Source organism: Microbacterium sp. 4-7 (assembly GCF_014332665.1).
GTDB lineage: Bacteria > Actinomycetota > Actinomycetes > Actinomycetales > Microbacteriaceae > Microbacterium.
Genome location: NZ_MCRH01000001.1, coordinates 284467 through 342137 on the forward strand (window position 1 = coordinate 284467; position 57671 = coordinate 342137).

The 57671-nt window shown below is 66.3% G+C and carries 52 protein-coding genes and 1 pseudogene (2 of these 53 only partly in view); 30 read left to right on the forward strand and 23 right to left on the reverse strand.

Annotated features, from left to right (window positions below; all coding sequences use genetic code 11):
* The 13 genes from BEP68_RS01300 to BEP68_RS01360 form a co-directional block, all read left to right on the forward strand.
* A protein-coding gene (locus BEP68_RS01300) for a hypothetical protein (RefSeq protein ID WP_139305307.1) crosses the window boundary here: on the forward strand, positions 1-102 show its final stretch. The gene continues 372 nt to the left of window position 1, outside the view; 102 of the gene's 474 nt are visible here — the last part of the coding sequence; its start codon lies beyond the left edge, outside the window; its stop codon occupies positions 100-102.
* A 70-nt stretch (positions 103-172) separates the two neighbouring features.
* On the forward strand, positions 173-838 hold the full coding sequence (locus BEP68_RS01305) for a DsbA family protein (RefSeq protein ID WP_136041016.1): 666 nt from the start codon (positions 173-175) through the stop codon (positions 836-838).
* Positions 838-1824 carry a flavin-containing monooxygenase gene (locus BEP68_RS01310; RefSeq protein ID WP_042538369.1) on the forward strand — a complete coding sequence of 329 codons (987 nt, stop codon included), beginning with the start codon at positions 838-840 and terminating at the stop codon, positions 1822-1824. Before BEP68_RS01305 ends, BEP68_RS01310 begins: the two co-directional genes overlap by 1 nt.
* Positions 1825-1833: 9 nt before the next feature.
* Entirely contained in the window at positions 1834-2748 is a 915-nt protein-coding gene (locus BEP68_RS01315) for a cation diffusion facilitator family transporter (RefSeq protein WP_042538288.1), read from the forward strand.
* Complete coding sequence (locus tag BEP68_RS01320; protein WP_052492864.1) at positions 2741-3418, forward strand: copper resistance protein CopC; 678 nt, start codon at positions 2741-2743, stop codon at positions 3416-3418. Before BEP68_RS01315 ends, BEP68_RS01320 begins: the two co-directional genes overlap by 8 nt.
* 19 nt (positions 3419-3437) lie before the next feature.
* Positions 3438-3950: a signal peptidase II gene (gene lspA, locus BEP68_RS01325; protein WP_230100799.1), complete on the forward strand. Its 513-nt coding sequence runs from the start codon at positions 3438-3440 to the stop codon at positions 3948-3950.
* The gene (locus BEP68_RS01330) at positions 3947-4282 is read left to right on the forward strand and encodes a DUF6804 family protein (protein WP_042538290.1); all 336 of its coding nucleotides are present in this window, start codon (positions 3947-3949) and stop codon (positions 4280-4282) included. The genes lspA and BEP68_RS01330 overlap by 4 nt, the downstream gene beginning before the upstream one ends.
* A gap of 25 nt (positions 4283-4307) precedes the next feature.
* Complete coding sequence (locus tag BEP68_RS01335) at positions 4308-5258, forward strand: cytochrome c oxidase assembly protein (protein ID WP_042538291.1); 951 nt, start codon at positions 4308-4310, stop codon at positions 5256-5258.
* Positions 5242-6846 carry an apolipoprotein N-acyltransferase gene (lnt, locus tag BEP68_RS01340; RefSeq protein ID WP_079112071.1) on the forward strand — a complete coding sequence of 535 codons (1605 nt, stop codon included), beginning with the start codon at positions 5242-5244 and terminating at the stop codon, positions 6844-6846. Before BEP68_RS01335 ends, lnt begins: the two co-directional genes overlap by 17 nt.
* Complete coding sequence (locus tag BEP68_RS01345) at positions 6831-7346, forward strand: DUF3515 family protein (protein ID WP_042538292.1); 516 nt, start codon at positions 6831-6833, stop codon at positions 7344-7346. Before lnt ends, BEP68_RS01345 begins: the two co-directional genes overlap by 16 nt.
* 179 nt (positions 7347-7525) lie before the next feature.
* The gene (locus BEP68_RS01350) at positions 7526-9241 is read left to right on the forward strand and encodes a cytochrome c oxidase assembly protein (RefSeq protein WP_167347460.1); all 1716 of its coding nucleotides are present in this window, start codon (positions 7526-7528) and stop codon (positions 9239-9241) included.
* Positions 9238-9921 (forward strand): copper resistance protein CopC, encoded by a 684-nt coding sequence (locus BEP68_RS01355; RefSeq protein ID WP_026049677.1) that lies wholly within the window; start codon positions 9238-9240, stop codon positions 9919-9921. The genes BEP68_RS01350 and BEP68_RS01355 overlap by 4 nt, the downstream gene beginning before the upstream one ends.
* A gap of 193 nt (positions 9922-10114) precedes the next feature.
* Positions 10115-11470: a M23 family metallopeptidase gene (locus tag BEP68_RS01360; RefSeq protein WP_026049678.1), complete on the forward strand. Its 1356-nt coding sequence runs from the start codon at positions 10115-10117 to the stop codon at positions 11468-11470.
* A gap of 98 nt (positions 11471-11568) precedes the next feature.
* On the opposite strand, the gene BEP68_RS01365 is transcribed toward BEP68_RS01360, so the two are convergent.
* A complete protein-coding gene (locus BEP68_RS01365; protein ID WP_017201929.1) occupies positions 11569-12330 on the reverse strand; it encodes a cytochrome c biogenesis CcdA family protein in 762 nt (253 codons plus the stop codon).
* Positions 12327-12896, reverse strand: a complete 570-nt coding sequence (locus BEP68_RS01370) for a TlpA family protein disulfide reductase (RefSeq protein WP_053098497.1) — start codon at positions 12894-12896, stop codon at positions 12327-12329. Before BEP68_RS01370 ends, BEP68_RS01365 begins: the two co-directional genes overlap by 4 nt.
* A gap of 445 nt (positions 12897-13341) precedes the next feature.
* Here BEP68_RS01370 and BEP68_RS01375 point away from each other — a divergent pair, with 445 nt between their 5' ends.
* The 4 genes from BEP68_RS01375 to BEP68_RS01390 are packed head-to-tail and all read left to right on the forward strand — an operon-like array spanning position 13342 to position 19556.
* Positions 13342-14163: a TnsA-like heteromeric transposase endonuclease subunit gene (locus BEP68_RS01375; protein WP_167347459.1), complete on the forward strand. Its 822-nt coding sequence runs from the start codon at positions 13342-13344 to the stop codon at positions 14161-14163.
* The gene (locus BEP68_RS18330) at positions 14156-16192 is read left to right on the forward strand and encodes a Mu transposase C-terminal domain-containing protein (protein WP_053098495.1); all 2037 of its coding nucleotides are present in this window, start codon (positions 14156-14158) and stop codon (positions 16190-16192) included. The genes BEP68_RS01375 and BEP68_RS18330 overlap by 8 nt, the downstream gene beginning before the upstream one ends.
* Positions 16189-17232: a TniB family NTP-binding protein gene (locus BEP68_RS01385; RefSeq protein ID WP_053098494.1), complete on the forward strand. Its 1044-nt coding sequence runs from the start codon at positions 16189-16191 to the stop codon at positions 17230-17232. Before BEP68_RS18330 ends, BEP68_RS01385 begins: the two co-directional genes overlap by 4 nt.
* The gene (locus BEP68_RS01390; protein ID WP_187248991.1) at positions 17229-19556 is read left to right on the forward strand and encodes a zinc-ribbon domain-containing protein; all 2328 of its coding nucleotides are present in this window, start codon (positions 17229-17231) and stop codon (positions 19554-19556) included. Before BEP68_RS01385 ends, BEP68_RS01390 begins: the two co-directional genes overlap by 4 nt.
* 70 nt (positions 19557-19626) lie before the next feature.
* Here the strand turns inward: BEP68_RS01390 and BEP68_RS01395 are convergent.
* Positions 19627-20592, reverse strand: a pseudogene (locus BEP68_RS01395) (IS481 family transposase).
* A 187-nt stretch (positions 20593-20779) separates the two neighbouring features.
* On the opposite strand from BEP68_RS01395, the gene BEP68_RS01400 reads away from it, so the two are divergent.
* On the forward strand, positions 20780-21430 hold the full coding sequence (locus BEP68_RS01400) for a hypothetical protein (protein ID WP_139305202.1): 651 nt from the start codon (positions 20780-20782) through the stop codon (positions 21428-21430).
* Positions 21431-21481: 51 nt separating this feature from the next.
* On the opposite strand, the gene BEP68_RS01405 is transcribed toward BEP68_RS01400, so the two are convergent.
* Positions 21482-25240 (reverse strand): hypothetical protein, encoded by a 3759-nt coding sequence (locus BEP68_RS01405; protein WP_139305203.1) that lies wholly within the window; start codon positions 25238-25240, stop codon positions 21482-21484.
* A 377-nt stretch (positions 25241-25617) separates the two neighbouring features.
* Here BEP68_RS01405 and BEP68_RS01410 point away from each other — a divergent pair, with 377 nt between their 5' ends.
* The 4 genes from BEP68_RS01410 to BEP68_RS01425 all read left to right on the forward strand — a co-directional run bounded on the left by BEP68_RS01410 (position 25618) and on the right by BEP68_RS01425 (position 29159).
* Positions 25618-26274 (forward strand): hypothetical protein, encoded by a 657-nt coding sequence (locus BEP68_RS01410; RefSeq protein WP_139305204.1) that lies wholly within the window; start codon positions 25618-25620, stop codon positions 26272-26274.
* On the forward strand, positions 26271-26909 hold the full coding sequence (locus tag BEP68_RS01415; protein ID WP_053098490.1) for an RES domain-containing protein: 639 nt from the start codon (positions 26271-26273) through the stop codon (positions 26907-26909). Before BEP68_RS01410 ends, BEP68_RS01415 begins: the two co-directional genes overlap by 4 nt.
* A 93-nt stretch (positions 26910-27002) precedes the next feature.
* Positions 27003-27806 (forward strand): hypothetical protein, encoded by an 804-nt coding sequence (locus tag BEP68_RS01420; RefSeq protein ID WP_139305205.1) that lies wholly within the window; start codon positions 27003-27005, stop codon positions 27804-27806.
* Positions 27807-28112: 306 nt separating this feature from the next.
* Positions 28113-29159: an NAD(P)-dependent alcohol dehydrogenase gene (locus BEP68_RS01425; protein WP_053098488.1), complete on the forward strand. Its 1047-nt coding sequence runs from the start codon at positions 28113-28115 to the stop codon at positions 29157-29159.
* A 138-nt stretch (positions 29160-29297) separates the two neighbouring features.
* Here the strand turns inward: BEP68_RS01425 and BEP68_RS01430 are convergent, their stop codons facing one another.
* From BEP68_RS01430 to BEP68_RS01470, 9 genes are all read right to left on the reverse strand, one after another.
* A complete protein-coding gene (locus BEP68_RS01430; protein WP_187248992.1) occupies positions 29298-31439 on the reverse strand; it encodes a heavy metal translocating P-type ATPase in 2142 nt (713 codons plus the stop codon).
* A gap of 66 nt (positions 31440-31505) precedes the next feature.
* Complete coding sequence (locus BEP68_RS01435; protein ID WP_187248993.1) at positions 31506-33767, reverse strand: heavy metal translocating P-type ATPase; 2262 nt, start codon at positions 33765-33767, stop codon at positions 31506-31508.
* Positions 33768-33836: 69 nt separating this feature from the next.
* Complete coding sequence (locus tag BEP68_RS01440; protein ID WP_187248994.1) at positions 33837-34799, reverse strand: heavy-metal-associated domain-containing protein; 963 nt, start codon at positions 34797-34799, stop codon at positions 33837-33839.
* Positions 34796-35008, reverse strand: coding sequence for a heavy-metal-associated domain-containing protein (locus BEP68_RS01445; protein ID WP_187248995.1), 213 nt, complete (start codon positions 35006-35008; stop codon positions 34796-34798). The genes BEP68_RS01440 and BEP68_RS01445 overlap by 4 nt, the downstream gene beginning before the upstream one ends.
* Before the next feature lie 155 nt (positions 35009-35163).
* Positions 35164-36102 (reverse strand): carbohydrate kinase family protein, encoded by a 939-nt coding sequence (locus BEP68_RS01450; RefSeq protein ID WP_187248996.1) that lies wholly within the window; start codon positions 36100-36102, stop codon positions 35164-35166.
* Positions 36096-37604, reverse strand: a complete 1509-nt coding sequence (locus BEP68_RS01455; RefSeq protein ID WP_315985246.1) for a glycoside hydrolase family 32 protein — start codon at positions 37602-37604, stop codon at positions 36096-36098. The genes BEP68_RS01450 and BEP68_RS01455 overlap by 7 nt, the downstream gene beginning before the upstream one ends.
* A 36-nt stretch (positions 37605-37640) precedes the next feature.
* Positions 37641-38474 (reverse strand): carbohydrate ABC transporter permease, encoded by an 834-nt coding sequence (locus BEP68_RS01460; RefSeq protein WP_056276257.1) that lies wholly within the window; start codon positions 38472-38474, stop codon positions 37641-37643.
* A gap of 8 nt (positions 38475-38482) precedes the next feature.
* Complete coding sequence (locus BEP68_RS01465) at positions 38483-39421, reverse strand: carbohydrate ABC transporter permease (protein WP_201778482.1); 939 nt, start codon at positions 39419-39421, stop codon at positions 38483-38485.
* Positions 39421-40803, reverse strand: coding sequence for an extracellular solute-binding protein (locus BEP68_RS01470; protein WP_187248997.1), 1383 nt, complete (start codon positions 40801-40803; stop codon positions 39421-39423). Before BEP68_RS01470 ends, BEP68_RS01465 begins: the two co-directional genes overlap by 1 nt.
* 195 nt (positions 40804-40998) lie before the next feature.
* On the opposite strand from BEP68_RS01470, the gene BEP68_RS01475 reads away from it, so the two are divergent.
* Together BEP68_RS01475 and BEP68_RS01480 are read left to right on the forward strand one after the other, a co-directional pair.
* On the forward strand, positions 40999-42024 hold the full coding sequence (locus BEP68_RS01475; RefSeq protein WP_053098481.1) for a LacI family DNA-binding transcriptional regulator: 1026 nt from the start codon (positions 40999-41001) through the stop codon (positions 42022-42024).
* Positions 42025-42142: 118 nt separating this feature from the next.
* Positions 42143-42895, forward strand: a complete 753-nt coding sequence (locus BEP68_RS01480) for an SDR family NAD(P)-dependent oxidoreductase (protein WP_187248998.1) — start codon at positions 42143-42145, stop codon at positions 42893-42895.
* A gap of 275 nt (positions 42896-43170) precedes the next feature.
* Here the strand turns inward: BEP68_RS01480 and BEP68_RS01485 are convergent, their stop codons facing one another.
* The 4 genes from BEP68_RS01485 to BEP68_RS01500 all read right to left on the reverse strand — a co-directional run bounded on the left by BEP68_RS01485 (position 43171) and on the right by BEP68_RS01500 (position 45625).
* On the reverse strand, positions 43171-44394 hold the full coding sequence (locus BEP68_RS01485; protein WP_187248999.1) for an MFS transporter: 1224 nt from the start codon (positions 44392-44394) through the stop codon (positions 43171-43173).
* An 85-nt stretch (positions 44395-44479) separates the two neighbouring features.
* The gene (locus BEP68_RS01490) at positions 44480-44770 is read right to left on the reverse strand and encodes a hypothetical protein (protein ID WP_187249000.1); all 291 of its coding nucleotides are present in this window, start codon (positions 44768-44770) and stop codon (positions 44480-44482) included.
* Positions 44771-44773: 3 nt separating this feature from the next.
* Entirely contained in the window at positions 44774-45103 is a 330-nt protein-coding gene (locus BEP68_RS01495; RefSeq protein ID WP_187249001.1) for a hypothetical protein, read from the reverse strand.
* A gap of 72 nt (positions 45104-45175) precedes the next feature.
* Positions 45176-45625 (reverse strand): MarR family winged helix-turn-helix transcriptional regulator, encoded by a 450-nt coding sequence (locus BEP68_RS01500; protein WP_056276197.1) that lies wholly within the window; start codon positions 45623-45625, stop codon positions 45176-45178.
* 123 nt (positions 45626-45748) lie between these two features.
* Between BEP68_RS01500 and BEP68_RS01505 the strand changes: the two genes are divergently transcribed.
* Complete coding sequence (locus BEP68_RS01505) at positions 45749-46000, forward strand: hypothetical protein (protein WP_187249002.1); 252 nt, start codon at positions 45749-45751, stop codon at positions 45998-46000.
* On the forward strand, positions 46000-46557 hold the full coding sequence (locus BEP68_RS01510; protein WP_053098456.1) for a MarR family winged helix-turn-helix transcriptional regulator: 558 nt from the start codon (positions 46000-46002) through the stop codon (positions 46555-46557). The genes BEP68_RS01505 and BEP68_RS01510 overlap by 1 nt, the downstream gene beginning before the upstream one ends.
* 15 nt (positions 46558-46572) lie before the next feature.
* Here BEP68_RS01510 and BEP68_RS01515 read toward each other — a convergent pair whose 3' ends face one another.
* The 3 genes from BEP68_RS01515 to BEP68_RS01525 form a co-directional block, all read right to left on the reverse strand.
* A complete protein-coding gene (locus tag BEP68_RS01515; RefSeq protein ID WP_187249003.1) occupies positions 46573-48150 on the reverse strand; it encodes an MFS transporter in 1578 nt (525 codons plus the stop codon).
* A 98-nt stretch (positions 48151-48248) separates the two neighbouring features.
* Positions 48249-48422 carry a CsbD family protein gene (locus tag BEP68_RS01520; protein WP_072590528.1) on the reverse strand — a complete coding sequence of 58 codons (174 nt, stop codon included), beginning with the start codon at positions 48420-48422 and terminating at the stop codon, positions 48249-48251.
* Positions 48423-48478: 56 nt separating this feature from the next.
* Positions 48479-48727, reverse strand: coding sequence for a hypothetical protein (locus BEP68_RS01525; RefSeq protein ID WP_056276194.1), 249 nt, complete (start codon positions 48725-48727; stop codon positions 48479-48481).
* A gap of 91 nt (positions 48728-48818) precedes the next feature.
* On the opposite strand from BEP68_RS01525, the gene BEP68_RS01530 reads away from it, so the two are divergent.
* Positions 48819-50483, forward strand: a complete 1665-nt coding sequence (locus BEP68_RS01530) for an SDR family oxidoreductase (RefSeq protein WP_187249004.1) — start codon at positions 48819-48821, stop codon at positions 50481-50483.
* 531 nt (positions 50484-51014) lie between these two features.
* Here the strand turns inward: BEP68_RS01530 and BEP68_RS01535 are convergent.
* The 3 genes from BEP68_RS01535 to BEP68_RS01545 all read right to left on the reverse strand — a co-directional run bounded on the left by BEP68_RS01535 (position 51015) and on the right by BEP68_RS01545 (position 55594).
* Positions 51015-53096 carry a BCCT family transporter gene (locus BEP68_RS01535; RefSeq protein WP_261987662.1) on the reverse strand — a complete coding sequence of 694 codons (2082 nt, stop codon included), beginning with the start codon at positions 53094-53096 and terminating at the stop codon, positions 51015-51017.
* 197 nt (positions 53097-53293) lie between these two features.
* Positions 53294-54982 carry an ABC1 kinase family protein gene (locus tag BEP68_RS01540; protein ID WP_187249005.1) on the reverse strand — a complete coding sequence of 563 codons (1689 nt, stop codon included), beginning with the start codon at positions 54980-54982 and terminating at the stop codon, positions 53294-53296.
* Between the two features lie 24 nt (positions 54983-55006).
* On the reverse strand, positions 55007-55594 hold the full coding sequence (locus BEP68_RS01545) for a PadR family transcriptional regulator (protein ID WP_187249006.1): 588 nt from the start codon (positions 55592-55594) through the stop codon (positions 55007-55009).
* A 165-nt stretch (positions 55595-55759) separates the two neighbouring features.
* Here BEP68_RS01545 and BEP68_RS01550 point away from each other — a divergent pair, with 165 nt between their 5' ends.
* The 3 genes from BEP68_RS01550 to BEP68_RS01560 form a co-directional block, all read left to right on the forward strand.
* On the forward strand, positions 55760-56137 hold the full coding sequence (locus BEP68_RS01550; RefSeq protein WP_053098451.1) for a YciI family protein: 378 nt from the start codon (positions 55760-55762) through the stop codon (positions 56135-56137).
* Positions 56134-57321, forward strand: coding sequence for an RNA polymerase sigma factor (locus BEP68_RS01555; RefSeq protein ID WP_187249007.1), 1188 nt, complete (start codon positions 56134-56136; stop codon positions 57319-57321). The genes BEP68_RS01550 and BEP68_RS01555 overlap by 4 nt, the downstream gene beginning before the upstream one ends.
* 118 nt (positions 57322-57439) lie before the next feature.
* Positions 57440-57671, forward strand: partial view of a glycosyltransferase family 2 protein gene (locus tag BEP68_RS01560; RefSeq protein WP_187249008.1) — the 5' portion only. 1298 nt of this gene lie beyond the right edge of the window; the window shows 232 of its 1530 coding nt (coding positions 1-232); the start codon lies at positions 57440-57442; its stop codon lies off the right edge, out of view.

A 57671-nucleotide genomic window follows, 5' to 3' on the forward strand; every position in this document is an offset into this window, starting at 1 on the left:
GTTCGTGAACGTTTGCCGCGCGCACCATCACTGGCGGCCATGACGGGGCGCCTGTTCGTATTGCCTCCTTCTCTCACACAGCTTTCTCTGTCGCGAACCTGATCTGGCGGCGCCATCTCTTCGATGGCGCTCCCCTGGTCGTCCTCGTTCGTTGTGTGTGTCTGGAGTGTCTATGAAATCTTCTATGAAAGCGGTACTTGTCACCGTGGCTCTCGCCGTGGTGTTGCTGATCGTTGCGCTGGTGTTCGTCCTTGTCAATCAGAGTCGAGCTGCCGCACCCGAGACGGGGGCCGCTGATGGTCCACAGGTCGTCCGTGAGAACTCGCATGTCCTCGATGACGGAGGAGATGGGGCGGTGACGGTGGTCGAGTTCCTCGATTTCGAGTGCGAGGCCTGCGGTGCTTTTTATCCCCTCGTCGAGGATCTCCGTGGCAAGTTCGATGGCGAGATCACGTACGTGATCCGCTACTTCCCGTTGCCGGGTCATCTCAACTCGAAGAATGCCGCGATCGCTGCCGAAGCCGCAGCGCAGCAGGGACGGCTGGAAGAGATGTATCACCGCCTGTTCGAGACGCAGTCTCAATGGGGTGAGGCTCAAGAGTCTCGTGCGGACCTGTTCCGGGGATTTGCGGAGGAACTCGGATTGGATATGGCCGCGTTCGATGATGCGGTCGCTGATCCGGCGACTGCAGAACGGGTCCAGTTCGATCTAGACGAGGGTGAGCAGCTCGGTGTCAGCAGTACCCCCTCGTTCTTCATCGATGGGGAGCCTGTCGTGCTGGAGACGTGGAATGACCTGGAGGACACCATTGAAGCCGCGGTGAACGGTGCTGAATGATGGCGCGTTCGCTATCGCACCGTCGCGTCATCATCGTCGGCGCCGGGCACTCCGGGTTGGCGACAGCCGCCGCACTCAGGTCCTCCGGGCTTGAGCCGCAGAAGGACTTCGTGATCATCGATTCTGCACCTCCCGGTCGACGAAGCTGGGCCACACGGTGGCAGTCGATGAAGCTACGCAGCGCGGCCCGCCACAGTGTCGTCCGCGGGTTTCCTTTCCCGGGCGATGGAGACCGTTATCCGAGTAAGGATGAGATGTCCGATTACCTGTCTTCGGTGGAGAACGCCCTCGGTGTGAAGACCGTGTGGGGCACTCGTGCTCTTGGAATCACCCGGTTGGGCGACGGATCCACACTGCATCTGTCGACCTCCGCCGGGGAAGTGCAAACCCGAAATGTGGTCTGTGCAACGGGAGCTGCCGCGGTGCCGCGCGTGCCGGGCTGGCGCCTGGAACTGGCAGTACCCGGTGTTGTGCTGCATTCCAGCCAGTACCTCTATCCCGCCCAGATACCTCCCGGCCGCGTGTTGATCGTTGGCGGTGGATTCAGCGGAGTGGAGATTGCAGAAGAGCTCGCTTCCTCCCACGACGTCACCCTCTCCACTCGAGCGGAATCCTCAGAGGTGTCGGAGCGGCCCATCTGGTCGAGGCTGCGACGTCGGGGTCCGATGTCTGAGTCACGCCCCCGCGTAGCTTCGACAGACGTCACTCATGCCGCCGCCGTGACGGAGGTACACGGAGACACCGTGATGTTCGCCGATGGGGCGTCCGTGAAGCCGCATTCCGTGATCCTTGCGACCGGGTACAGGCCGGCGGACGCATGGCTGCCCGATTCGGAGCCGCCCGGGCAGCCTTTGCACGTCAATGCACGCATCCCGGGACTGTTCACTGTTGGCATGCCGCGTTACTCCCGGGCAGATGCGGGCACCCTCGCTGGGGCGGGTCGTGATGCGGCGATCGTCGCCCGGCACATCGTTGGACGGCCGTAAAGGAGCACCATGACAGACACAGGGCACAGTCACGGTATCGGTGACGCCACTCCCCGCAATCGCCTGGTCATCGCGTTCGCGATCACCTCTTCGGTCTTCATCGTCGAAGTGATCGGCGCAATCATCACAGGCAGCCTCGCACTGCTTGTTGATGCGGCGCACATGCTCACCGATGTCGTCGGGTTGGCGATGGCCGTCACCGCTGCGCATCTGATGAATCGTCCCCCGACTCCCAAGTACACCTTCGGTCTTCGACGCACGGAGGTTCTCGGTGCGCTCGCTCAAGCAACTTTGCTGCTCGGGGTGGGCATCTTCGCGCTCGTGGAAGGCGTACGGCGGCTGTTCGAGCCCCCTGAGATCGCATCGGGGAGTCTGCTGTTCTTCGGCATCGTCGGTCTCGTCGCCAACATCGCCTCCATGCTCGTATTGTTCAGCGGCCGCGGACGCAATCTCAACATGCGCGCCGCGTTCCTCGAGGTCGTCAACGATGCCCTCGGTTCCGTCGGCGTCATCGCCAGCGCCATCCTCATCGCCGTTTTCGGTTGGTATCAGGCGGACGCCGTCGCGGGCGTCTTGATCGCGCTGCTCATCATTCCCCGCACTCTTATCCTGTTGCGAGCATCCGGTCGGGTGCTGTTGGAGTCCACACCCGCCGGCCTCGACCTCGAGGATGTCCGCCGCCACATCCTTGCCCTTCCGCACGTGGTCGCGGTGCACGACCTTCACGCGACCCAAGTCTCGACCGACCTCCCCACGCTCACCGCCCATGTCGTGGTCGATGACACCGTCACGATGGAAGCTTCCGCCGCATTGCTGACATCACTTCAGCAATGCGTCAACGAGCACTTCGCCGTGAGCATCGAACACTCCACCTTCCAGATCGAACCCGAATCCCACCCCGGAGAGCACGACACCCATGCATAAACGCCTCTCGGCACGTATCACAGCCCTCGCCGCCGCCGCCCTGATGGTGTCGGCATCCGTCGTGCTGGGGACCACAGCCCCGGCCGCCGCTCACGACGAGTTCGTCTCGGCGTACCCCGACGCCGACTCGGCCGTCGACGGCTCTCCCGACGAGATCTCTCTGATGTTCACCGGGCTGCTTCCGGATGGTGACGGCGCAACAGTCATCGACGTGGTCGATGAAACCGGAGCAAACGTCGCAGTCGACGCCCCCCAGGCGACCGATGACGTTATCACGCAGCACCTCTCCCCGGACGCCGCGACCGGTGTCTTCACTGTCCGATGGAAGACCGTCTCCGCCGATGGGCATCCGATCAGCGGAGAGTACGTGTACACCGTCAGACCCGCGACGGACACGGGATCCGGCACAACCACCGCAAGCCCCACCCCTGAAGCCTCACCACAGAGCAGCGAAGAAACGGAAACCGCATCGCCGGCACAAACGTACGGCGGCACACCATCCGGAGGCGGTGCCTTCGAAATGCTGCCCCTATTCTTCCTCTCCGGTTTGGCTATCATCCTGGGGGTCGGGGTTGTGGGCGTGATGATGGCCGGGCGCCGCCGTCACCAGCGGGATCGCGCCGAAGTTGCTGAGGATGCCGCGGCCGCGGGGGAAGACGCCGATGCGTGATCGAGTCCGCCGGTCGGCCGTGGTGCTCATCGTCGCCGCCATCGTTATCCTGATCGATCAAGGCACCAAGACTCTTGCTCTGAACACGTTGCGACAGGATGCGCGTATACCGCTGATCGGTGACTGGCTCGGTCTTCAACTGGCCTTCAACCCCGGGGCGATCTTCTCGCTCGGGGAAGGCTCCACATGGGTCATCACCGTCGTCGGGCTCGCTGTCACCGCGGCCCTCATCGGTGCCGCTACCCGAGCCCGCAACGTGTGGTCGGCGGTTGGTTTCGGTTTCATCGTGGGCGGTGCGATCGGGAACCTCATCGATCGCTTATTCTCGCCGCCCGCGTTCGGGATCGGGCACGTCACCGATTTCCTTGCCTACGGGAACCTGTTCATCGGCAACCTCGCCGATGTCGCTCTCGGCATCGGTGCCGTGTTCCTCATCGTCGCGGGTCTGCGCATAAGCCGTCGCCGGCCAGACCCCTCGTCCCGCCCCGATCCCGTCGACCCTGTACCCGCCGAAGAAACGGTTCACCCATGAGTCCCAAAGAACGTGTCCCCTCCACTTACCAGCGGAACGCCCTGGCCCCCAGCCTCGTCGCCGCCGCGATCCTGTTCCTCGCCCCGGCGCTCTTCCAGGCGAATTGGGCGCCCCTCGTCCTCTTCATCGCCTCAATTTTCGGGCTGATCGTCGCGTGGTTTGCGCTGCAGGCACGCCACTGGTGGTGGATCCCGGTCTTCCTCGCGATCGCCGTGCTCTGGAACCCGGTAATGCCCTTCCCCTTCTCCGGTGTCGTGTGGACCACAGCACAGCCCATCGCGGCCGTGGCGTTCCTGGCAGCGGGGGCGACGATCAAGGTGATCCGGAAGTGAACAGCGCGATCTTCTTGTCACGACCATGCGTGTGAGCGGCCAGATCCTCGAAAGTCCCCCGTCTTTGCAGGCGTTCCTCGCACCGGCGGACATCCCGCTTCCGGTGTTACCGATAGTCGCGGGGATCCTCGCTGTGCTGTATCTGGTCGGAGCGATCCGGTTGTGGACGCGCGGGCGTCGGTGGCCCGTGTGGCGAACGGTCAGCTTCCTTCTCGGGTGTGTTCTCCTCGCGGCGGTCACTGGTCTAGGCGTTGAAACCTACGGCCAGGCGCTGGTGTCCGTTTTCATGTTCCAGCAGCTCACTCTGATGATGATGGTGCCGCCGCTCCTCGTCCTGGGCTCTCCCGGCACCCTTCTTCTGCGAGCGACACCGCATCATGGAGCGGGACGGTTAGTCCTCACAGCGGCCCACGGTGCTCTTCGAAGCCCGGCCGCGAAATGGATACTCAGTCCGTGGGCCACTGTCCCGCTCTACCTGTTCGCGTTCTACGGCATCTACCTTGCGGGTGCTGCCGATGCCATCCTCGCTCTCCCCGGGGGTCACGTCGCACTCGAGGTCGGATTCCTCCTCGCCGGCGTGCTCTTCACCATCCCCATCCTGTCCTCCGATCCGCTGCCGGTCAGGTTGGGTCATGGTGCCCGTGCACTGGACGTCTTTGCCGAAGCCGCGCTCCACGCATTCTTCGGGGTGTTTCTCATGATGGCCAGTACGATCCTGGTCGGCTCGTTCGTCGCGCCCACCGAAGCACTGGGCATCGATCCCCTCGCCGATCAGCAGCTAGCCGGCGCTCTGGCATGGTCCTACGGTGAAGCCCCGACCGTACTGATGTTGATCTACGTGATGCATCGTTGGTTCCGAAGCGACACCGCTCGTGCTGCCGCGGCGGATCGGTATGCCGACGTGCACGGGAACGCCGACCTCGACTCGTACAACGCTTACCTGAAAAACCTGGGCACTCATGACCGTGACCGCTGACCCGTTGGTGGGACACGCCCTCTCCGTTCGACCACGGCGCGGCAACGCCAGTGCGCACGATGCGCTCCTGGCAGCTGCGGTGCCATTTCCCGTAGCGATCGTCGCGTCCGCCATCGCAGGAGGCATGCTGGATCTCGCCTACCCCGCGTCCGGGTGGTGGCCCGCGACGTTCGTGAGCGCAACCATCGGGCTGTGGACGCTTCGCGGACGCTCTGTTCCCGGGGCGTTCCTGATCTCCCTCGTCTACGGGACGGCCTTCTACTTCACTCACTTGGTATGGGTGACCCGGTTTCTGGGGCCCATCCCATGGGTCGCGCTGGCTGGCTTGGAATCCCTGCTGTTCGGTGCCGGCGGTGCGCTGATCGCACTCGCCTATCGTGTCGCCACCACGCGGGCGGGATTCGGGTATCACGCGATCACTCCTGTGCTCGTCGCCGGGGTGTGGGTGCTGCGGGAAACGCTGATGGGGAATGCGCCGTACACCGGGTTCCCGTGGGCGCGAATCGGCTTCACTCTTGCCGAGAGCCCGCTCGCGGAAGCCGCTTCCTGGGTGGGGACAACCGGGCTGACCTTCCTGACAATCCTCGTCTGCGCAAGCGTCGTGGAAGCCCTCACCCTCCGCCGGTGGGAGCCGGGAGCAGCAGCGGCGGTCATCGTCGTTGCCGCGATGGCCGTCCCTCTGTTCCCGACTGAGCAAGCGGGAATGATGCGCGTCGGATGGGTGCAGGGCAACGGTCCCAGCGGCTACTTCGACACCAGGACAACAGGTGACATCCTGCGCGCACAGGAAGAAGCGACCGCTCCGCTCCTGGGGCGTGAAATGGACCTTCTCGTCTGGCCAGAAGGGGCCGTCGACGCCGATCCCCTGCGCGATGCCGCCGTCGCAGGCCGCCTTGATCGACTCGTGCAGGGTGCTGGCGCTCCGGCACTGGTGAATGCGGCAACCACCCGCGGAGCTGACACGTTCAACACCTCGATGCTGTGGACCAGCGCCGGGCCGCAGCAGCTCCACGACAAGGCCAACCCCGTCCCTTTCGGCGAATACGTGCCGGACCGTTGGTTCTACGAAGCCATCGCCCCCGATCTCATCGGGTTGATACAACGCGAGTACACGCCCGGCTCCAACACGCCCCTCATGAACGTTGGCGATGTGCCCATCGGTCTGGCGATCTGTTTCGACGTCATCTACGACGACGTCATCCACCAGAGCGCGTCCTCTGGCGCGCAGATGTTCGTGTTTCAAACCAACAATGCGGATTTCAGAGGCACGGACGAGAACCTCCAACAGCTGACCATCGCCCGCATACGCGCGCTCGAAACAGGGAGAACTGCGGTGAACGTCTCCACCACCGGGACCAGTCAAGTCATCGGCCGCGATGGAAAAGTGTTGGCTCAGGTTGCGGTGGACACGACCGCGGCGAAGATCACCGAGGTCCCCCTCCGCGCCGGCACGACTCTCGCTGTCGTGCTGATGCCGTGGCTCGGCTGGATGCTCAGTATCGGAACGGTACTAGCGCTGCTCGTCATGTCGATCCGACAGCGACGGACGCATGCTGACTCCCAGGAAGACGGATGGATGACGTTGTGAAGCTCAAGATTCTGACCTCTGGCGCGGCGCTGTGCGCACTGCTTGTGCTCACCAGCTGCGCACCCACCGTCCACCTCGAGCCCGCAGCGAACGCGAATGACCCGCTGTGCGCAGAGGTCACCGTACGATTACCGGACTCGATTGGCGACCAGGCTCGCGTCTGGACGGACGCTCAGGCCACCGCAGGATGGGGCACCCCCAGTAGCGTGCTCCTCACCTGCGGGTTGGAGCCCCCGGCCCCCACCACGCTGCAATGTGTCAGCTTGGGGGGCGTCGATTGGATCGTCGACGAGGAGGAGACCCCGAATCTGCGGCTCACAACCTACGGCCGAGATCCAGCTGCCCAGGTGTACGTGGACACGACCACCCTGTCGGCGGACGCGGTTCTCGAATCTCTTGCCGGGGCGATCCAGCAGCTCCCCAAGACCGGTGAATGCACGGCACCTGTGACGGAAGACCCGGACGCTGCTGGCGCTCAGACAGGGGATACCACTCCATGAATCCCGTTGTTCTCCGGATCGTTGGACCGACGATTCTCGTTGCCGCCGCACTCATCGCTGTGGTCATCGGGCTCGTGATTGGTGGAGGAGCTGCACCAAGACTCGCGAGTGACCCTGGAGCGCTCGTGCGATGGGGACTCCCGGCCGCGAAACTGTTCGTCAATCTGTCCGGTGCGGCGATGCTCGGGCCCCTGGTGCTGGCGGTGTTCGCTCTCCCCTCGGCAGGGAAGCCCTTCACCGTCGCGCTCGATATTGCCTCCGCCGGCGCCGCGACCCTCACCCTCACAAGCGGGGTGGTGGCTTACCTCACCTTCCTGTCCTCATTCAATCCGCAAGTTAACCTGAGTGCCGAGTTCGGCACGCAGCTCGGTCGCTTCCTCCTCGACACGGAGCTGGGACGATCATGGCTCATCACCGCGATCCTCGCTTCGGTCGTGACAGTCCTCGCATTCGCTGTTCGCAGCTATGGTGCGGTCATGATCACAACCGTGCTTGCGATCATCAGTCTGATTCCCATGGCCACCCAAGGTCATTCGGGTGAGCTCGCCAATCACGATCCCGCTGTCATGTCCCTCGTCCTGCATGTCATTTCAGCAGCAGTATGGCTCGGGGGGCTCATCCTGCTCGTCGTCGCGCGACCGATCAGCTCGCCGCGCGAACTCGAGAACCTGCTCCGCCGGTACTCGACGGTGGCGCTCATCGCGTTCATCGGCGTCGCCGTCTCGGGATACGCGCGGACGCTCACAGCCCTCGGCCGGTGGGAGGATTTGGCCTCACCGTACGGCATCCTCCTTCTCACAAAGATCGGCGCGCTTTTGGTCATGGGCGTCCTGGGTGCCGCCTACCGCCGCCGACTCATCGCAAAGACCAGCGAGGGCCGTGGCGCCTTCTGGATGATCGTGTGCGTCGAACTCGGTTTCATGGGTGTCGCGAGCGGGGTCGCCGCCGCCCTCGCCCGCACCGCCGCCCCCGCCGATGCGATCACCCTGCCGCAGACCACCGCCGCGGAGATCCTCACCGACGCACCCGTCCCGGTCGCACTCACCCTGCAGAGATGGTTCACGGCGTGGAGTCCCGACCTCCTTTGGGTGCTCGTCGCGGGTTTCGGAATCGTCTTCTACCTCGTCGGCGTCCGACGCGCACGGCGCCGCGGGTATCCGTGGCCAGCCAGGCGCACGATCAGCTGGATTGCGGGGATGGGGGCGCTTCTGTGGACGACCAGTGGGCCGATCGCAGCCTATGACGATTCGCTCATCAGTATGCGATTCCTCGCCTTCGCTCTCCTCAGTCTCGCGATCCCCTTGCTCCTTGTCTTCGCGGCGCCGATCACCCTCGCAACCTTGGTCATCCACCCACGGGACGATGGAAGCCGAGGACCGCGCGAATGGCTTCTCTGGGCCGCCCACAGCCCCCTGGCCCGGTTTACTCGTCGCCCCGTCGTCGCCGCGTCCCTGTTCGCCACGTCGCTGTGGTTGTTCCACTACTCCGACCTGTTCCGATGGTCGCTCTACGACCAGCTCGGAGCGGAATGGATGATCAGCCAGCTCCTCGTCACCGGGTGCCTCTTCGTACGATCGCTTTCCCCGAACGCGTCCACGACTCCCGAGGGGCGGTGGCGTGTGGCCTCACTCACTGCGCTCACAGGCGTGGCCACTTTCTTCGGCATCGCCACTATCGCTCGCTCCGACCTCATCGTCGCGGAGTGGTTTGGCGCCATGGGGCGGACGTGGGGACCCACCCCCCTGCAGGACCAGGCCCTCGCCGGAGCCGCCACCTTGATGATCGCGGGAATGCTCGCAATCCTCACCGGCTTCTCCGTCCTCCACACGAAACGCAACAACAGACCTACCGACAGCACCCCCGTGCCCGCCGGACGAAAGGACCCACGCCCGTGACCTCCACCCACCGCACCCGCTGGCTCGCCAGCACACTTCTTGCCCTCATCGCACTGGGAATCGTGGCCGCACCGGCCCCCGCAGCTCTCGCGCACGACAACCTCCTGGACACCGTGCCCGGGGCAGACGAAACCGTCACCCAACTCGACGACGTCGCTCTCACGTTCAGCGGGGAACTCATTGACTTCAGCCAGGCAAGCTTCGCCCAAGTGCAAGGACCCGACGGCCTCTTCTACGAATCCAGCTGCTCCACCATCGACCGCAACATCCTCACCACCCCGGTCGCACTCGGAGAACCCGGCGTCTACACCGTGCTTTGGAACGCCGTCTCCAGCGACGGTCACCCCATATCCGAGAGCTTCACGTTCACGTACGCTCCCACCGGCATCGAGCCAGGGCTGGGATGGGACCAACCAGCATGCGGGAACGAACAATCACGGATGCAACCGGCAAAGGCGTCGCCCTCTGCTGTGCCAACTACCGAACCTCCCGCAGCGGACACCCCTGCCCCGGCGGCATCCGCAGGCGAGAACGAGGTGGCTTCGATCGCGATCCCGCTCATCATCGCCGTGGCTGTCATAGGTGCCGCGGTGATCGCCACCACCGTTGTCGTACGGCAAGTGAAAAAGAACAAACACAACAAGGTGAGCCCCGACATCCACACGGACCCGAAAGCGTGAACTTCGTGTCAGGACAGTCGAACTCGAATTCGATGCGACAGATATGGGCCACTGATCAGAGATCACGAGCGAGTCGGCGCGACTTCGGCGGCCACGTACGGCCGATGGACCAGACGGCGGGCAATGCAAGCGTGGCCAATCTGCGCGCCCATGGCAGCAGAATCCACGAAGCCGAGCTCGAGGAGAGGGCACAGTGAACGGACGACTCGTCTCTGCGGCTACGGAGGCGGCTGAAGAATGCGGTTGTGCACCCACGCCCGCCGAACGCGACTCGTTCTGGAAGCTGAGTGTTACTCGACGTGGCGCTTTCGGGCTCGGCGCGCTCGGTGTCGCTGCATTCGCTGCACTCGGCATCGGCTCCGGCGACTCAGCGGCGTACGCTGCGTCGTACCCGAGTTGGGACGATGTGCAACGCGCCAAGAACAACGAAGCTGCCAAGGCTGCCGAGATCACCCGAATCGAAGGGCTGATCCAGTCCTTGACGCGGAAGGTCGCTGAGACTCAGGTTGCTGCCGATACAGCCTCCGACGAGTTCTATGCAGCGCAGCAGGAGTACTTCGCTGCGATCACGGAAGCTCAGAGCCTGCAGGCGCAGGCGGACGAACAATCAGCGATTGCCGAAACCTCTGCGCGCAGGGCCGGTCAAGTTGCGGCACAGCTGTATCGCAACGGTGGAGATGATTCAGCACTGCAACTGTTCTTCTCCGGTTCCGCGGCCAACGCCGATGAGCTCCTGTCACGCCTGGGCACCATGGACAAGCTTCTCGAGTACAACCGGTCGGTCTACGATGGCGCAATCTCGGCGCGCAACACCGCCCAATCGCTGACCGATCAGGCGAAGGTTGCCCGCGACGAACGAGACCGCCTGCAGCAGGTCGCAGAGCAGAAGATGATTGCGGCACAAGAAGCGGCCGACGCCGCACAGGCCGCGCTCGACGAGCAAGCCGCGAACCTCGAGACGATGCAGGCGCAGCTCGCCGCGCTGAAAGACACCACCACGCAGACTGTCGCTGGTTACCAGTCGGGTGTGGCCGCGCGCGAGGCCGAAGAGCGCGCCCGTCGCGAACGCGAAGCCGCGGAAGCGGCAGCCAACGGTGGCGGCAACGGCGGCGGCGGAGGCTCTGCCGGTAGCGGCGGTTGGGTCCGGCCCCACGGGGGCGGCCGAAGTTCAAGCTACGGCCCGCGGACCCCGATCTGCGGTTCGCAGGGCTGCTCCTCGAGCTACCACTACGGCGCGGACATGGCCAATGGCTGCGGAGCGGCGATCTACGCCGCCAACTCCGGAACAGTGGACTACGCCGGCGCGAACGGCAACTACGGCAATTACGTCCGCATCCAACACGGCGGGGGCGTCAGCACCGGGTACGCGCACATCAAACCCAGTGGCATCCTCGTTGGCAGGGGGCAATGGGTCAATTCGGGCCAGGTCATCGCTTACGCGGGTGACACTGGACGCTCCTTCGGTTGCCATCTGCATTTCGAGGTCTACATCAATGGTGGTTACACCAACCCCGTCCGATTCATGGAAGACCGCGGCGTCTATATCTAAGGCTCCGACATGGGAGCACGAAGTGGCGCCACCCACAATGACCAGTTGGGTAGAGAGGGCTGCTCCAGTCGTCACTCGCGACATCCTTGCTAGGGATCTCAGAGAGGGAGAATGACGCTACCCATCACCGCCGTCAGCCGCGACATGATGTCGGTCCACAGCCCTGTCACCATCAGGATTCCGAGGACGATCAGCAGTATGCCTCCGCATACGTTCACCACCCGGATGTGACGACGGAGGAACTCGACCGTCTTCGCCGCCCAACCGAACCCGAATGCGACCAACAGGAACGGGATGCCGAGGCCGAGCGAATACGCGAGGCCGAGGAAGCCGGCACGGACAGGGTCGCCAGCATTGAACGAAAGCGCGATGATCGCGGCAAGCGTCGGACCCATGCACGGTGCCCAGCCGATACCAAGTGCCACTCCAAGTAGCGGCGCCCCTGCGATTCCGGCCCGGGAGCCGACGTGGAAGCGGACCTCCCGCTGGGCGAAATTGAACAACCCGAGAAAGACGAGCCCCATCAGGATGATGACGACTCCGAGGATGCGTGTGACCAGGTCGCCCCAGCGTAGGAAGAACACGCCGGCCGTGCCGCCCAGCGCGGTGATGAGAACGAAGACGACGCTGAAGCCGAGGATGAACAGCAGTACGCCGACTACGAGCTGACGGCGCTGGGGCGCGACTGCGTTCGTCGCGCGACCCTTCGAGTCCGGCGCGACCACCCCGCCAAGGAAGCCGAGGTAGCCGGGGACCAGCGGGAGCACGCAGGGCGACAAGAACGACACGAGGCCAGCGAGCATCGCGACGGGGACTGCGAGCCAGAGCGCACCGGACCCGATGATGGTGTCGGCGTTCACGGTGTCTCCGCCAGAGCGTCCTTGACGAGCGTCGAGAGGATCGAGGTGCCGTCGATGGGTCCGATGATGCGGGCGGCGACACGGCCCTGCCTGTCGAGCACGAGAGTCGTCGGTGTCGCCTGGATCGGCACGACCTCGGAGAAAGCGAGTTTCGCCTCGGCCGTGTTCACGTCGATCAGGCTCGGGTAGGTGATGCCGAACTCGTGAGAGAAAGCCTGGGCAGTGTCGGCCTGGTCGCGGGTATTGATGCCGATGAAAGCTACATCCTCGCCGCCGTATTCTTGCCAGACGCTTTCGAGATCCTTCGCCTCGATGCGGCACGGCGCGCACCCGGCGTACCAGAAGTTCACCACCGTGACCTTGCCGGCGTTGTCTGCGCTGTCGAAATCATCACCAGTTTCAGTGATGCCGCTGAAGTCGACCGGTTCGCTCCGCTCGTCGATCGGGATCTCGACGATCGCGCCGCCAGCGGCCACATACCCGGTGTTCTCACCCTTGAGGAAGGAATCGCTGACCGGATCCGGCGCACACCCGCTCAGACCGATGGCGAACACCGCGGCGAGCATGGCTCCGATCGCACCACGAATGGTGCGAAAGCGAGGATTTCGAGGCACATCTCGCACTCTACGCAGATCCCCTATGCGTCCGCCGAACCGGGCCACCGTCCTGCGGGCCTCTTACCGCTTCCGACGTCCGCCAGGGCAAGTCGCCGCGTCGGCAACTTCGGTCTGCTGACACACAGAGCACCTCCGGGAGGATGACGTGTCAGCTGAAGGCCAACTGCGTCATTCCAACGCAATTCCGACGACGACCGCCTGCACACCGTCTCAGCGTTGCAGATTGCTCGGCGGTGGCATCAGTGTTCTCGTTCGGTCGTTGCCGGACATCAGATCGAACTCTAATCCGAGCCATACCGGTGTGTCGGGAGCCAGGCAAAGCCGACCCGGCGGATCCTGGGCGCAGGCGACAACGATGTGCCTACTCAGGTACTCCGCCTTCCTTGGAGTGGTGATGAAGCCAGCTGAGATTGCACGGTTGATCGCACGGCGACGATTCTCGAAGGGCTCGGAGCTGCACTGGGTGCCGCGCGATCATCGTTCCGCATCCGGCTACGCGGATAGCGTCTCGTTCGCACCGGTCAACCGAAGTCTCGGCCGTTTGGATTGGTCGGTCATCGACCCGATGAAGGTTCGAGTATCGAAGGGCGCAAGCCACTTTTTCACGGGGTCTGAGTACTTCTGGAGTCGCACCCGTAGCCACGTATGGTGTGAGTCTCAGTTCGAGCGCGACGAGTTGATGTGGCTCGATTTCGGCGGGCAAGTAGCAAAGGTGTGGTCGCAGCCATTTGGCGTGGTGTTCGGCGTTCGCTCGCCGATGGCGGGTCACTGGCACGTGCCGGATTTCCTATTGCAGATGTCGGACGACTCCTACGCCGTTCGAGACGTGAGGCCAAAGGAACGCATCGACAAGTCTGCGCAACTGCAGTTCGATGAAACCGCGGTTGTGTCGGCAACGCTCGGCTGGCACTATCAGGTACTTTCCGGCCACAGCATCCATGCGACCCGCGTGGTCGAATGGTTGTCGGCGTCGCGTCATGACCGTTGCAGGCCGCCTGCTGACGTCGAGGACAGGATCCTCGACGCGGCAACTGACAGCAAGACTCGCCGGGAGTTGTGCGAGCTGGCATCACCAGATTGCCCACCTCTTGCCTGCGCATGGGTTGACAACCTCGCCTGGCGCAGACTTCTCGCGCTCGATCTGTCTGCGGTCTTCAATAGCAACGCGCTACTGACTACCGCACGTCGGGAGAGAACGGATGCGATCAGTGTCTGACGAGAGCAAGCTGAAACTCGGGGACTCTTTCGACATTGACGGCGAGATCTGGGTCTGGGCCCACATCATCCCCGGCCTAGAGGTGAAGCTCCGGTCCGAGAACGCACCCGATCGACACCTCATCATGTCCGTAGACGAGTTCCTGCGCCATGCCGGCACGGCTCAACGCGAGCGCGCGGTATCGCTTCGTCCGGACGGGGACGCGTGGCCGACCAACGTGTGCGATATGGAGGCCCATCTCCTTGAGGCGTTCACCGGGAGACCAATGGATCCGTTGGCTTCCACTCCTCGGGCGCAGTATGACCCTGCGCTGACGACTCAGAACGCACGCGTTGACGCGAAGCTGCTGGAGTTGAAAGGCACGTCACTGGGGCGAGCGCGCAGTACCTTTCACCTCCTATGGAAGACCTACCAGCAAGACGGTGCAGCGGGGCTGAATGCCCGCATGCACCGGAAGGGCGAGCAGCGACTCGCCATCAGCCGGGCAGATCCGCGGCTGGTGACGATCATCGATCGATTCCTCGATCGCCAGACGGACAAGGCCACGAGTAGCAAAAAGCGTTGCGCTGTCTTGGTGAGGCGAGCGCTCGAGACAACCTACCCGGGCGACCCCATTTGTGAGATCAAGGCTCGCACCCTCCAGGGCTACATCAACGAGCGGGCTGCAGGCCGTTACAGCTTCGACAAAGCGACCACCCGGAGAAACACCGACAACAGCCCAAAGCGTCAGTACCACTCCGGAGCTGCCTATCAACTTGGAGAGCGATGCGAGATCGATTCAACGGACCTCGACGTTCTCGTTTGGGATGAGACCAGTGAGTTCCGTCCGAAACTCACCGTGCTTCTCGACGTCGCCAGCCGAGTGCCGCTCGCTTGGGCGATCCACGCGGATAGCCCTGGCGGATTCGATCATGCGCTCCTGCTCGCCCGAGCCATCATCGGGCGCAAAGCCGTGCCTGGTTCGGGCGCTGCCACTCTCTCGGGGTCAGCCGCCTTGCCTTCCGCGCTGATGAAGCAGGTGAACCCCTACCTCAGCGACGAGTCTCTGGCTCTCCCATGGATCTTTCCGCGATCAATCACCATCGACGGCGGAGCTGATTTTCGGTCCCGCACGTTCAGAGATGCCTGCCGTGCGTACGGAATCCACAGGGAGCTCGCGCCCTCCGGAACGCCGACGGTGAAGCCACATGTTGAACGCAACTTCGGCACCCTCTCATCAGATTTCGCCGCATGGTTGGCCGGTTTCGTGGGGAACTCCGTGGCGCATCGAGGCGCCCGCGACAACCCCACGCTCACCTTGGACTCGCTCCGGCTCATCCTGGACAGTTGGATATCCAACATCTACCTGAACAAACCGCACCAGGGCCTGAAGTCGACGAGCTCCCCCGGACGGATCTTCACCCCGAATCAGATGTACACCGAACTCTTCAGCGTCGGGCCTGGCGTCCCAGTGCCTTTCGGAGTCGAGGAGTACCTCGCCCTGTTGCCGACCGAACGTCGCATGATCGGTCGTGCAGGGATCGATCTCCACAATCGCCGCTACGACTCGCCCGACCTGGAGGACCTCCGCAGTCGCTCCCTCACGGGCGCTGAACCGGGATCCGCGAGAGCGAGGAAGTTCCCGGTGAGCTTCGACCCCTACAACGCGAATGCCGTCTGGGTACGTCACCCGGAAACCGGCTTGTGGATCGAGTGTTGGGACGTCGCTCTGCGAGAGAAGACGGCACCGATGGTCGCCGAGATCGACATGAAACTCCTTACCCGATACCCCGACGCCGCTATCGACGATCCCGATCGCCGCCGGGAGTGGATCGATCATGTCGAAAGCCGCGAGCGAGGAGACAAGCGCAAGCGCACCCAACACAAGCGAGAGCAACAGCGCCTCAAGGTCGAAGCTCAACGCGAGTCAGGCCCCTCGACAACGACACCGATCCCATTACGGCAATGGGCCAAACCCGTCGACATCAGCACCATCGATTGGACGTCCCCCGACATACATCTCGCTCAAGCAGAGGAGCTTGATCCATGAAGATCACCCCACTCGTCCTCCACCATGACCGCAAGACCAGCCTTGCAGGGCTTCGAGAAGCATTCGACGCCGAGCCCGCATCGCCGCCGAAGATCACCTTCCGGCAGTACACAGATCTGGATAGTGAAGCCCGAGAGCTATACGACCAAGCTCGCGAAGACTTTCTCCGGCTGACGTTGAGGGTGAAGACGCGCGAGCAAGCAGTCTGCGCTCGCATTCTGGAGGACCTCATCCGAATCAACCCTCGGCTGAAGAACTCGCGGCGCGGGCTGATGGTATCCGCGCCGATGTTCTCCGGCAAGACAGAACTCGCTCTCCTGTTGGCTCGATCCGTAGAACGCAGACACGCAGCCCAACACCCCGACTACCTCAGAGACGGAGACGCACCGGTCGTCTGGGTGGAGATGACCGAACACTCGACCGGGAAAGCTCTCCTTGCCCAGATCGTGGAGTTTCTCGCCCCCACCATCGTTCTCCCCAAACAGATTGCCACCGACCGGCTGCGGAAGCTTGCCGTCGAAGCCCTCCATCGACATGGCACGAAGCTGCTGGTGATCGACGAAGCGCACAAGCTTGGCGGGACTGAACCCTCCAGTGTCATCAAGGCTCTCCAGAATGAGTCCTGTGCGACCGTCGTCCTGGTTGGAATCAATCTCGACCAAGCATTCAAGACGGGCGACGGGCTGCAAGTCAGCGCACGCTGCGACTTCGTCACACTCGACAAGATCGACCCCGCCGTCCAAGAGGACTTCGAACAATGGATCAAATGGGTCGCCACCTTCGACAGCTTCCTACCACTATGTGGGCACGTCCACGGCCTTCTCACCCGCAACGCCGGCACGCTAGTCCACGCCGCCGACGGGAAACTCGCCGTTCTCGCGATGATCGTGGACCGCCTAGTCGCGTCCATCTTGCGCGACGAATCGCGCACCTCGGAGACCGTAACCCGCGAGGGACTCTTCGGGGTTCTCGATACTCTCCGGCGCACCACGCTCAACACACACAACGTCACCCTGGACGACTTGGTGGACGCCGCATGACCAGCACGCAGGCGTGGGCGAAACGACCCAAGTGGCATCATCTTGAGACGCCACGCTCCTACGCGCAGCGGCAATGCCGCGCCGCAGGAGTGCCGTTCGATTTCGCCGAGAGGGCACTGACCAGCCGAGCGCAACCGAACATCCACCGCGTCTGGATCGACGATGAAGCGGCCGCTCGGGCGGTCGAGGCGACGGCAGGGCGCCCGGCCGGTCACTACCTCCGCATGAAACGTCTAGCGCAACCGGACTCCACACGGGCCTACCCGCAGCGCTTCCTGTGCCGCCTATGCAGTGCCGGGGAGACGATCGAGCAAATTTCCCATGATCGGGAAAACTTCTGTCTCCGACACCCGGGGCAGATGGTGTGGGTCGGTCCCGGAACCGAACTCGATACCCAGGTTATCGTTCCCTTCGATCCCACGCTTCGGAACGCGGAACTCTCCTTCCGTCGACTCGTCGCTACTGGTCGGGTCACCACGCAGCTGCACAGTCAAGTGTGGGCCATGGTGCGCGACAACGACACCCTCTCCGCCCAGGACGGAGAGACCGGGCAGAATCAGTCCTTGATGAGCGCGGCACGCGAGATCGATCGCCGCGCACATCTGTACCGCGCGACGGTGCGCGTTCTGCAGATCTTGTCCAATCGTTCGCACTGCGCACGATGGCGCACTCAGTCGGCGGCAGATCTACGACTCGACATCAACGCAACGTTGGGCTTCGCCAACAGCGACGTCCTCGTCGAACGGGTGATTCTCTGGCTCCGACCCCTCCGCCGCCACACCATCCCCACGAAGTTCCGCCCCTTGGAAGCCGCCCTCGACACCGTCGACGTCCCCCGCATCCTCGACGCCACCGCCAACTACCCGCTATGGATCCTCCGACACCCGCAAGCCATCTCCGAATGGGACTGGGATCGCAACCCGCCCACCCGAGACCCCTGGTCGGGAGTAGATGTCTCCCACAAAGCCTGGTGGTTGTGCGAAGAGGGGCACTCCTGGGAAGCAAGCCCCCACGTGCGAGGCTTTGCCGAGACGAACTGCTCATACTGCATCGGCATGGACTTCTGGCCTGGACATACCGACCTCGGCACCCTGCGGCCGGACATCGCCGCGGAATGGGACACCACCCCAGGAGCCAACCGCGGGGACCCTCATCACGTCAGCGTCACCTCCGCACGGAAAATCAACTGGCTGTGTACTGCTCAAGAGCACACCTGGCCCGCCCAGGTGCGCTCCCGCACCACGCAAGAAAGCAGCTGCCCCTACTGCAGCGGTAGCCGGGCGATACCAGGTGAAACAGACTTAGCCACTCTTCACCCAGGCCTCGCAGCAGAGTGGGATTACGAACGCAACGACAGCTCCATCACTCCGGAGACAGTCACCCCCGGATCAGATCGTGTCGTCTGGTGGCGAGGCCCCTGCGACCATAGCTGGGACGCGGCTGTCGGCGGCCGTTGCTCAGGATACGGGTGCCCGTACTGCTCCAACCAACGCACCCTCGCCGGTTTCAACGACCTCGCCACCACCCACCCTCAACTCGCCGAACAGTGGGACCCCGCGAACTCCAAGACTCCGAGCGAGGTCACCGCGGGCTCGGATTACCCCGCGGTATGGCGTTGCGGCCTGAGTCACACGTGGGAGCTTCCCGTCTGGGGTCGCACGACGGACAAGACGGGATGCCCCGTATGCGCGAATCGGGTCGTCCTCGCAGGATTCAACGACTTGGGAACTCTCGACCTTCATCTGGCTTCGGAGTGGGACCACGAAGCAGGGGCGAACGACCGGACACCGTCCGAAGTGACCGTTAGTAGCTCCTATGAAGCCCTGTGGCGCTGCGCGAAGAACCACACCTGGCCAGCGACAGTCGCCAATCGACATGCTGGTTCCGGTTGCCCCTCGTGCTCCGGACGGGTCGCCATCCCGGGAGCCACTGACCTCGCGACACGCCGACCGGATATCGCCGCACAATGGGATCCCAGCAACGACTGCTCACCGAACCAGGTCACAGTCTCATCCCACGTGAAGGTGTCATGGATCTGCCATCGCAACCACTCGTGGCCGGCGACCGTCAAGAACCGCACTTCCGGCTGCGGCTGCCCCTACTGCGCAGGAAAGCTGCCCATCCCTGGCGAGAACGACCTTGCGACGCTGCGCCCCGATCTCGCCAAGCAATGGGATCCAGCGAACGCCCTCTCTCCTACCGAGGTCACCGTCGGGTCTGGTCGAAAAGTCATGTGGATCTGCGCTTGCGGATATTCGTGGCCGTCCAAGATTCAGACCAGAACCCGCAGACCCCACGCCCACTGCCCCGAATGTCGCAAGTAGTAACAGGACCCGATGCGAACCTCGTCTGGGCTTTTTGACCTGTGGCGCTGAGTCCTCCTCGCCCCCAGCGCTAGCTGTTCTTCCCCGTGAGGTTGTGAACGCGGTCTGAGGGTGTGTGGCCGCCGATGCCGGTGTGGGGTCTGTGGTGATTGTAGTGATGGAGCCAGGCGTCGTAGGTGGCTGCTCGGGCTTCGTCGCTGGCGTAGGTCTCGGCGTAGGCCCATTCGTGGGCGAGGGTGCGGTTGAAGCGTTCGACCTTCCCGTTCGTCTGCGGGCGGTAGGGCTTCGTGAATCGGTGTTTGATGTCGGGGCCGAGAGCGGTCGCGAACGCGTGTGAGCGGTAGCAAGAACCGTTGTCGGTGAGGACCTCTCGGACGGTGATGCCCGCGCGTGTGAAGAAGGCCTCGGCTCTGGCCCAGAACGCTGATGCGGTCTCTTTGCGTTCGTCGTCGAGGATCTCTGAGTAGGCGAGCCGGGAGTGGTCATCGACGGCGTGATGGAGGAACGCGTAACCGCGGCCCTTCTTCTTGTTGTTCCGGTTCCCGATGGTGCGGCCCAGCATGCGATGCCCGCCGCCGTCAGGGATGCGGCCTTGCTTTTTGATGTCGACGTGGATGAGGTCGCCCGGCTGTCCTCGTTCGTAGCGAACGGGTTTCGGTCGCCGGACAGGGAGGCCGGTGGCCTGATCGACGTGCGTCAGGATCGGCATCCGGTATCGGTGCAGAACCCGCTCGACGGTGGAGCGGGGCATGCGGAGGTGATATCCGATCCGGTGCGGACCCCATCGTCTCGTGAACCGCAGTGCGATGATCCGCCGCTCGAGGCGCCGCGCGGTGCGCGCAGGACTGCGACGAGGCCGCGAAGAGCGATCCGCCTCAGAGGCGCCCGTGCGAGCTCGCCGGGCCTACTTCGATGCTGTTGCCGGCGACACCTGGAACCGCTCGGCCGCTCGCCGCACCGACCAGCCTTGAGTGTTGATCAGGTCGGCCAGCCGAGCCCGACCAACGGGCGTCAGGGGTGCGTTAGCGTGAGTCACGAAGACCTCCGTGTGTGGAATGTGAGTGTGGTAACCCACATCCTGCCCGGAGGTCTTCGCTAACTCACGTGATCACAACGTCCCGAGGAACTACATCTAGTCGCCTGACATCGACTCTGTGGCGTGCGCGACGTCGATGCCCAGGGAGGCCTCCCCTTCCGGCGAAGGCTCATCTACGCTGTCGCACATGGATGAAACCGATGGCCAGCCACGGACCCGCCCTTGGCATGCACAGCCATCCACCGATGTGATCGCGGCGTTCACTGACGCCGTCGCTCGGTTGAACGCCGACGGGGACTTCATCGTTCGAGCGCTGACTGACCAGCTGCTCGCAGAGCGACCGATCGCGGATCAGGAAGAGCTGACGCCGCAGGAGATCAGCTATCTCACCCGGTCCAAGGCCTTCACGCCCGAGTCGTTCGAGAAGACATCGACTCGGGTTGCTCGCGGCGGTGTTCTGGCGAGTGTAGCGAGCACCCTTCTGACGGGCGTGCTTCAAACCATGTCCGCGTCCGCAGCCGCTGCCTTCTTGAGTATGGACGAGGACTCGCTCTTCGCCGCCGCCGATCGTGGCGAGTTGTACGCCGTCGATGTTGCCCACTCCAGACGGTTTCCGTCGTGGCAGTTCAGTCTCTCGTCGCCAGGAAAAATCCTGCCGCACCTGACCGAGATCATTGACATTGTGAAAGACAAAGGATGGGTGTCGGTATCGGCTCTCATGGCGACGCCCCAGCCGGTCATGGTCACCGACGGGCAGCAGAGCCCTGTGGAATGGTTCAGGCGCGGCGGCGACGTGGAAACCCTGGCTCGGATCATCGAGGCTCAGAAGTGGCGATAGAGCTCCTGCTGGGGACGCGAACTCGTGCGCGCCGCCGCTCTCGCATGTCGCCTACGGCGTTTGGCCTCGAGCTGCGAGAAACTCCGTCGCCGTCTCAACCCGATACCGCTCGTCGACGTAGCTTGCCGGAGTGAGATTACGGGTTACGAAGAGGGTGCTCAGGTGGAACTGCTCTCCCTGCGGGGGGTCGCCGAGTCCCAGACGCGCCGCAATGCTCGCAACGTGGGGCGCCAGTTCGCTCTCCTTTCGGGACAGCTGCGTGGTGTAGCAGGGCTTGGTAGCGCGGGTCCCTAGCTGGTCCCGGAAGAAAGAGCGCAGTTGGCGTGCCGTCTCGGCGAATCCGTGAACTGATGCGGGGTCTTTGGCCTCAATCAGCCACAGGGTGCTGTCTCCAGGGCGTCCGCACACGAGGTCAACTTCGGTAGTGAGAGTCGGCACGCCGAGTCGCGCGTGGTCGTTGGGTTTCACGCGGGCGACCGTGGTGTATCCGAGTTGCTCTAGCCGGTCTTGAAGGAACCTTTCGAACCGAATGTTGCGGCGCGCACGGCGGTCCGCAAGCGCGTCGGTGACAGGCTGAGGAACGTCCCCCGCCCAGGGAAGAACTCCTTGGAGTAGGTGGCGGTAGTAGACCTGAAAGGACGTCAGCAAGTACTGCGGGCTGACAATGAGCCGTCCGTCCGAGTCTTGCACCAGCGGTTGCACGAGGAGCCGGTGACGCCGCGTGCGCGTTTGCCAGGGTTTCCACTCGACGGCTTGTATCTGGACGGCCGTGCTGGTGAGCATCCGGATAGCGGCTTCGACACGCGTTCTCTTCGCCTCATCCGCGCCCGGGCCTAGCGCGTCACAGCCCCATGCTGTTGCCTCGGCCACTGTGACGTGCGCGGTCGTCCTGCCTGGCTCAAAGGTCTCCCATTTCGCGAGTGCGGCGAGGGTGGAGAGCATGTCCTGCGACGTCGCCCCCCATGCACGCTGGAAAGCGCCCTCAAGGTCGTCTCCTTCGTTCGTCTGTAGAAGCGAATCGCCATCTTCAGCGCCATACAGCCGAACGCTCGCGGCCGCGCGGCTCAGTTCGTCGTTTCGCAGGCCCCACGCCGATGCGTCGGGATGCGGATCATCGTCGACGGCGAGCTCGTACATTGGGCTGAGGTTGATGACTGCGGGCGCGACTTGGTGATACATCCGCTCGCTCAGTGTGGTCGCGGTGAGGTATGCGTCTGCGGCGGCAAGAAGACCGCTCCACGCCTGAGGAGTGATCGGCTTCGCTTCCGTCGGCTTGTCCAGGATGCGCAAGGCAGCTTCCACCACGATCTCGTTACATTGACGAAGCTGAAGTGTCTCCGCCGAGAGCTCGGCGGTGCGGGTGAGCGGGTCCCATTCGGTAGAGAGGTTCGCGGCGACTCGGGACAGATCGTCTTGCTGATGAATAGCGCTGTCCATCACTCTCGCCAGCTGCTCCATCCCCGTCAACACCACCTCGCTCACGTCGTGTCTCTTGATTCCTTCCAGCAGAGTTTCGAGAGCAACCGGCGCAAGATGCTCGCGGGTAAGTCGATTCGCGTCGTCCGCTCGGTACTCTCCCGGTTCGACGCCGGCACCGTGGAGTCGTCGCCCCAAAGCCGCAACCATGCGGCTCTCGTCAGAGGGTCGTAGACCCCACGGACCAGGCAGGTGATTGAGAGTGGTCCGCGCCTGCTTCATCTCCAAGATGAGAAAGGGCTTCGCTGTGCGCCACTGGTCGCGGAGCGCCGCCGCCGCTTCGACATCCACGCCTCCCGCGCGGAGCAGATCGAACACTGCGTCCCCTGTTAGGAGATTCGCCGCGTACGGATCTCCATTCGCCGAATCTGCGAATCCCTCGACATCGATGCGCCACAAAAAGTTGACTGGTTCATCGACGGCACGCGCGTGCGGGTCGAGATACGGCGTGACCACGCCGGATGATTCACCCGAGACCGCTTCCGATGTGTGGAGATGGAGGACGTATCCGGGCACATCGATCGCCTGGTGCGCGGAACGCCATCGATCACCAAGCGCAGCAAAGCCGTAGATCAGCCCGCCGCACAAGTCAAAGACGAACCGTCGGTAGTCGGCGGACAGGTCCTCCGAGCTCGCCCGTGCCACAGCGACGGGGGGTTCGGTAAGCGCGAGGGACCACCCGACGACATCCGGCGCGGTATTGACGCCGCGGTCGACGTCGTAGGTGGCGTCACCTTCGAGCGCCGCGACATTGGCGACCGGCCCCGGAGCAACCTCCGCTGCTCGCAGGTCACGAAGCGGAGGGAGCCCGACTCTGAGGAGCGACGCTTCGAGATCCGATAGCTCTACCGCGCGATCCCACTCGGCCTCGCCCGCGTGGGCTTCAAAGTAGATGGCGGTGGGTACCATGCCACCCTTGAAGAACGACTTGCCATTGGCCTTCCATGGCTCCCAGTAGTTGATCGCCTCCCACCCGAAACTCTCGGGGAAATCGGGAGCGCTCAGATCCCGCGCGAATGCGTAGAGATCATCGCGGGACGTGGCCGTCTCTGAGATCCAAGTCAAGTCTTCGAGCGCGAGGTTTGCTTCGCCGAAAGCTTGCGGCACAGCGATGTGACCGGCCGCGGCGAAAACCGTCAGCGGGATGACCTCCGCGCCCGGCCTGATGGTCCCTTGTCGTCCGCCCGCCATGCGCACCGACAGTGGACCGGCGTGCGACCTCATCTGTTTAGCCAGCTCCACTGAGCCGATGCGCGGCGGTGGGGTGGACCCCAGGTCGGGAACATAGATGACCGAGACAGCTATGCATGTGGATGGATTCACCGGCACCAGCCACTGAACGTCGATCCCTCGAAGCGGGGAATCGACACTTTCGCTGTTCGGAGGGGATTCGATCAAGCTGTTGGAAAAGCGCCATAGGGCCCGGCGGATCTGGTTCAGACAAGAAACCCTGAGGGCTCGTCGCGCATGCCCGTCTCGATCAAGCGCGGATACCAGTTCTTGTACGGCATGAGCCATGATCTCTGGGATGAAGAGTGGCGGCACCCATCGGAATCCGCCCGCTGAGTCAGCAAAGCGAAGGAACCTCCCGAACGGACTGGACGGACTCTCAGCATCGAATGCGGCCTCACTTGCGGAGATCGTCATCCATTCCAACGCTCTCTTGTCAGCCTCACCGAGTTCGATGTGGTCGAGAGGGCCCAGGTTGAGGAAGGCCCGCGTCGCTTCGAACTCAACGTCCGGCAATGAAACCTCATCGTTGAGCTCGAGATCCGGGGCTGGCACCCACGCGTCCGCAAGGTGGCGGACGCAGAAGTCGCCGTACCTCATCGCCACGTTCACCACGTTCGCAATACCGAATCGAAATCGCCTGCGGAGCCGACCGTCTACCGCTTCCGCCATTCGGAGCGAACGCGTGAGGTCGGCGACCGGCCGTTCGGTGAGGCCAGGCACTGCACGCAGCGACTCCGAGCCGACGGTGAGTAAGGCTGTTCGGGTCGGGTCGGTCGGGATGAAGTCTTCACGCGCCGGGCCGATCCCATAGGTGGTAGCCGCTAGATCGGACAGTGCTTGGATCGACGGCAGCGGGTGGTAATCGTCTGATGCCGGAGCGGCGGAGGCTCGTAGTGCGGCCGCGAAGCTGCTTCCCAATGTCACCGATCGATGCCTGTTGCCCGGGGACGTGGCGGCGGCGAATACCAACGTCCAGAGCTCGTCCGGATCGTACGCTGAAAAAGCCTGTTCGAGTGCGTCTGGCTCCCGTTGCGCGGCGCTCACCGCGCGCGGTTGAGATCGAGGCCGCTTGTTTCTACGAGATTTTTTGTTCTTCCCCACGCAAGCATTCAAGCGTAGGCCAACGACACCCTCGCTGATTGCTGCGCGTTGAAGACGTGGCCCGCCGGGGAGGAAGGTGGTCAGGGGATGGGGTGCCGCCTTGAATGCGCGGACGATATGCCTCCTTCAGCGCCCTGCTCCCACGCCAGGGGAGCGCTTGACCGCTCGCACCTTGACACCTTCCTCGGATCCATACACGCAAAAGCGCGCGTAAGATAATGCGTGTACGCGCTAACCAGATGACGACGCGAGGAGGCCAGATGGCCGTGAAGAAAAGTCGCACCCGTGCCGCCTCGGCTCGCGTCGCCGGTCGCGAGGTCGCTGTGGGCCGCGGCACTGTGACAGGTCGATCCCTCGACGGGAACCCAAAGCTCGTCGTGGCGACCAAGGCCCCAGCAAAGACCGACGTACAAGCCGGTGTCGAGCGCCTTGCGCAGGTGGCGAAGACGTCAAACGTCGACGTATCCGTGTTCAACGCACTCATCGACGAGCTCGCCGATGCGATGACCGACCGTCAATCGACCGAACTGGGCCTCACAGAGCAGGAAGCCAACTTCCTGATCGAATCCGGCGATTTCACTCCGGAGGAGTTCGCCGAGGCATCCGCATTCGTCACCAGCGGCGGGCTCGCCAAGCTCGAGCGCGAGACTCACGTGCGCGCCCTCACCAATACGTACACCGCGTCCGAAGTTGCAGCGCTGCTCGGGATCGATGCCTCCAGTGTGCGTCACCGACAAAGCAAGAACACTTTGTACGGCTTCCGGGCCGGAAGGATCCGTCTCTACCCTCGATGGCAGTTCATTCCAGGCGAGAAGGTCTCCACGATCCCCCATCTCCCCCTGCTCGTTAGAGCAATCCCATCCGACTGGGATCCAGCCGACGTCGAAGGCTTCATGACAACGCCTCAGGATGACTTGCGGTCGACCGAGGACTCGGTCGACCCCAAGGAGTGGATGACGCCGATCGAGTGGCTGGCTGCCGCGAAGGACCCCGCACCCGTAGTGGGAATCCTCGAAGACGCCGACATCAGGTGAGCCCGTCGAGCGCGAAGGTCCCCGCAACGCCCCCGGCGTCGCTCACACTCGACGCCAGCGAGCACCTGAGAACATACGATGGGCTCCTCTGGCGGGTCTTCGCTACAAGGGGTGCTCATCCACAGGCGTGGGACGAGCTGCGGCACTTCGGGCCGGTCAGAACCATGCGCTTTGACCCGCATCCCGAGCCGCAGCAGCATCATGCCGATTATGGCGTGATGTACGTAGCCGCTGGATCTACAACAGCTCTCGGCGAGGTGTTTCAGAAGGGGCGGATTATCAACCGGCGCGCTCGTGGAAGTACCCTCGCGGCTTGGCGACCGACGCGGGAGCTTCGGTTGCTGGACCTCACCAGCAACTGGCCTGTGATCAACGGCACGACCTCTTCGATTCAGATGGGGCCCAAGCGATACACCCGGAACTGGGCGAATGCGATTCATGACCAGCTTGGGTCGAGCATCGACGGGCTCTACCATGTGTCATCGATCGACTTCGGCCCGATGGTGACACTGTTCTCGCCCGCCGAGGACTCGTTCCCCCAGCTGCCGTTGGTGCACACCCGCCTGGACTCATCCAGCGCGAACGTGTACCTCGCGAAAGCCGTGAAGAGACTCGGCTACCGCGTCAATAAGTAGGACCGCCTAGATGAGCAGGAGTCATTCGCTAAAGGCGAGACCGCGATTCTCGGTGTATCAGACGGCGTTCAATCCACCCGTACGCTCAGTGTTATGACAAAGCGTTCGACATTGCAGACTCTCGGCGGTGCCGTCGAAGGCTTCCGGGATTTCGCGGCGGCGATCAAGAGTGGAGTGCCCACGGTTCGACAGGGGTCGATGGCAGAGGAAGATCAAGCCCTCGCAGGAAACATCGTCATCCCTCACGCCATAGTCTCCGGGCTCGTCCTCACCGTTGCAGACCATGTATCCGCTTGGGCGGAGCTTGCCGCTAGCCCCGACGAGGACGTGTTGCTCCTCCACATGCAGGCTGACTACACGTTGTTCCGCCCGGTCTTGGAGGGGCTCGTGGAGGTCATCTGGATTCTTGACGGCACCGATTCCTCTACTAGAGTCCGCAGGGCACTCGAGATTGCTCGTATCGAGTACAGGCACGGGCTGAAGCTGACGAACGCTCTGCGCAAAGCGCGAACGCCGGATGACAAGACGGAACAGGGAATAGCAGCACTCGGGCGTTTTCTCAGGACCACGGCGACCAACCTCGGGTCTGATCCCAAGGACATTCTCAGCGCACCATTGATCGACCCCTCCTCGATCACAAGGAAGATAGCGAGTCGCGTTCCAGGCCCCACGCTGCAGACCTTCAACTATTGGGCAATTACTTCGGCTCACGCGCACGGGCAGTTCATCACCACTCTGCGCCACGCGATCGAGACGCCCCCATCTACACCTCAGATGGGCGGGGCTCTATACGAACCAGACGAGGAGTTGATTGCAAACCTCATCGAGTTCATTGGGGCGCTGCTCGAGATCGCAATCAAACTCCTCAACGAGCAGGGCTACGAACTTCGACGCTAGAGCTGTCGTTTCGGGGGATCGGGAAACGACGGGTCGAGGAGATGCACACCATCGAGATGCAGAAGTCTCGGAGGCGGACTGTCCGACCCCATCCGTATGATCGAAACAACCCGTCGCGGGTGCGGGATCGCGACGGAGTGGATCTTGCGCTTTACATCGGACTTAGTCCGATTACATCGCGATTCTGACAGTTCTGCCGCAACAGCCACCGCTCACGCCCCGGACGGATACTGGAAGAGACGGCCTCGAGCGCCCACGCCTCCGCACCGCGCGGCAGACCGCTCGGGCGCCAGGAAGAAGAAGCACATGAAAGCTCTCCGTTACGTCGAGATCGGCAAGCCCCCTGTCGTCGTCGACATCCCGATTCCTCAGCCCGGCCCCGGTCAGGTTCTGCTCAAGATCACTGCGGGCGGCGTCTGCCATTCCGACGACTACGTCATGGGCCTTCCTGAGAAGGACTACCTCGAGCAGAGCTATCCGCTGCCCCTGACGCTCGGCCATGAGGGCGCAGGCATCGTGCACGAGATCGGAGAGGGCGTCGACTCGACGCTGAAGGTCGGCGACGCCGTGGCGGTCTACGGTCCGTGGGGCTGTGGCCGCTGCCACAACTGCTCACAGGGCATGGAGAACTACTGCACCAACGCCGCGGCTGAGGGCATCCGCCCTCCCGGCCTCGGCAGCCAGGGTTCGATGGCCGAGTACATGATCGTCGATGATGCCCGCCACCTCGTGCCGCTCGGCGACCTCGACCCCGTGCAGAACGTCTCGCTGACCGACGCCGGCCTCACCCCGTACCACGCGATCAAGCGCTCACTCCCCAAGCTCGGCGCCGGCACCTTCGCCGTCGTCATCGGCACCGGCGGGCTCGGCCATGTCGGCATCCAGATCCTGAAGGCGATCTCTGGCGCCACCGTCATCGCCCTCGACGTGAACGACACGAAGCTCGAACTCGCCACCGAAGTGGGCGCAGACCACGTCCTGATCAGCGATGCATCCGCCGCCGACAAGATCCGCGAGATCACCGGCGGTCTGGGCGCCAACGCCGTGTTCGACTTCGTGGGCGCGAACCCGACGATGGCCCTGGCGCAGAGTGTCGCCGCACTCGATTCGGACGTGACGATCGTCGGCATCGGCGGCGGAACCATGTCGCTCGGCTTCGGCGCGATCGCCTACGACGCCGCCGTGCGAATCCCCTACTGGGGATCGCGCTCGGAACTGATCGAGGTGCTCGATCTCGCGCGCGCGGGAAAGATCCACGTGCAGACCGAGACGTACTCGCTCGACGACGGCCCGAAGGCGTACGAGGATCTCGCCTCGAACAGCATCCGCGGCCGCGCAGTCATCGTCCCGTAGACGGCGCTTTCGCACAGCGGCCGCTCCGTCTCACAGGCGGGGCGGCCGCTGCTGTCTGCACCGCCGATCGAGCACCGTCACCGCGCTGAAGCGCCGGTGAGATCTCGGTGTTCGCGGGATCACCGAGGCGATCCCGCGTCAGGCCCGCTCGAGCACACCCCGCACACTCGCCTCGGGCGACAGGTCGATGCGCCGGAGCAGCTGCGCGTTGAGCGCGACGACGATCGTCGAGAGCGACATCAGCACCGCTCCGACCGACATCGGCAGGACGAATCCCACGGGTGCCAGGATGCCGGCGGCGAGCGGCACCGACAGCAGGTTGTATCCGGCCGCCCACCACAGGTTCTGCCGCATCTTGCGGTATGCCGCGCGGGAGAGCTCGATGACCGAGATCACCGACCGCGGGTCGGAGCTCGCGAGGATCACCCCGGCCGAGGCCATGGCGACATCGGTCCCGGCGCCGATCGCGATGCCGACGTCGGCCTGAGCGAGCGCGGGGGCGTCGTTGACGCCGTCGCCGACCATCGCGACCTTCTTGCCCTCTGCCTGCAGCTCCTTCACCTTGGCTGACTTGTCTTCGGGACGCACCCCGGCGAACACCCGGTCGATGCCGAGCCGGGCCGCGACGGAATCGGCCACGGCCTGGGCGTCGCCGGTGATCATCACGACCTCGACGCCGAGGCGGTGGAGCGCGTCGACCGCCTGCTGCGACTCCGGTCGCACCTCGTCGGCGAGCTTCAGCCCGCCGGCCACCTGTCCGTCGACGGTCACGTGCAGGATGATGGCGCCCTCGTCTCGCCACCCGTCTGCGGCGGAGATCTCTCGGCCGCCCACCTCGTCCAGGAGCTTCGGCCCGCCCACGCGCACCTCTCTGCCGTCGACCGTGGCGGTCACGCCCACGGCAGGCGACGACGTGAACCCGGAGGCCTTCGAGAGCGTCAGCCCTCTCTCCTCCGCCGCGCGCACGATCGCGCGAGCGAGCGGATGCTCGCTGTCGGCCTCAGCCGAGGCGGCGAGCGCCAGCAGACGATCGGCGTCGATGTCACCGGTCGGCTCGACGGCGGTCACGGTCGGCGCGCCCTTCGTCAACGTGCCCGTCTTGTCGAACAGCACGGCGTCGACGGTGCGCATGCTCTCGAGCGCGAGGCGATCCTTGACGAGCACCCCGCCCCGGGCTGCGCGCTCGGTCGCGATCGACACGACCAGCGGGATCGCGAGGCCGAGCGCGTGCGGGCAGGCGATGACGAGCACGGTGATGCTGCGCACGACCGCGGCATCCGGATCCCCGACGAGAGTCCACACCAGCGCGGTCAGAGCGGCCGAGAGCAGCGCGAACCAGAACAGCAGGGCGGCTGCGCGGTCGGCGATGCGCTGCGCCCGCGACGAGGAGTTCTGCGCATCGGTCACCAGCCGCTGGATGCCGGCGAGCGCGGTGTCATCCCCGGTCGCGGTGATCTCGACCCGCAGACCCGAGTCGGTCGCGACCGTGCCCGCGGTCACCGTGTCACCGGTCGCACGGGTGACCGGGCGGGACTCGCCCGTCACCATGGACTCGTCCATGGCGGCTGTGCCGTCGATGATGCGACCATCGGCCGGAACGCTCGCCCCGGGACGGATGACGACCACGTCGCCGACGACGAGATCGGCGGGTGCGACCGTGACGATCTCGTCGCCCTCGACCCGTTCGGCCTCGTCGGGCAACAGCGCCGCGAGGGAGTCGAGCGCCGACGTCGTCTGCGCGAGGGACCTCATCTCGATCCAGTGGCCCAGCAGCATGATGACGATGAGCAGTGCGAGCTCCCACCAGAACTCGAGCTCGTGATGGAGGATGCCGAGCGTCGCGCCCCATGAGGCGAAGAACGCGACCGTGATCGCGAGGGCGATCAGCAGCATCATCCCGGGCTTGCGGGCCTTCAGCTCGCTGAGCGCCCCGGTGAGGAACGGCCATCCGCCCCAGACATACATGACGGTGCCGAGCACGGGCGAGATGAACCGGGCCCCTCCGGCGACGTCGTAGCCGAAGATCATCGCGAACATCGGCGAGAACGCCACCACCGGCACGGCGAGCAGGAGATTGACCCAGAACAGGCGACGGAACTGACCGTGGTCACCGTGCCCGCCATGCCCGCCGTGCCCACCATGTCCACCGTGCCCGCCGTGGTCCGCGTGCTCGCCGTGGTCCGCGTGCTCGCTGTGAGCCCCGTCCGCGTTCCGAGCGTGATCGTCGTGCGAGACCTGCCGGCCTCCCCCGGGGGTTCCGTGCGCGTCGTGTGCAGTCATGGGTCCCGTCCTCCCGTATCGGGTGTCGTTCTCAGTGTGTCTCGGCGGTCGCCGAGAGCCTAGGGGTCACCGCGTCGCGATGCTGCGGAACCCGCGCAGACGCAGACTGTTGCCCACGACGAAGACGCTCGACAGCGCCATCGCCGCACCGGCCAGCATCGGGTTGAGCATTCCCAGCGCCGCGACCGGGATGGCCGCCACGTTGTAGGCGAAGGCCCAGAACAGGTTGGTCTTGATGGTCGAGAGCGTCGCCCGCGAGAGCCGGATCGCGTCGACCGCGCTGCGCAGATCACCGCGCACCAGGGTGATGTCGGACGCCTCGATCGCGACATCCGCTCCGGTGCCCATGGCCAGGCCGAGGTCGGCCTGGGCGAGGGCGGGTGCGTCGTTGACGCCGTCGCCGATCATCGCGACCGTCTTCCCCTCACCCTGCAGTCGGGTGATGACCGCGACCTTGTCTGCCGGGAGGACTTCGGCGATGACCTCGTCGATGCCGACCTCCGCGGCGATCCGCCGGGCGACGGCCTCGTTGTCGCCGGTGAGCAGGATGGGCGTCAGCCCGATCGCCCTGAACCGGGCGATCGCCTCGGCGCTGCTCGGCTTCACGGTGTCGGCGACGACCAGGATGCCGCGAGCCCGGCCGTCCCAGCCGACCGCGACGACCGTCTTGCCCTCGCCCTCGGCGCGGGCCTTCGTGGCGGCGAGCTCGGGGCTCAGCGCCTGCGCCCACTCGGCGAGGAGCGAGTCCCGGCCGACGATGACGGTGTGGCCGTCGACGACGCCCTGCACGCCCTTGCCCTCGATGTTCGCGAAGTCCTCTGGTGCGGGCAGTGCGCCGATCTCCTGGGTCGCGCCCTTGGCGATCGCCTGCGCGATCGGGTGCTCGGAGGCATCCTCCAGCGCACCGGCCAGCCGCAGGAGATCCGAACGGTCGGTGCCCGGCTCGACGAACACGTCGACGAGCGTCATCCTGCCGGTGGTGACGGTTCCCGTCTTGTCGAGCACCACGGTGTCGACCGTGCGCGTGGACTCCAGGACCTCCGGCCCCTTGATGAGCACTCCCATCTGCGCACCGCGGCCCGTGCCGACGAGCAGCGCGGTGGGCGTCGCGAGGCCGAGCGCGCAGGGGCACGCGATCACGAGCACGGCGACCGCCGCGGTGAACGCCGCCGTCATGGGGAACCCGGCGCCGAGCCAGCCGCCCAGCGTGACGACGGCGATCACGATCACGATCGGCACGAAGACACCCGAGATGCGGTCGGCGAGGCGCTGCACCTCCGCCTTCCCCGTCTGGGCGTCCTCGACGAGCTGGGCCATCTGCGCCAGTTGCGTGTCGGAACCGATCCGGGTGGCGCGAACCACGAGCCGCCCACCGACGTTCGTCGTGGCGCCCGTGACGGCGTCGCCCTCGGCGACCTCGACCGGCACGGCCTCGCCCGTGAGCATCGACGCATCGACGGCCGACGTGCCCGACACCACGATGCCGTCGGTCGCGATCTTCTCGCCGGGCCGCACGACGAATTCGTCTCCCACCTGCAGGTCCTCGACCGGGATCTTGGTCTCGACCCCACCGCGCAGCACGGCGACGTCCTTCGCGCCGAGCTCGAGCAGCGCACGCAGCGCCGCGCCGGCCTGCTTCTTCGACCGCTTCTCGAAATAGCGCCCGGCGAGGATGAACATCGTGACACCGGCACCCACCTCGAGGTAGATGTTCGCCGCTCCATCGGACGGAGCGAGCGCGAACTCGAAGGGGTGGGTCATGCCCGGCGTGCCGGCCGTGCCGAAGAACAGCGCGTACAACGACCAGAGGAAGGCGGCCGATGTGCCCAGGGAGATGAGCGTGTCCATCGTCGCGGTGCCGTGGCGGAGGTTCATCCAGGCCGCCCGGTGGAACGGCCAGGCCGCCCAGAGGATCACGGGAGCGGCCAGCGCCAGCGACGCCCACTGCCAGTACGTGAACTGCAGCGCGGGGATCATCGCCATGGCGATCACCGGCACGGTCAGCACGACCGCACCGATCAGGCGAGTGCGCAACGAGCGAAGCTCCGGGTCCTCGGCGTCCGGATCTCCGGCGTCCCGCACCGCCCCCTTCGGGGCAGGCAGCGACGCCGAGTAGCCGGTCTTCTCGACCTCGGCTATCAGCGCGGCCGGGTCGTACCCCTCGGGAACGGTGACCTTCGCCTTCTCGGTCGCGTAGTTGACGGTCGCCACGACGCCCTCGAGCCTGTTCAGCTTCTTCTCGATCCGCATCGCGCAGGACGCGCAGGTCATCCCGCCGATCTCCAGCTCGAGACCTGTCCCCGTGGTCGAGGGTGCTGACGTGCTCATGTTCGTTCCTTCTGTGCGATGTCGTTGTGGGTCGCAGCAGGCAGCCGCGGTGGGGGCGATGAGCGACGGTCAGTGCGCGTCGTCGTGCGAGTCGCCGTCGGATTCGGGCGCGCCGTCAGCCGGAGCGGCATCGAGCACGAACGCGGCGGTGTGCACGGCGCCGTCGACCTGGAAGTCCAGGTACAGCAGGTAGCGCCCGGCAGTCGGAGCCTCGGCGGCGAACGCGATCTCCGGCCCCGACGTCTCGCCGGGTTCGGGTTCAGCGCCCGCGGCGTGCACGTGCAGGTAGGCGAGGTCTCCGTCCCGGAGTGCCACGAGATGCCCGAACGCCCCGAGATACGGCTGCAGAGCGGTGACCGACTGGCCGTCGCGAGTCACGGTGAACGTCAGCTCGCTCACCGCCCCGGCCTCGAGAGCCCCGTCGACCGAGACCGTATAGCCGTCGACCTCGGCGACCTGTGTCGGCTGCGGCTCGACGGGTGCGAACTCGCCCGCCACCTCGACGGTGCGCGCGAGAGTGAGCGACGGCGCATCGGCGCCCGCCGGCGTGAAGTCCGCGAAGACGCGGTATGCGCCGGCATCCGTCCACTCCCACGGCAGCGACCAGGTGCCGGTCGACTCATCGAGCACCGGATGCACGTGGCGGTACTGGCTTCCGTCGGAGCGCACGACGATCAGGTGCAGCTGCTTCTCGTGCGCGGTGGCATACGCCGTCACCGGGATGCCGTCTGCGTCGTCGATCCGGAACGCCAGCTCACCGGCTTCTCCCGTCGATGTCGGGGCCTCGACCGGCGACATCGTGTAGCCGTCGAGCCCGAGGGAGAGCCCTTTCAGGTCGTCCGCCGGAGCACTCTCGCCCTCGCCGGAACCGGCGGCACTCGCATCGTGAGTGTCGTGTTCGTCCATCTCCGCACCCTTCGTCCAGTCACTCACGGCACTCGCGGGGATGATGACGCCGGCGAGGCCGAAGGCCGCGCCGAACGCCACCACCAGGCCGGCCCCGAAGAGGCCGAGCCGTGCGCCGGAGTTCATGACGTCCGCACCGCCGAATAGCCCGCCTCGGCGACGGCTGCGAGGATCCGCGTCTCGTCGATCGGGGCGGATCCGGTGACGACGAGCGTGCCGTTCTGAGCGCTCACCTGAACGTCTTCGACGCCGGGAACTCCGGAGACCTCTTCGCGGACCGACATCTCGCAGTGGCCGCACGTCATGCCCGTCACCTGGAACTCGTTCTTCGTCATCATGTCTCCTTGTCTTCGTTCTAGTACCCCAGGGGGGTATTAGACACAAGCGTATACCCTCTCCGGGTATTCCACGATGGGCGCACGAAAATCGCACCGCACGAACCGGCCGTGCGGTGCGTGCGGTGCGTGCGGTGCGTGGGAGTGCGGGCGCGTCAGCGCGAGGAGATCGCCAGCTCACTCAGGCGCGGCGGGTTCGCGCCGCGCCGGGACACGGTGACGGCCGCGCCCGCGAGCGCGGCCTCGGTCACGCGTTCGAACCGCGTCAGATCGCGGGCGTCGGGATGGAACGCGTCGGCGGCGAGCGCCGGCGCCAGCCCGCCGGACACCACGCCGTGGATGAGGCCCGACATGAAGGAATCGCCCGCACCGATCGTGTCGACCACCTGGACCGGCGGCGCCTCTCTCTCGACCGGCCCCGTTCCCCCCTCGATGAGCGAGACGCACCCGTCGCCTCCGCGGGTGACGACGGCGAGCCGCGCACCCAGCGCGATCACCCGCGCGAGCACGTCATCGATCGGGCATCCGGGATACAGCCACTCGGCATCCTCATCGCTGAGCTTCACGATGTGCGACGCCGCCATGATCGCCTCGACACGCTCGGTCGTGGCCGCGCGCGGCCCGAGAAGCTCGCCCCGGATGTTGGGATCGTAGGTGCGCAGAATGCCGTCGGGGACCGCGTCGATCATCGCGCGGACGGCATCCGCCCCGGGGTCGAGCACCGCGCCGAGCGAGCCGACATGCACCACGTCGACGCCGGCGGCCTCTGCGATCGCGACCTCCGCTGACACATCCCACTCGATGTCGAAGTCGTAGGCCGCAGCCCCGTCGGCCCCGATCACGGCGACGGCGCGGGACGTGCGCTCCCCTGCTCTCATGCTCGTCGGCACGACGGCGACCCCCTCCCGGGCGAGGTGCTCGCCCAGCATCCGTCCGTGCGGGTCGTCACCGATCCGCGTGAGCAGTCTCGTCGCGAGTCCGAGACGAGAGAGCCCCACCGCCACGTTCATCGGCGATCCGCCGGGGTGGGGCACACCGCCGACGACGTCGACGAGCGCCTCCCCCACAACGAGGCACCGTGCAGTCGTCAGCACGTCAGCTCGGCGACGGCGACACGGGCGTCGAGGAGCGCTCCCCCCGAGGCCTCCAGCACGCATGAGCGATGCGCAGCTGCAGGGATCAGCGCCGTGAGCACCCGAACGCCGTCCTCCGCGAAGAGCTCGAGAGACGACACCCTGTCGTTCAGCCGATCGATCCAGATCTCCCAGTCGATCTCGTCCGGGCGAGTGACGGGCATCGACATCGACCCGCCGACCCCGGCGGGAGGGATCAGCTCGGGGCGGACGACGTCGATGCGCCCGCTCGCGCGGTCCTGACGGATCACGACCCCACCCGCATCCGCGCCCTCGAGGCGCAGTTCGACTCCTCGCGCGTCTCCGAACGCCGCCGAGACCCTGATCCGCGCGGCGTCCGGCAGCTGCTCGGACACCGTGGTCGGGCCCGTCATCGAGCCGAGCTCGGTGAACTCGACGGGCGCGGCGTCGACCGCCGGCGCCTGGCGCAGACGCACCACGCCGCTGCGGTCGCGGGTGAGCGAGAGCCGTCGAGGGAGAGTCATCGCGGTGCGGTACTCGGACGAGTCGTCCTGGGGGATGCGGCCGGCGTACTCCCAGTTGTCCATCCAGGCGATCAGCGTCCGCTCGCTCTCGGCGAGGCCGTCGAAGGTGACACCGGCGTAGCAGTCCGGGCCGAAGTCGATCCAGCCGTACGCCTCGAGCTCGTCTCGTGATTGACTGCGGTCGACCATCAGCCGCCGCGAGGGAGTCGGATGCGGTGCGCTCGCGCGGAACGTCGTGCCGTCGAAGTCCCCCACGACGTAGTGGGTTCCCGATCCCCCCGCGATGCCCCCGGGGTTGAGGCTGATGAGCAGCACCCACCGCGAGTCGGTCTCATCGCCGTCGACGGCGAGCCGGAACATGTCGGGGCACTCCCAGACCCCGCCGACGGGTCCCGCGGGGCCGTACGACGAGAGATACGTCCAGGTCGTGAGATCGTCGGACCGGTGGAACAGCACCTGCCGGTCGTGGGCTTCGACCGCGACCATGACCCAGTACCCGCCGTCGGCGTCGTCGTAGCGGAACACCTTGGGGTCGCGGAAGTCGCTGGTGCCACGGTCGAGCACCGGGTTGCCCTCGTACTTCGTCCAGACGTATCCGCCGTCGGTGCTGTACGCGAGGGCCTGGGCCTGATGCCCTGCAGCGGCCGCCGTGTAGAGGGCGACCAGGGCCGGCTCCTCGGCGGTGCCGAATCCCGAGGTGTTGCCGTGATCGACCACGACGGAGCCGGAGTAGATCTGCGCCGCGTCGTCCGAGAGGATGGCCGGCTCGTGCTCGGTCCATCGCGCGAGATCCGTGCTCGTCGCATGCCCCCAGCTCACGTTCGAGTGCGAGATCCCGTGCGGGTTGCACTGGAAGTACAGGTGGTGGATGCCGTCGTGGAAGACGAGTCCGTTCGGATCGTTCATCCAGTTGTTCCGCGGCGCGAAGTGCGTGCGCGGGCTCGTGGTGCGGACCGGAGGAGAGTCAGTGGGGGTCACCGGGGTAGTCGTCTTTCTCTGTGGTGGGGGCGTGCATCACTTGCCGACGCCGGCGGTGAGTCCTTCGCGCAGCGGCTTCTGCCCGAAGAAGAACACCAGGAGTGCGGGGATCATCGAGAGGATCACTCCGGCGAGCACCGTCGACACGCTGCCCGTGCCGAGGTTGCCCTGCAGTGTGACCAGACCGAGCGGCAACGTGAAGTTCTGCTCGCTGATCGTCATGATCAGCGGACGGAAGAACTCGTTCCAGTGGTAGTTGAAAGCGAGGATGCCGACGATCGCGAGACCCGGGGTCGCGAGCGGCAGGTAGACGCCGAAGAACGTGCGCCAGGGGCCCGCTCCGTCGAGCTGGGCGGCCTCTCCCAGCTCGGTCGGGATGCCCATGAAGTACTGCCGCATCAGGAAAGTGCCGAATGCCGTCGGGAGCGCGGGGACGATGAGCGCGAGCAGCGTGTCGGCGAGGCCCATGCCCCTCACGAGCATGAACACGGGGACGATCGTCACCTGCAACGGCACCATCATCGTCGCGAGGATCAGGGCGAACAGCAACTTCTTGCTGCGGAACTCGAACTTCGCGAACACATACCCGGCCATCGCGGCCGAGAGCATCTGACCGGCGGCGACCAGCACCACCACCAGCGCGCTGTTCCATGCGTAGAGCCAGATCGGGATCTTGGCGAAGACGTCGGCGAACGCATCGAACCCGACGCTGACCTCCTGGGTCACGGGGTCGGTCGGCGAGAGCGCCGTGATCAGGGTCCAGACGACGGGACCGATGGTCAGCAGGGCGGCGAGCCCGAGAAGGGCGAACTTTCCGCCGGTGCCGAGGGTGTAGAGCCAGGAACGCTTCGAAGACACTGTCGTGGTCATGATGGGCCTCACCCGTAGAAGACGAATCGGCGGCTCAGCCGGAACTGGATGGCCGTGACGAGCATGATGAGAAGGGTCAGCACGATGCCGATGGCCGATGCGCCGCCGAAGTCGAGCTGTCGGAACGCGGACTCGTAGATCACCATCACCGCGGTGCGGGTCTCGTCGCCGGGACCGCCTCGGGTCAGCACCCACGGCTGGTCGAAGATCTGCAGCGCGTTGATGATCGCCATCACCGATGCGACGAGCAGGGTCGGGCTCACTAGCGGCAGCGTGATCATGCGGAACTGAGTCCACCCGGCCGCGCCGTCGAGGGAGGACGCCTCGTAGACCTCACTCGGGATCGCCGCGAGACCTCCGATGAAGAGCAGGAACGTGAACCCGAAGTTCTGCCACACGTAGACCAGCAGCACCACGACCTTGGCACCAAGGCCGGTCGTCAACCAGCCGACGTCCGCGATGCCGATCAGGTTGAGCGTCTGATTGACGAGCCCGAACTCCTGATTGAACAGGTACGCCATGATCAGCGAGACAGATGCCGCCGACAGGATCAGCGGGAAGAACAGCGCCGACCGGAAGAACGTGCGCAGCCAGTTCGGCATCCTGGACTGGACCAGCACCGCCAGCACCAGAGCCACCGACAGCTGCAGGATGACGGCGACGACGACGAAGCCGATGGTGTTCAGGAACGAGACGCTCACGGTCGGGTTCGCGGCGAGGTCGACGAAGTTGTCGAACCCGACGAACACCGGGTCGGAGATGATGTCCCAGCGGAAGAACGCCAGGACGAACGATCCGATGATCGGCACGAAGTTGAACAGGCCGAGCCCGATCAGCGTCGGCGCGAGGAAGACCCAGGTGAAGACGCGCCCCGATCGGGCGACCGTGCCGGTCTCCCGACGCAGCTTCGTGGGCACCGTGACGGTGCGGGTGCTGCTCTCGGACATCAGTTGCCCCCCAATGCGAGCTCGAGATCTCGCTGCATGGTCTCGAGTCCTCGGCGGACGCCGGACGGACCGTTCGTGATGGTCGACACCACGTTCTTCAGCAGGGCGGATTCGACGGCGGCCTGCTGGGGCGGTGCCGGCATCGGACCCGTGTCGGGGAACTTGTCCAGCGTGTCGTAGAAGACGTCCCAGTGCGCCGGCCCGACTCCCGCGCCGTAGAGCTTGGCGTTGAGTGAGCGACGGGGGAGCGACGAGTCGGGTTTCGAGTGCGCGATCGTCATGCCCTCGACCGAGACACAGTACTTGAGCCACTCCCACGCCTCGTCCTTGCGCGGCGAGGTCTCCATGATCGCGTAGCCGCCCGCGCCGAACTGGTGCCGCTGCCCCGCCATCCTCGGGAAGTAGGTGACGTCGTAGGCGTCGTTCGCGACGCCGGCCTCCTCGAGGCCGCGCACCCAGAAGCCGCCGGCCGGGGTCATCCCGACGGAGCCGGTGGAGAACAGGGAGACCAGCTCGTTGCCGCCGCCCTGCGCCGGGTTCGCCGCGAGCCCTTCCGAGACCATGCGCTCGAGCACCGAGAAGCTCTCGACCGCATGCTCGTTGAGCGCGTCGGCCTGCTTCCACACGTAGCCTCCGCTGCGGGCCGGCTGATCCGGATAGAAGCGGTCCCAGAGCCAGTCGCCGCCGGTCGCCTTCTCCTCATGCAGGAAGCTGGTGTTGTTCACATACAGCCAGGGCACCACTCCGCCCCACAGCCGGTTGTTCCAGAAGTACGGCAGGAACTGCCCCGAGGCGCTCTTCTTCATCGCGCGGGCGGTGCCGAGGAAGTCCTCCAGCGTCCAGTTGTCCGCGGGACGCTCCAGCCCCGCGCGCTCCATGGCCGTCGTGCTGTAGAACACGTTGGCGGCGTTGAAGTTGTCGGGCATCTGGAAGAGGCTGCCCTGATACATGAACGCCTCGATGAGGGTGGGGTTCACGTCATCGAAGTACTCCTGCATATCGGACGCGTCACGACGCACGAAGTCGTCGAGCGGGTGCGCGAGGCGCGAGGCGAAGAGCTGCGCCCCCTCGGTCGCGACGGTGACGACATCGGGTGGCGTGCCCGCGGCGATCATCGTGAGGATCTTCGCGAAGTACTCGCTCCAGTCCTGACCCTGGATGGCGACGATGCGCACCTCGACGCCGGGGTGCTTGCGCTGGAAGCCGTCGATCAGCGACTGACGAGCCAGCGCATCCTGCGCGGTGCCGAAGAGGGCGACCGTCAGAGTGTCCTTGCCGCGCCCGGGGATGTCCGATCCGGTGAGCCTCGGCCACGAGACGACGGTGCCGACGATGCCCAGTCCGATCGCGCCGAACAGAGCCCTGCGAGTGAGATCAACCACGATGTTCTCTCCTGTGTGATGACTTCGCGGCACGGATCGAGAGTCCCGGGCTGCGATGCTAAATTGATTCAGCATCGCCGAGAGTAGCATCGTCGAACCGCGGTCGCAACGATTTTGCTAAATCAATTCAACACGGGTGGTTTCGGGGCTCGGCATCCACTGCCTATGCTGGATCGCAGCGACTGGAGGACGCCGATGCCGAAGAGAGTGGATCGCAGACCGACGCTCGCCGACGTCGCGGCGCTCTCGGGCATGTCGAAGGCCTCGGTGAGCATGATCCTCAACGATCGACCAGGGTCGCGACTCTCCGTCGACGCGGCGCGACGGGTCAAGGCCGCCGCCGAGGAGCTGGGCTATCGGCCGAATCCCGCGGCTCAGAGCCTGCGCCTCGGCAAGACGAAGACGCTGGGTTTCATCTCCGACCAGATCACCGTCACCCGCTACGCCTCCGAGATGATCCGCGGCCTGCTGTCGGCGGCGAAGGAGCACGGCCACACCGTCCTCATCGCCGAGACCGAGGGCGACGACGCGACCATCGCCGACGAGATCCAGGCGATGATCGACCGCCGGGTCGACGGCATCCTGATCGGCCTCCTCGGCGCCCGCATGATCGAGGTGCCCGAGACGCCCGCAGACGTCCCCGTCGTGATCGTCAACGGCACGTCGACGACGGGTCACCCCTCGGTCCTGCCCGACGAGCGCGTCGCGGGCCACGCGATGGCGCGCCTGCTCACCGATGCCGGGCATCGCCGTGTCGGCGTGATCGGCAACAATCCCCGTGCGGTCTCGTCCCCCGTGTACTCGGTGACCATCGGCTCGCGATTCGACGGCATCCGCGCCGCGTTCGCCGAGGCGGGCGTCGATCCGCTCATCATCGACGTCCCCGAGTGGAACCCCGACATCGGATACACGCGGACCCTGCAGATGCTCGACGCGCACCCTGACCTCACGGCGATCCTGGCGGGCAACGACGGCGTGGCGTTCGGCACGTACCAGGCGATCGCCGAGCGAGGGCTGAGGGTGCCGGACGACATCTCGGTCGCCTCCTTCGACGACGAGGAGCTCGCCAGCTTCCAGCGGCCGGGGCTCACGACCGCCCGGCTCCCGTACGACGTGATGGGTCGCACAGCGGTCGAGATGCTGCTCGGCGAGCGGCCGCTCGACGCCGTGCTGATCCCCATGCCGGTCATCGAGCGGGCGTCGATCCGCCGTGTGAGCTGACGCGCACGGATCCATTCACGTGCATCCATCTCCCTGAGACAGGCGTAGGCTGGAGACCTAGGACGGACCGTCCGAGAAGATCTCCCGGCACCGTGACCGTCCGGAAGAGGAGTCACTCGTGGCTCAGTACGACGTCTCGAACCGCTCGGCGATCGTGACGGGAGCAGGCAGCGGAATCGGACGCTCGACCGCTCTGCTGCTCGCCCAGAACGGCGCCTCCCTCGTGGTCAACGACCTGAACGCGGACAACGCGAACGCGGTCGTCGAGGAGATCCGCGCCGCCGGCGGCATCGCCGAGGCATCCGTCGGAGACGCGACGGACACCGACTGGATCGCCAGCTCGGTCGAGCTCGCGAACACGCTCGCCCCGCTGCGCATCGGCGTGAACAACGCCGGCATCGGCGGCGCATCCGCTCCTACCGCCGAGTACGACGACGCCGCGTGGGACAAGGTCATCTCGATCAACCTCAACGCCGTGTTCCGCAACATGAAGGCGCAGATCCCCTCGATCCTCGCGAACGGCGGCGGCTCCGTCGTCAACATCGCGTCGATCCTCGGCAGCGTCGGCTTCGCGAACTCCCCCGCCTACGTCGCCGCCAAGCACGCCGTCGTGGGCATGACCAAGTCGGCTGCCCTCGAGTACTCCGCCCAGGGCGTGCGCGTGAACTCGGTCGGCCCCGGCTTCATCGACACCCCCCTGCTCGCCACCATGGGCGACGAGGCCAAGGCGTTCCTCGTGAGCAAGCACCCGATCGGTCGCCTCGGCCAGCCCGACGAGGTCGCGAACCTCATCGCCTTCCTCGCCAGCGACGCCGCCAGCTTCATCACCGGCAGCTACCACCTCGTCGACGGCGGCTACACCGCCCCCTGAGGCTCGGTCGCCACGCGCCGCTGTCCGCGCCGCGCCGTTTGCAGGACGAAAACACGGATGCAGGGCGAGATCGACCATCTCGCCCTGCATCCGCGCTTCTGTCCTGCATCCGGCACCGACCTACCCGTCGGCACCGGATCAGGCCACCCGACGCCCCTCCGTCACCCGAGACGGTCCAACCGCAGGGTCGCCGTGGCGCTGTGCGCGGCCATGCCCTCGGAGTCCGAGATCACCTGCACGGCGTGCGCGAGCTCGGGCGTGGCCGACCCGAACTGCTACTCCCGAACCCTGCGCTTCTCGAGCACTCCGGCGAGAAGCACCGCGACCAGAGCCGCAGCCGGGGCCACGATCAACCCGGCCCGCAGGCTCTCGGTGTCGGCGATGAACCCGACGATCGGCGGTGACAGCAGGAAGCCGAGCCGCAGCAGCCACGACACGACCGTGAGCCCCACTCCCGGTCGCAGGCCGGGCAGTTCGTCCGCCGCATGCATGGCGGCCGGGATGAGCGTCGCGATGCCGAAGCCGACGGCGGCGAATCCGGCGATGGTTCCCGGCACGCTCGGGAAGATGAGCGCGAGTGTCATGCCCGCTGCGGCGATCAGTCCTCCGACGCGGGCCACCGCGCGCTGCCCGAACCGGTCGGTCATGCCGTCGCCCAGCATCCGGCCGATGAACTGTGCGCCGACGAGCGCGATGAATCCGAGCGGCGCGATGGCGGCCGCGGCGCCGAGCGATTCACTCAGATAGAGAGTCGCCCACGAGTTGCCGGCGTCTTCGGCCACCGCACCGGCCATCGCGATGAGCGTGAGCGCGATGATGATCATCACGGTGCGAGGGCTGACTCCGCGGCGCACGGCGCCGCCCAGCTCGACCGGCTCGGCCGTCGCCTCCGCATCCGCCTCCTCATCGCGTCCGGGCAGGCAGAACCAGAGCGCGGTGAAGGCGACGGCCGCGAACACCGCGGTCGAGATGCCGAGATGCAGGCCGAGCGGCAGCTGCAGGGCGATCGCGGCCGCGGCCATGCCTCCGCCGAGAACCGCGCCGATCGACCAGATGGCGTGGAACGAGTTGATGATCGAGCGGCCGTATCGCCGCTGCACGCGCAGACCGTGCGCGTTCTGGGCGACGTCCGTGATCGCGTCGGATGCCCCGCCGAGCAGAAGGGCGACGGCGAAGAGGATGCCGGAGGGCGCCAGTGCGGCCGCGAGCAGGCCGAGCCCCGTGGCGATCGTGCCGAACACGGCGATCCGCGCCGAGCCGAATCGACGGATCAGCACGGCGGCGAGAAGACCCGCGGCGATCGCGCCGGCAGGGAAGGCCGCGATCGCGAGGCCGTACCCGGCGTTGTCGAGCCCCAGAGCAGCCTTGATCTCGGGGTAGCGGGGCAGGATGTTGGCGAACAGTGCGCCGTTCGTGAGGAACAGCGCCGAGACCGCGATGCGCGCTCGGCGCGACGCCTGGTCGACAGCAGGCCGTCGAATCGATTCGATCGAAGTCATAGCAATGACCGTACACGTCGAGGGACGTCGTCGAAAATCGCCTTTCGCATCGCGTATGCCAGCCGTGCGGCGATCGCGATCAGCCTCAGTGGAGCAGCGGTTCGCCCTGTGCGAGCTCTTCGTCGATCACGGATGCCGCAGCGACCGCAGCCTTGGCGGCATCCAGGTCGTCGAACTGGCCGATGAAGTCGGACTGCGCTCCGAAAGCCCGAAAGCCCTCACGCGGCGTCCCCGTGATCGATCCGAGGAACTGGCGCCGGTCATTGCCGACGTAGAAGCCGGGATCGACCTCGACCCACAGCCCTCGCGTCCGCGAGGCGCCTCGCACCCGCGCGCTCGTCGCCGCCTTGGCGGCATTCCTGATGCGTGCGGACATGGCTCACGCAGTCATCGCGTGCAGCACACGCGACCCCGTGAGCGCCGGAGCGAAGTCACCTCGGGTGAGGTCGAGCCCGCCGGCAGAGTTCGCCGCGTTCATCATCGAGACCACCAGCGAGCGGTTGATGCTCGGCTCCTCGTCCATGGCGAACCGGAGGGGGATGGAGGCGTGCACCCAGAGCGTCTCGACGGCGCCGTCGCCGATCGAGAGGGTCAGGGGGAAGGACTCGTTGCGCCGCAGCTTGGTCACGATCACCAGCCGCAGGTGGGTCAGCAGCTCGTCGTCGATCTCGATCGGTGCGGCGGTGCTTCCGTAGGTCAGGTAACCCATGTTCTCTCCCTCACGCTCAGACTGGCTTGAGAAATAGATTACTAGGTTACCTAGCTAAATCCCAGTCGGACGTCAGGGAAGGTCGCCGATCTCTTCCGTCAAGCGGTGCAGGAACCGTGAGATCGCATCGGTCTGCTCGGGCGTGAACTCGTCGGCGAGGGCGGCGATGCGCTGCGTGAGCTCGTCGCCGGGCGAGTGGAGATCGCGCAGAGAGGGTCGCAGAACCTTCGATCGCGCGTCAGCCGGATGCGGGGCGACGACGATCTGGCCGCGCTCCTGCAAACGGCGCAGCAGGCTCGTGATCGCGGCCGTGCTCACGTTCAGGTGCGCAGCGAGTCCTCCCGGGGTCGCGGGAGCATCCGCCGGCGCCTCCGTGATGTACCTCATGGCCTCACGATCGGTGTCATTGGGCGCGCGCAGCGCGGCGAGACGACGGCCCAGCTGCGCCTCGGCGCGACGGAGTTCGTCGACCCGAGCGACGAGATCGGTCGACGTCGTTCTGATGTCGGTCCTGCTGGCCATGTGTCACCCCCTGACCCCTCCATGCTACTCGAAAGACAGGTAACGAGGTGGCCTAGCGAATTCCAATGCCACCAGGGACTCTGATCGGGTGCGAAGATAGAACACGGGCAGGAAAGGGACGTCATGGTCGAGCGATTCACACTCGAGGATGCGGGGTACATCATGTACGCCGACATGCTCGATCGCCTGCGAGCGCGGTTCCCGTCGGTTCCCGCCTGGCGGCTCGACCAGATCGTGGCCGCCGAGCACGACGCCATCACGGGCGGACTGCTGCGGATCGTCCCTGCCGAGGTCGAAGCCGGCGCGATCGAGATGCTCGCGCGCGAGCATGGAGAGAACGAGGGATCCCTGAGCGATGACGGCGAGGTGGCGTGATGGAGCGCTCTGAAGAATTCGGCCGATCGGGGTACTGGTACCCCGACTCCGACAGCGCGAGCACGGTCGACGTGCTCAACATGCTCCGCCGCTACCGCTCGGCCGAGACCGCCATGCGAGCCCGCACCAGGGCGTCGATGGGCATGAACGAGACCGACCTGGTCGCGCTGCGATTCCTGCTGCGCGAGCAGCGGGCCGGCCGCATCGTGCGCCCGATCGACATCGCCCGCATGCTCGACATCTCCACGGCGTCGACGACGACCCTCATCGACCGCCTCGAGAAGGGCGGGCACGCGAAGCGCGAGCCGCACCCGACCGATCGCCGCGCCGGGGTCGTCGTGCCCACCGTCAGCAGCGACGACGAGGTGCGCGAGACCCTCGGCGCGATGCACCGGCGGATGCTGTCGCTCGTCGACGAGATGAGCGACCGCGAGCGCGGCATCGTGACGCGATTCCTGGCCGGCATGACCTCGGCCATCGAAGAGGCGTCGGATCTCGATCAGGAACTGCGCGACGTCATCCGCTCGCACGAGGAATCCGAGCCCTCCGGCGAGTGATCCCTCCGCCGCGGGTCAGGCCTTCTCGACCTGATCCTCGACCCGAGCGCCGGCCTCTCCGTCGTCGTCCGCGGCGTTCTCGAGGCGTTCGGGGAACAGCTCGTCGAGGTCGAGGTCGGGGTTCTCCTCCTGCGTCTCGACCAGTTCCACGGCCTCCTCGATCGTCTGCACGCTCGGCATCGCACCCGGCAGAGGCCTGCGCGCCGACTCCTTGAGCACCACCACGGCGATGAAGCCGGCGATCGAGGTGCCGATCACGTAGAACGCCGGGGCCAGCGACGATCCGGTCATCTGCACGAGCGCCTCCATCACGACCGGAGCCGTGCCCGCGAACAGGGCGACGGCGAGGTTGTACGAGATGCCCATGCCGCCGTAGCGCGACGACGTCGGGAAGAGCGCGGGCAGAGACGAGGCGAGGTTGGCCACATAGAAGGTCACGGGGAAGGCGAGCAGCACCAGGCCGAGAAGCGTCGACCAGATCTCCCCGTGCATCATGAACAGGAACGACGGCACGGCCAGCACGATCGCCGAGATCGAGCCGATGAACAGCACCTTGCGGCGTCCGATGCGGTCGGAGAGCTTTCCGGTGAGCGGGATGCAGAGCGCCATCGCCACGAGCACGGGAAGGGTCAGCAGAGTGCCGTGCACCTCGTCGTAGCCCAGGGTTCCGGTGAGGTACGTGGGCATGTAGGAGGTGAGGGCGTAGCCCACGGTGTTGGCGGCGGCGACGAGCACGAAGGCCGTCAGCAGTTCGCGCCAGTATGCGCGGATCAGTGCGAGCACGCCCTTGGGCGCATCCGCCGACGCCTGTGCGTCGTCGGCCGCGCGCTTCGCCGAGTCCTGTGCCTCCTGGAATGCCGGGGTGTCCTCGATCTTCAGCCGGAAGTAGATCGCGATCAGTCCGAGCGGAAGCGCGACGAGGAACGGGATGCGCCAGGCGAAGCCCTGCATGACCTCGGCCGACAGCGTCAGCTGCAGGATCGAGACGAAGGCGGCGCCGATGGCGAAGCCCATGTACGAGCCGAGGTCGAGCAGGGAGGCATAGAAGCCGCGACGCCGGTCGGGCGCGTACTCGGTGATGAAGGTCGTGGCGCCCGCGTACTCGCCGCCGGTCGAGAAGCCCTGCGCGAGCTTGAGCACGATCAGCAGGATCGGCGCCCAGACGCCGATGACCGAGAAGTCGGGGAGCACGCCGATGAGGAATGTGGCCGCGGCCATCATGATCAGCGTGAAGGCCAGCACGCGCTGACGGCCGAGTCGATCGCCGAGCTGGCCGAGCACGATGCCGCCGAGCGGACGGGCGACGAAGGTCACCGCGAAGACGCCGAGCGAGAAGAGCGACTGCGCCCCCGCGGATGCGTCCGGCAGGAACGCCCGCCCGATGATCACCGCGAGATAGCCGTAGACGCCGATGTCGTACCACTCCATGAGATTGCCGACCACGGTGCCGGCGACCGCGCGGCGGAGCATCGGGCGGTCGACGACGGTGACGTCCTCGACCGTGAGCCGACGAGGCTCTGCCGCGGCGGGACGCAGCCGTCGCAGCAGGCGCTGCCACAGGTTCGGCGTGTCATTGTTCAGGCGGTCGGACATGCTGTCTCACTCTCTCTCGCCGCACGACCATCGCAGGTCGGGCCGCACAGAAGGCGGGGAGGTGGCTCGCGCCACCTCCCCGCCGTTGCTCACCGGTGTCAGTTGTTGAACGCGTCCTTCACGTTCTCTCCGGCCTTCTTGACGTCGGCCTTCGCCTGGTCGGCGCGGCCCTCCGCCTCGAGCTTCTCGTTGTCGGTCACCTTGCCGACGGCCTCCTTCGCCTTGCCGGCGAGGTCCTGAGCGGTGTTCTTGATCTTGTCATCGAGTCCCATGGGGGCTCCTCTCTCTTATCAGCGGTGGTCTGTGGTCGAGCGCCCGCGCCGTGCGGTCACAGGGGGATGTCGAGGGCGGATGCCGCCAGCGGCAGAGTGCCGGCGGCGATGACCGCGATGAGGCCGACGACTCCGGCGGACTTCCAGAACGGCGTGCGCGATGCGGGGAGCGGGCCGCTGCGGAGCCCGGTGGAGCGGCCGACAGCAGCACGTGCCGACAGCGGGGCGACGTCGACAGGACCGTTCGGCAGGATTCGCCGAGACCGGAGCTCACGACGGGTGGGGTACTGCGTGGCTGTCGACATGTGATCACCTTCCTCCGCCAAAAGATTACTAGATGAACTAGTCAATCGCCAGCCTAGTGAAATTTCCGGTCATCACGCCTACGCTCGACACATGACCGAGCTCACCCAGCCCACCGGGCACGAAGAGGCCCTGCGCGCCCTCCCCCGCGAAGACGGATCGGCGCCTCGCGCGTTGGTGCTCGGCGCCACGGGATACATCGGCGGGCGGCTGACGCCTCGTCTGCTGAACGCCGGATACCGGGTGCGCGCACTGGCCCGGGACGCCGCGCGCGCGGCATCCTTCCCATGGGGTGCCGACTGCGAGATCGTCGAGGGCTCGGCTGACGACGCGGACGCCGTGGCCGAGGCCATGCGCGATGTCGACGTGGTCTACTACCTGATCCACTCGATGACGGCGGGCAAGGGGTTCGAGGAGAGCGACGAACGAGCGGCCACCACGGTGGCGGATGCCGCGGCGAAGGCCGGCGTGCGCCGCATCGTGTACCTCGGCGGACTGCACCCCGACGATGTGAAGCTCTCGCCTCATCTGCGCTCCCGGGTGCGGGTGGGCGAGATCTTCCTCGAGTCGGGCGTTCCGACGCTCGTGCTGCAGGCGGGCGTCGTGATCGGCTCCGGTTCCGCATCGTTCGAGATGATCCGGCACCTGACCGACGTGCTGCCGTACATGCCGGCACCGAAATGGGTGCGCAACCGCATCCAGCCGATCGCGGTGCGCGACGTGCTGCACTACCTGCTGGGCGCCGCGCGCGTCGATGACAGCGTCAACCGCGCCGCCGACATCGGCGGACCCGACGTGCTGCGCTACGGCCAGATGATGAACGGCTATGCGCTCGAGGCGGGTCTGCGCCAGCGCGCGATCGCTGCCCTGCCGGTGCTCACTCCGGGACTCGCATCGCACTGGGTGAACCTGGTGACCCCGGTTCCGCGATCGATCGCGCGCCCGCTCGTCGCGTCGCTGCAGAACGAGTGCATCGTGAAGGACCGCGCGATCGATGACCTCATCCCCCGCCCGGACGGCGGGCTGACCCCGTACCGCACCGCCGTGTCGATGGCGCTGGGCCGTCTCGACGCCGACACCATCGAGACGAGCTGGCAGGATGCCGAGGTCTCGGGCGCCCCGAGCGACCCGCTGCCCAGCGACCCGGACTGGGCGGGACGCACCGTCTTCACCGACACCCGCAAGCTGAAGACGTCGGCCCCGGTCGACGGACTGTGGCGGGTGATCATCGGCATCGGCGGGTCGAACGGCTGGTATTCGTCGAAGTTCCTCTGGGCGGTGCGCGGCTGGATGGACCGGCTCGTCGGCGGAGTCGGGCTCCGCCGCGGACGCCGCAGCAAGGCCGAGGCGCGGGTCGGTGATGCGATCGACTTCTGGCGCGTCGAAGCCGTCGAGGAGCCCGGCCGCAAGACCGACTCGTCGCCCGCGAGCGGCGGACTGCTGCGGTTGCGCGCCGAGATGAAGGTGCCGGGCGAGGCCTGGCTCGAGCTGCGCGCACTGCCCGACGGCGACGGATCCCGCTACGAGCAGCGGGCGGTGTTCTTCCCCCGCGGGCTCGCGGGACGGCTGTACTGGCTGGCCGTGCTGCCGTTCCACGGCTTCATCTTCGCGGGCATGGCGGCGAAGATCACCGCCGCGGCATCCGTCCCCGTCGAGACGGTCGCGCCCGGTGTCGGCGAGGCGGGTGCGGGCGAGGCGGGTGTCGGCGAGGCGGGTGCGGGCGAGGCGGCCCCGACTGAGACGGCCCCCGTCGCCTGAGCCTCTGGGCCGGGGCTGAGGCGGCATCCGCCTAAGCCCTGGCGCCCCGCGTCTGCCGCCTCGCGCCTCCGGCCTCCCGCACGCCTTCGCGCATGCGGGGCCACTTCGGCACCGGAACTCACGTGCGGGGCCACTTTCGCAGCGGAAACGGCCGATTCGGATGCGTTACTGACCCCGCACCGGGATGGAACCCGCGGGTAGGGGCAACCCTCACGCCCCACCCACATGGCGGGGCCAGTTGGGAACCGGGACTCACGTGCGAGGTGCGTGCGGAGCCACTTCGGCACCGGAACTCACGTGCGGGGCCACTTTCACATCGGAAGCGGTCGATTCGGATGCGTTACTGACCCCGCACCGCGATGGAACCCGCGGGTAGGGGCAACCTCACGCCCCACCCACATGGCGGGGCCACTTCGGCGCCGGGACTCACGTGCGGGGCCACTTTCGCAGCGGAAACGGCCGATTCGGACGCGTTACTGACCCCGCACCGGGCCGGGGGCGGCGCGGGCGGGGTCAACAATGCGACTGACGTCAGGAAGGACGCTCGGCGAGGCCCGCAGGGTCGCCCCCGTCATCCGACCCGGCGTCCGCGGCCGCACCCGCACTCGCATCGCCGGCCGCACTCGCGTCGCCGGCATCGGCATCGGCATCCGCAGCGCCACCACCGGCATCCGCAGCGCCACCACCGGAGTCCGCAGCGCCACCACCGGCATCCGGGATGATGTCGATCGCCTCGGTCGCGGTCGCGTAGACCTCGGCGAGGCTGTCGTCGACGTCGGCCTCATCGATCCAGGCGAGGTCGTCTTCGGAGTGGTCGTACTCGACAGGCACGAGCGCGAAGTCGTCGCCGTACTCCTCGAGTCCGGCCATGACGCTGTGGCGCACGGCCATGCGGGCATAGCGCTCGCGCAGGATCATGGGGTCGCGTCGCAGATCCTTCATGAACGCGACCATCATGAAGGCCATGATCACGGCGAACGGCAGCGCCGCGATGATCGTGACGTTCTGCAGCGACTTCAGGCCGCTGCCCTCTTCGCCGGTGACGAGCAGCACCGCCGCGATCACTCCGACCAGGATTCCCCAGACGACGGCGACCCAGCGCGACGGCTCGGGGCGGCCCTGCTGCGAGAGCGTGCCCATGACGAGCGAGGCCGAATCGGCGCCGGTGATGAAGAAGATCGAGATCAGCAGGATGAGCACGATGCTGGTGATCAGCGGGAACGGCAGGTTCTCGAGCACGCCGAAGAGCACCTCTTCGGGCGGGTCGACCGTGAGTCCTGCGCCGTTCATCTGCTGCTGGATCGCCGTGGTTCCGAAGATCGCGAACCAGATGAGCGAGATCGCGGCCGGAACCAGGATGACGACGGAGACGAACTGGCGCAGCGTGCGGCCCCGCGAGATCTTGGCGATGAACATGCCCACGAACGGCGACCAGGAGATCCACCATGCCCAGTAGAAGATCGTCCAGCTCGACAGGAACATCTGCGCCTCATCGCCCTGCGACGCCGACCGCGCGACCATCTCGGGCAGGTCGCCGAGGAACTGCACGGCGACCGAGGGGATGACGTTGAGGATCAGCAGCGTCGGTCCGACGAAGAAGACGAAGAATGCGAGCAGCAGCGCGACGACCGCGTTGATGTTCGACAGCGCGCGGATGCCCTTCGAGACGCCCGAGACCGCCGAGGCGATGAAGCAGGCGGTGAGCACAGCGATGGCCGCGATGAGCACGCCGTTGCCGAGTTCGCCGATGCCGCTGACGATCTCGACGCCGTGGCCGATCTGCAGGGCTCCCAGGCCGAGCGACGCGGCGGTGCCGAAGAGGGTCACGATGATCGAGAAGATGTCGATCGTGCGACCGAGGGGTCCGGTGGTGCGGCCCTCGCCGAGCAGCGGCGCGAAGATCGACGAGATCAGGGGGGTGCGGCCACGACGGAACGCGCCGTACGCGATCGCGCCGCCGACCAGCGCGTAGAAGGCCCACGCCTGCGGGCCCCAGTGGTAGAGCACCTGCGCCTGCGCCGTGTGCATGGCCTCGAGGGTGTTCGCCTCGACCGTTCCGGGCGGCGGGTTCTCGAAGAAGGTGAGCGGCTCGGCGGCGCCCCAGAAGACGAGACCGATGCCCATTCCGGCGGCGAAGAGCATCGAGATCCACGAGAACATCGAGAACTCGGGCTCTTCGTCGTCGCGGCCCAGGGGAATGCGTCCGTAGCGGCTGAAGCCGACGAACAGCATGAAGACCAGGATGACGGTGGCGATCGTGGTGAAGAAGAAGCCGAAGTACTCGACGACCCACCCGAGCACGGTCGAGGTCGTGCCCGAGAGGTTGTCACCCGCGAACACGCCCCACGCGATGAACGCGAGGGTCAGCGCGACGGCGATGCCGAAGACGAGCGGATCGGTGCGGTAGGTGCGTCCGGTCTCCTCGACCGAGACGCCGGGCACGAGCGCCGGGTGCACGCCGCGCGGCGGAACCGCGGCGATGTCGCGCACGATCTTCTGCGCGGTCTCGGTGGCCTTCGCGGCCTGCCTGATCGCGGCGGTGGAGGTCTTCGGAGGGTCGTTCCTCGTGGGCGTCTTCTCGTCCGGAGTGTCCATGAGAACCCATTCTCCCATGCCGGCATTCTGCGACCTGGACGGAAAGGCCAGATGAACGGGTGATCCGCGGCGCTCCGGGGCCGTACACGCCGGGCGGATGCCGGATGCTCCGGGTTCTCCGGACGCGTCAGCGGCGAGCACCAGGACGCGTCAGCGCGAGCACCAGGACGCGTCAGCGCGAGTACCAGGGCGGTCAGCGCGAGCGCCAGGGCGCGTCAGCGCGAGCGACGACCGCCGAACACCGAGTGCAGCAGGGGCAGCGCCGAGACGCAGATGAGGGTGATGCCGAGCGGCGGCAGCGGCGTGACGAGCAGCGCGCCTCCGACGAGCATCGCGGCGAACAGCACGCCCGATCCGATGCGGCGTGCGATGCCCTCGAGCCGGTCGAGGCGGCGCTCGAGGGCCGAGGTGTCGAAGGTGACGTTGCCGTCGTCGACGCGGGTGATGATCGCGTCGATCCGCTTCGGCAGGCGGTAGGTGACGGCAGCGGTCTCCATGGCCTGCTGCGCCATGTCCTGCATGAGGTTGCCCGACTCGTCGCGCAGCAGGCGGCCGGCGTAGGGCTCGGCGGCGTCCCACACGTTGAACGACGGATCGAGGCTCGAGCACATGCCCGAGGTCAGCGACACCGCACGGATGAGCAGCAGCATGTTCTCGGGCAGCTGGAGCGGAAGCGAGCGCACCATGTCGCCGAACTCATCGGCGAAGTCGGTGAACTCCCGAGGGTCGACCTTGCTGAGCTCGGCGAAGCCCATGCCGCCGAAGCGGGCGAACAGCGCGCGGAGCGCCCGCTCGAGCTCGGCGGTGTCGGCGGAGGGCAGCAGCACGCCGATCTCCTGGGCCGCTGTGACCAGGCCTCGACTGTCGCGACCGGCGACCGCGATCAGCAGGGTGCGCAGACCGTCGCGGAGGTTGTCGGGCACCTCGGCCATCATCCCGAAGTCGATGAAGGTGAGGCGGAAGGTGCGGCCGGTCGTCGAGTCGGCCTCGGGTGTCACGAAGATGTTGCCCGGGTGCGGGTCGGCGTGCACGAAGCTGTGCGTGAACACCTGGTCGAACATGACCTCGGCGAACACGTCGGCGACCTCGGCCGGATCGATGCCGGCTGCCCGTAGAGCATCCGTGTCGTTGATCTTGATCGCGGTGACGTCCGAGAGCGTGAGCACGCGCCGGGTCGACCGCTCCCAGACGATCTCGGGGGCGCTGACACGCGGGTCGCCGGCGAAGTTCTCACGGAAGCGCTCGGCGCTGGCGGCCTCGTGCAGGTAGTCGATCTCCTCGAGGCTGGTCTGCGCGAACTCCTCGACGAGGCCGGGCGCGTCGACCCGATCGGAGACCAGTCGCACGCGCATCGCCCAGCGGGCGACGCGGCGGAGTGCCGCGAGGTCGACCGCGACGATCTCGTCGATGCCGGGGCGCTGCACCTTGACGACGACGTCGCCGAGACCGGTGTCGACGGCATCCTGTGCGGAGAGGCGGGCCCGGTGCGCCTGGCCGAGGGATGCCGCAGCCACCGGCGTCTCATCGAACCAGGCGTAGGCCTCCGCGAGCGGACGCCCGAGTTCGGCCTCGGCGGCCGCACGGATGTCGGCGAACGGCACGGCCGGGACCTCGTCCTGCAGTCCCTCGAGCTCCTTCGTGATCTCGGGCGGCAGCACGTCGAGACGCGACGACATGAACTGCCCGACCTTGATCATGAGACCGCCGAGTTCGACCGCGAGCACGTGGAACCGCTTCGCGAAGCGCTGCATGCGCGGCGCCCGGGTGCGCTCGGCGATCGAGCTCATGCCGAAGCGCGGCAGCACGAGCTCGAACCACCAGACCTTGAGGAACTCGCGCGCCGCGAACGACAGGATGCGGCGGTACCGGGCACGATGGGCGCCCTGCGCCGCAGCATCCGTCATGTGTCGTCCCTGTGTCGTGTGCGATCAGTCCTGAGCGAGGATCGAGTACAGCCTACGGCGGGCCTCGTCGAGGATCTCGACCGCCTGCTGCACCTGCTCGGTGCTGCCGCTGCGACCGACGGCTGCGGCTGCCGCCGCGAGGTCGACGCCCGCCTTGGGCAGTGCGCTGTAGCGGGGGTTGTCGTGCGAGCCCTCGCTCTTCGACTGCGACTCCCACGGAGCGGGGGTCTCGGTGTGCTCGGCGGCGACGGCGCGGCCGGCCTCGGTGAGCGAGTAGGTCTTGCGACCGCTCTGCTCCTGAGCCTCGATCAGGCCCTCGTCGGCCAGCAGCTGCAGGGTGGGGTAGACCGAGCCTGCGCTCGGCTTCCACGATCCGCCGCTGCGGTCGGCGATCTCGTTGATGATCTGGTAGCCGTGCATCGGCTTCTCGGTGAGCAGCGACAGCACCGCGGTGCGGACGTCGCCCTTCGCCATGCGCGAGCCGCCGCTGGGGCGCTGCTCGAAGGACTTGCGGAGCTGCTCCATGGCATCGAAGATCGCGGATGCGGGTCCGCCCTGGCCCGAGCCGAAGCCGGATCCGCCGAACGGGTTCGAGGGGAATGCGTTGTTCATGATGACCTCCCGGAAGTGGTGAGCGATAGTCAACGATATATCGTTAAGGCTGAGTGTGGGGTGGGAGTCTCGGCCCGGAAGGTGAACTTCGGCGGATGTGTCGATCGGCCTGCTGCTCGATCGTCATCTCTCTGTACGCTGACCGTCGAACAGTGAGGAAGAGACATGCGCTACACACTGCTGTTGCACTACGAAGAGCTCGATGCCGAGACTCTGGGCGCCGAGGCGCTCGCAGAGGGCCAGGCCGCATTCGCGAGCTACGCCGCCACCCTGCAGTCGGCAGGGGTGCTCGTCTCGGCCGAGGTTCTGCAGCCGTCGGCCGTCAGCACCACCGTTCGCGTGCGCGATGACGCGCTGCAGGTGCAGGACGGCCCGTTCGCCGACACGAAGGAGCAGCTCGGCGGCACGGTCGTCATCGACGTGCCCGACCTGGATGCCGCGATCGGATTCGCCCGCCAGGCCCCGCCGGCGTTCTGGGGTGCGGTCGAGATCCGCCCGGGTGCCGTGTTCACGGTCGACGGCGTCTGGACTCCGAACCGATGATCCCCGAGGGGGTCCGGGCCGCTGCAGAGAGTGCGGCGCGGACCTCCTACGGCCGGCTGGTCGCGCTGCTCGCGGCGCGGTCCGGCGACCTCGCACTCGCCGAGGACTCCCTTGCGGGAGCGTTCGAAGAGGCGCTGCGGCGCTGGCCGGATGCCGGAGTGCCTGACAACCCGGAAGGGTGGTTGATGACCGTGGCGAGGAACAGGCTGCGCGATATGTGGAAGTCGGCCGCGGCGACGGCATCCGCTCCCCTCGCCGAGGAGAGCGCTCGCGTCGATCCGCTCGCCGACCATGATCCGCTCGCGATCGGCGACAAGCGACTCGAACTGCTGTTCGTGTGCGCGCATCCGGCGATCGACCCGGCCGTGCGCGCGCCGCTCATGCTCCAGACCGTGCTCGGATTCGAGGCGGCCGAGGTCGCGCGCGCGTTCGCCGTTCCGGCGACGGCGATGGCACAGCGCCTGGTGCGGGCGAAGCGACGCATCAGAGATGCCCGCATCCCGTTCGCGATTCCGGACCGCCGCTCGATGCCCGAACGATTGCCCGCTGTGCTGGAGGCGGTCTACGGATGCGCCGCGCTCACCTGGCGCGGCGACGCCGAGTCGATGGCGGGCGAGGCGCAGTACCTGGCCGTCACTCTGGCGGGGCTTCTCGAGGACGAGCCTGAGGCGTGGGGACTGGCCGCCCTCACGACGCTGACTCTCGCGCGGCGCTCTCGCGAGTTCACCCCCCTCGACGAGCAGGATCCTCAGACCTGGGATGCGGCGCTGATCGCCGAGGGCGAGGCGTACCTGCGGCGAGCGCGGCCGACCGGTGCGCCGGGACGATTCCAGCTCGAGGCGGCGATCCAGGCGGTGCACTGCGATCGGCTGCGCACGGGGGCGACCGATTGGGACTCGCTGCGGATGCTGTACGCCGCGCTTCTCGCGGTCGCTCCGACCCTCGGTGCCCGGGTCGCGGCCGCCGTCGTCACTGCACGCATCGACGGAGCCGAGGCGGGCCTCGCCGCACTTCCGGCCCATGCAGAGGGATTCCAGCCGTACTGGGCGGCTCGGGCGGGGCTGCTCGCCGAGGCCGGACAGGATGCCGGCGAGGCCTACGCGCGGGCGATCGCGCTCGCCGACGACGACGGCGTCATCGGCTTCCTCCGTGGCCGCGCGGCGGCCCACGCACGATCCCACTGACACGCACTGCACGCACACGGCGCTGAAAGCAAGCCCCGTGCGCTCCATAGCCGACGATGTTTGACTGCCGTCGATGTCGTCTTCCCCTGCCGTTTCCCCACCGTCCACTTCGATCAGAGTGAGCGTCGTCGTTCCCGTGTTCCGTCCGGGAGCGGCATTCGACGAGCTCATCGCGTCTCTCGATCGGCAGACGCTCGATCACGGCCGGTTCGAGGTGCTGCTCTGCGACGACGGCTCCGGTGAGGAGACGGCGGCTCGACTGGTCGAGATCGCGCGTGATCGTCCCTACGTGCGCGTCGCGTATCTGCCGCATTCGGGGTGGCCGGGAACGCCGCGCAACCACGGGATCG

Excerpts from the sequence above, each read along its gene's own strand:
- BEP68_RS01305 (WP_136041016.1), top strand. The coding sequence starts at position 173 with ATGAAATCTTCTATGAAAGCGGTACTTGTCACCGTGGCTCTCGCCGTG.
- BEP68_RS01310 (WP_042538369.1), top strand. The coding sequence starts at position 838 with ATGGCGCGTTCGCTATCGCACCGTCGCGTCATCATCGTCGGCGCCGGG.
- BEP68_RS01315 (WP_042538288.1), top strand. The coding sequence starts at position 1,834 with ATGACAGACACAGGGCACAGTCACGGTATCGGTGACGCCACTCCCCGC.
- BEP68_RS01320 (WP_052492864.1), top strand. The coding sequence starts at position 2,741 with ATGCATAAACGCCTCTCGGCACGTATCACAGCCCTCGCCGCCGCCGCC.
- BEP68_RS01330 (WP_042538290.1), top strand. The coding sequence starts at position 3,947 with ATGAGTCCCAAAGAACGTGTCCCCTCCACTTACCAGCGGAACGCCCTG.
- BEP68_RS01335 (WP_042538291.1), top strand. The coding sequence starts at position 4,308 with ATGCGTGTGAGCGGCCAGATCCTCGAAAGTCCCCCGTCTTTGCAGGCG.
- lnt (WP_079112071.1), top strand. The coding sequence starts at position 5,242 with ATGACCGTGACCGCTGACCCGTTGGTGGGACACGCCCTCTCCGTTCGA.
- BEP68_RS01345 (WP_042538292.1), top strand. The coding sequence starts at position 6,831 with ATGGATGACGTTGTGAAGCTCAAGATTCTGACCTCTGGCGCGGCGCTG.
- BEP68_RS01350 (WP_167347460.1), top strand. The coding sequence starts at position 7,526 with ATGCTCGGGCCCCTGGTGCTGGCGGTGTTCGCTCTCCCCTCGGCAGGG.
- BEP68_RS01370 (WP_053098497.1), bottom strand. The coding sequence starts at position 12,896 with ATGCTCGCCGCGGTGTTCGCCATCGGTCTGAGCGGGTGTGCGCCGGAT.
- BEP68_RS01375 (WP_167347459.1), top strand. The coding sequence starts at position 13,342 with ATGAAGCCAGCTGAGATTGCACGGTTGATCGCACGGCGACGATTCTCG.
- BEP68_RS01385 (WP_053098494.1), top strand. The coding sequence starts at position 16,189 with ATGAAGATCACCCCACTCGTCCTCCACCATGACCGCAAGACCAGCCTT.
- BEP68_RS01390 (WP_187248991.1), top strand. The coding sequence starts at position 17,229 with ATGACCAGCACGCAGGCGTGGGCGAAACGACCCAAGTGGCATCATCTT.
- BEP68_RS01400 (WP_139305202.1), top strand. The coding sequence starts at position 20,780 with ATGGATGAAACCGATGGCCAGCCACGGACCCGCCCTTGGCATGCACAG.
- BEP68_RS01420 (WP_139305205.1), top strand. The coding sequence starts at position 27,003 with ATGACAAAGCGTTCGACATTGCAGACTCTCGGCGGTGCCGTCGAAGGC.
- BEP68_RS01425 (WP_053098488.1), top strand. The coding sequence starts at position 28,113 with ATGAAAGCTCTCCGTTACGTCGAGATCGGCAAGCCCCCTGTCGTCGTC.
- BEP68_RS01430 (WP_187248992.1), bottom strand. The coding sequence starts at position 31,439 with ATGACTGCACACGACGCGCACGGAACCCCCGGGGGAGGCCGGCAGGTC.
- BEP68_RS01435 (WP_187248993.1), bottom strand. The coding sequence starts at position 33,767 with ATGAGCACGTCAGCACCCTCGACCACGGGGACAGGTCTCGAGCTGGAG.
- BEP68_RS01440 (WP_187248994.1), bottom strand. The coding sequence starts at position 34,799 with ATGAACTCCGGCGCACGGCTCGGCCTCTTCGGGGCCGGCCTGGTGGTG.
- BEP68_RS01445 (WP_187248995.1), bottom strand. The coding sequence starts at position 35,008 with ATGACGAAGAACGAGTTCCAGGTGACGGGCATGACGTGCGGCCACTGC.
- BEP68_RS01460 (WP_056276257.1), bottom strand. The coding sequence starts at position 38,474 with ATGACCACGACAGTGTCTTCGAAGCGTTCCTGGCTCTACACCCTCGGC.
- BEP68_RS01465 (WP_201778482.1), bottom strand. The coding sequence starts at position 39,421 with ATGTCCGAGAGCAGCACCCGCACCGTCACGGTGCCCACGAAGCTGCGT.
- BEP68_RS01475 (WP_053098481.1), top strand. The coding sequence starts at position 40,999 with ATGCCGAAGAGAGTGGATCGCAGACCGACGCTCGCCGACGTCGCGGCG.
- BEP68_RS01485 (WP_187248999.1), bottom strand. The coding sequence starts at position 44,394 with ATGACTTCGATCGAATCGATTCGACGGCCTGCTGTCGACCAGGCGTCG.
- BEP68_RS01490 (WP_187249000.1), bottom strand. The coding sequence starts at position 44,770 with ATGTCCGCACGCATCAGGAATGCCGCCAAGGCGGCGACGAGCGCGCGG.
- BEP68_RS01495 (WP_187249001.1), bottom strand. The coding sequence starts at position 45,103 with ATGGGTTACCTGACCTACGGAAGCACCGCCGCACCGATCGAGATCGAC.
- BEP68_RS01500 (WP_056276197.1), bottom strand. The coding sequence starts at position 45,625 with ATGGCCAGCAGGACCGACATCAGAACGACGTCGACCGATCTCGTCGCT.
- BEP68_RS01505 (WP_187249002.1), top strand. The coding sequence starts at position 45,749 with ATGGTCGAGCGATTCACACTCGAGGATGCGGGGTACATCATGTACGCC.
- BEP68_RS01510 (WP_053098456.1), top strand. The coding sequence starts at position 46,000 with ATGGAGCGCTCTGAAGAATTCGGCCGATCGGGGTACTGGTACCCCGAC.
- BEP68_RS01515 (WP_187249003.1), bottom strand. The coding sequence starts at position 48,150 with ATGTCCGACCGCCTGAACAATGACACGCCGAACCTGTGGCAGCGCCTG.
- BEP68_RS01520 (WP_072590528.1), bottom strand. The coding sequence starts at position 48,422 with ATGGGACTCGATGACAAGATCAAGAACACCGCTCAGGACCTCGCCGGC.
- BEP68_RS01525 (WP_056276194.1), bottom strand. The coding sequence starts at position 48,727 with ATGTCGACAGCCACGCAGTACCCCACCCGTCGTGAGCTCCGGTCTCGG.
- BEP68_RS01530 (WP_187249004.1), top strand. The coding sequence starts at position 48,819 with ATGACCGAGCTCACCCAGCCCACCGGGCACGAAGAGGCCCTGCGCGCC.
- BEP68_RS01535 (WP_261987662.1), bottom strand. The coding sequence starts at position 53,096 with ATGGGAGAATGGGTTCTCATGGACACTCCGGACGAGAAGACGCCCACG.
- BEP68_RS01540 (WP_187249005.1), bottom strand. The coding sequence starts at position 54,982 with ATGACGGATGCTGCGGCGCAGGGCGCCCATCGTGCCCGGTACCGCCGC.
- BEP68_RS01545 (WP_187249006.1), bottom strand. The coding sequence starts at position 55,594 with ATGAACAACGCATTCCCCTCGAACCCGTTCGGCGGATCCGGCTTCGGC.
- BEP68_RS01550 (WP_053098451.1), top strand. The coding sequence starts at position 55,760 with ATGCGCTACACACTGCTGTTGCACTACGAAGAGCTCGATGCCGAGACT.
- BEP68_RS01555 (WP_187249007.1), top strand. The coding sequence starts at position 56,134 with ATGATCCCCGAGGGGGTCCGGGCCGCTGCAGAGAGTGCGGCGCGGACC.